General features: G+C 50.8%; 41 protein-coding genes and 1 pseudogene (1 of these 42 only partly in view). 17 read left to right on the top strand and 25 right to left on the bottom strand.

Annotated features, from left to right (window positions below; genetic code table 11):
• The 3 genes from HHO50_RS14835 to HHO50_RS14825 all read left to right on the top strand — a co-directional run.
• On the top strand, positions 1-1,974 hold the 3' portion of the coding sequence (locus HHO50_RS14835) for a pitrilysin family protein (RefSeq protein ID WP_181306850.1). It extends 855 nt beyond the left edge of the window; 1,974 of the gene's 2,829 nt are visible here — the last part of the coding sequence; the start codon falls outside the window, past its left edge; its stop codon occupies positions 1,972-1,974.
• 561 nt (positions 1,975-2,535) lie between these two features.
• Positions 2,536-2,949 (top strand): hypothetical protein, encoded by a 414-nt coding sequence (locus HHO50_RS14830; RefSeq protein ID WP_181306849.1) that lies wholly within the window; start codon positions 2,536-2,538, stop codon positions 2,947-2,949.
• A 17-nt stretch (positions 2,950-2,966) separates the two neighbouring features.
• The gene (locus HHO50_RS14825) at positions 2,967-3,365 is read left to right on the top strand and encodes a hypothetical protein (protein WP_181306848.1); all 399 of its coding nucleotides are present in this window, start codon (positions 2,967-2,969) and stop codon (positions 3,363-3,365) included.
• A 101-nt stretch (positions 3,366-3,466) separates the two neighbouring features.
• On the opposite strand, the gene HHO50_RS21350 is transcribed toward HHO50_RS14825, so the two are convergent.
• From HHO50_RS21350 to HHO50_RS14810, 3 genes are all read right to left on the bottom strand, one after another.
• Positions 3,467-4,072, bottom strand: a complete 606-nt coding sequence (locus HHO50_RS21350; protein ID WP_255478757.1) for a YqaE/Pmp3 family membrane protein — start codon at positions 4,070-4,072, stop codon at positions 3,467-3,469.
• 242 nt (positions 4,073-4,314) lie between these two features.
• Positions 4,315-6,912, bottom strand: coding sequence for a PAS domain S-box protein (locus HHO50_RS14815; RefSeq protein WP_181306847.1), 2,598 nt, complete (start codon positions 6,910-6,912; stop codon positions 4,315-4,317).
• A gap of 560 nt (positions 6,913-7,472) precedes the next feature.
• Positions 7,473-7,865: a response regulator gene (locus tag HHO50_RS14810; RefSeq protein ID WP_181306846.1), complete on the bottom strand. Its 393-nt coding sequence runs from the start codon at positions 7,863-7,865 to the stop codon at positions 7,473-7,475.
• Between the two features lie 802 nt (positions 7,866-8,667).
• On the opposite strand from HHO50_RS14810, the gene HHO50_RS14805 reads away from it, so the two are divergent.
• Complete coding sequence (locus HHO50_RS14805) at positions 8,668-9,012, top strand: TM2 domain-containing protein (RefSeq protein WP_181306845.1); 345 nt, start codon at positions 8,668-8,670, stop codon at positions 9,010-9,012.
• 335 nt (positions 9,013-9,347) lie between these two features.
• Positions 9,348-9,644 carry a hypothetical protein gene (locus HHO50_RS14800; RefSeq protein WP_181306844.1) on the top strand — a complete coding sequence of 99 codons (297 nt, stop codon included), beginning with the start codon at positions 9,348-9,350 and terminating at the stop codon, positions 9,642-9,644.
• 480 nt (positions 9,645-10,124) lie between these two features.
• Here HHO50_RS14800 and HHO50_RS14795 read toward each other — a convergent pair whose 3' ends face one another.
• Entirely contained in the window at positions 10,125-10,535 is a 411-nt protein-coding gene (locus tag HHO50_RS14795; RefSeq protein WP_181306843.1) for a response regulator, read from the bottom strand.
• A gap of 791 nt (positions 10,536-11,326) precedes the next feature.
• Between HHO50_RS14795 and HHO50_RS14790 the strand changes: the two genes are divergently transcribed.
• Entirely contained in the window at positions 11,327-14,140 is a 2,814-nt protein-coding gene (locus HHO50_RS14790; protein ID WP_181306842.1) for a S8/S53 family peptidase, read from the top strand.
• A 775-nt stretch (positions 14,141-14,915) separates the two neighbouring features.
• Here the strand turns inward: HHO50_RS14790 and HHO50_RS14785 are convergent.
• Entirely contained in the window at positions 14,916-17,195 is a 2,280-nt protein-coding gene (locus tag HHO50_RS14785; protein WP_181306841.1) for an aconitate hydratase, read from the bottom strand.
• A gap of 153 nt (positions 17,196-17,348) precedes the next feature.
• On the opposite strand from HHO50_RS14785, the gene HHO50_RS14780 reads away from it, so the two are divergent.
• A complete protein-coding gene (locus HHO50_RS14780) occupies positions 17,349-18,599 on the top strand; it encodes a peroxiredoxin (protein WP_181306840.1) in 1,251 nt (416 codons plus the stop codon).
• 133 nt (positions 18,600-18,732) lie between these two features.
• Here the strand turns inward: HHO50_RS14780 and HHO50_RS14775 are convergent, their stop codons facing one another.
• The gene (locus HHO50_RS14775) at positions 18,733-20,109 is read right to left on the bottom strand and encodes a DUF262 domain-containing protein (RefSeq protein WP_181306839.1); all 1,377 of its coding nucleotides are present in this window, start codon (positions 20,107-20,109) and stop codon (positions 18,733-18,735) included.
• 87 nt (positions 20,110-20,196) lie between these two features.
• The gene (locus HHO50_RS14770; RefSeq protein WP_181306838.1) at positions 20,197-21,174 is read right to left on the bottom strand and encodes a polyprenyl synthetase family protein; all 978 of its coding nucleotides are present in this window, start codon (positions 21,172-21,174) and stop codon (positions 20,197-20,199) included.
• Positions 21,175-21,445: 271 nt separating this feature from the next.
• On the opposite strand from HHO50_RS14770, the gene HHO50_RS14765 reads away from it, so the two are divergent.
• Positions 21,446-22,303, top strand: a complete 858-nt coding sequence (locus tag HHO50_RS14765; RefSeq protein ID WP_181306837.1) for a S9 family peptidase — start codon at positions 21,446-21,448, stop codon at positions 22,301-22,303.
• Complete coding sequence (folK, locus tag HHO50_RS14760) at positions 22,303-22,788, top strand: 2-amino-4-hydroxy-6-hydroxymethyldihydropteridine diphosphokinase (protein WP_181306836.1); 486 nt, start codon at positions 22,303-22,305, stop codon at positions 22,786-22,788. Before HHO50_RS14765 ends, folK begins: the two co-directional genes overlap by 1 nt.
• A 503-nt stretch (positions 22,789-23,291) precedes the next feature.
• Here the strand turns inward: folK and HHO50_RS14755 are convergent.
• The 3 genes from HHO50_RS14755 to HHO50_RS14745 form a co-directional block, all read right to left on the bottom strand.
• Positions 23,292-25,190, bottom strand: coding sequence for a nucleoside-diphosphate sugar epimerase/dehydratase (locus HHO50_RS14755; RefSeq protein ID WP_181306835.1), 1,899 nt, complete (start codon positions 25,188-25,190; stop codon positions 23,292-23,294).
• Positions 25,191-25,242: 52 nt separating this feature from the next.
• Entirely contained in the window at positions 25,243-26,118 is an 876-nt protein-coding gene (gene fabD / locus HHO50_RS14750; protein ID WP_181306834.1) for an ACP S-malonyltransferase, read from the bottom strand.
• A 485-nt stretch (positions 26,119-26,603) separates the two neighbouring features.
• The gene (locus tag HHO50_RS14745) at positions 26,604-29,372 is read right to left on the bottom strand and encodes a gliding motility-associated C-terminal domain-containing protein (protein ID WP_181306833.1); all 2,769 of its coding nucleotides are present in this window, start codon (positions 29,370-29,372) and stop codon (positions 26,604-26,606) included.
• Between the two features lie 346 nt (positions 29,373-29,718).
• On the opposite strand from HHO50_RS14745, the gene HHO50_RS14740 reads away from it, so the two are divergent.
• From HHO50_RS14740 to HHO50_RS14725, 4 genes are all read left to right on the top strand, one after another.
• Entirely contained in the window at positions 29,719-30,408 is a 690-nt protein-coding gene (locus HHO50_RS14740; RefSeq protein ID WP_181306832.1) for a succinate dehydrogenase cytochrome b subunit, read from the top strand.
• A gap of 10 nt (positions 30,409-30,418) precedes the next feature.
• Positions 30,419-32,332 (top strand): fumarate reductase/succinate dehydrogenase flavoprotein subunit, encoded by a 1,914-nt coding sequence (locus tag HHO50_RS14735; RefSeq protein ID WP_181306831.1) that lies wholly within the window; start codon positions 30,419-30,421, stop codon positions 32,330-32,332.
• Positions 32,333-32,471: 139 nt separating this feature from the next.
• The gene (locus HHO50_RS14730) at positions 32,472-33,224 is read left to right on the top strand and encodes a succinate dehydrogenase/fumarate reductase iron-sulfur subunit (RefSeq protein WP_181306925.1); all 753 of its coding nucleotides are present in this window, start codon (positions 32,472-32,474) and stop codon (positions 33,222-33,224) included.
• Between the two features lie 182 nt (positions 33,225-33,406).
• Positions 33,407-33,931: an NADPH-dependent FMN reductase gene (locus HHO50_RS14725; RefSeq protein ID WP_181306830.1), complete on the top strand. Its 525-nt coding sequence runs from the start codon at positions 33,407-33,409 to the stop codon at positions 33,929-33,931.
• Between the two features lie 879 nt (positions 33,932-34,810).
• On the opposite strand, the gene ftsZ is transcribed toward HHO50_RS14725, so the two are convergent.
• The 14 genes and pseudogenes from ftsZ to mraZ form a co-directional block, all read right to left on the bottom strand.
• Complete coding sequence (gene ftsZ, locus HHO50_RS14720) at positions 34,811-36,316, bottom strand: cell division protein FtsZ (RefSeq protein WP_181306829.1); 1,506 nt, start codon at positions 36,314-36,316, stop codon at positions 34,811-34,813.
• Between the two features lie 23 nt (positions 36,317-36,339).
• Entirely contained in the window at positions 36,340-37,671 is a 1,332-nt protein-coding gene (gene ftsA, locus HHO50_RS14715) for a cell division protein FtsA (protein ID WP_181306828.1), read from the bottom strand.
• An 8-nt stretch (positions 37,672-37,679) separates the two neighbouring features.
• The gene (locus HHO50_RS14710) at positions 37,680-38,228 is read right to left on the bottom strand and encodes a cell division protein FtsQ/DivIB (RefSeq protein ID WP_255478756.1); all 549 of its coding nucleotides are present in this window, start codon (positions 38,226-38,228) and stop codon (positions 37,680-37,682) included.
• Positions 38,229-38,427: 199 nt separating this feature from the next.
• Complete coding sequence (murC, locus tag HHO50_RS14705; RefSeq protein WP_181306826.1) at positions 38,428-39,834, bottom strand: UDP-N-acetylmuramate--L-alanine ligase; 1,407 nt, start codon at positions 39,832-39,834, stop codon at positions 38,428-38,430.
• Positions 39,831-40,937 carry an undecaprenyldiphospho-muramoylpentapeptide beta-N-acetylglucosaminyltransferase gene (gene murG / locus HHO50_RS14700; RefSeq protein ID WP_181306825.1) on the bottom strand — a complete coding sequence of 369 codons (1,107 nt, stop codon included), beginning with the start codon at positions 40,935-40,937 and terminating at the stop codon, positions 39,831-39,833. Before murG ends, murC begins: the two co-directional genes overlap by 4 nt.
• Positions 40,930-42,099, bottom strand: a complete 1,170-nt coding sequence (locus tag HHO50_RS14695; protein WP_181306824.1) for an FtsW/RodA/SpoVE family cell cycle protein — start codon at positions 42,097-42,099, stop codon at positions 40,930-40,932. The genes murG and HHO50_RS14695 overlap by 8 nt, the downstream gene beginning before the upstream one ends.
• Positions 42,096-43,439, bottom strand: a complete 1,344-nt coding sequence (murD, locus tag HHO50_RS14690) for a UDP-N-acetylmuramoyl-L-alanine--D-glutamate ligase (RefSeq protein WP_181306823.1) — start codon at positions 43,437-43,439, stop codon at positions 42,096-42,098. Before murD ends, HHO50_RS14695 begins: the two co-directional genes overlap by 4 nt.
• Positions 43,440-43,477: 38 nt before the next feature.
• Positions 43,478-43,872, bottom strand: a pseudogene (locus tag HHO50_RS14685) (four helix bundle protein).
• A 43-nt stretch (positions 43,873-43,915) separates the two neighbouring features.
• A complete protein-coding gene (gene mraY / locus HHO50_RS14680) occupies positions 43,916-45,133 on the bottom strand; it encodes a phospho-N-acetylmuramoyl-pentapeptide-transferase (protein WP_181306822.1) in 1,218 nt (405 codons plus the stop codon).
• An 82-nt stretch (positions 45,134-45,215) separates the two neighbouring features.
• Positions 45,216-46,679, bottom strand: coding sequence for a UDP-N-acetylmuramoyl-L-alanyl-D-glutamate--2,6-diaminopimelate ligase (locus HHO50_RS14675; RefSeq protein ID WP_181306821.1), 1,464 nt, complete (start codon positions 46,677-46,679; stop codon positions 45,216-45,218).
• The gene (locus HHO50_RS14670) at positions 46,618-48,771 is read right to left on the bottom strand and encodes a penicillin-binding protein (protein WP_181306820.1); all 2,154 of its coding nucleotides are present in this window, start codon (positions 48,769-48,771) and stop codon (positions 46,618-46,620) included. Before HHO50_RS14670 ends, HHO50_RS14675 begins: the two co-directional genes overlap by 62 nt.
• Entirely contained in the window at positions 48,761-49,201 is a 441-nt protein-coding gene (locus HHO50_RS14665; protein WP_181306819.1) for an FtsL-like putative cell division protein, read from the bottom strand. Before HHO50_RS14665 ends, HHO50_RS14670 begins: the two co-directional genes overlap by 11 nt.
• Positions 49,202-49,239: 38 nt before the next feature.
• A complete protein-coding gene (gene rsmH / locus HHO50_RS14660; RefSeq protein WP_181306818.1) occupies positions 49,240-50,166 on the bottom strand; it encodes a 16S rRNA (cytosine(1402)-N(4))-methyltransferase RsmH in 927 nt (308 codons plus the stop codon).
• Between the two features lie 6 nt (positions 50,167-50,172).
• On the bottom strand, positions 50,173-50,640 hold the full coding sequence (gene mraZ, locus HHO50_RS14655; RefSeq protein ID WP_181306817.1) for a division/cell wall cluster transcriptional repressor MraZ: 468 nt from the start codon (positions 50,638-50,640) through the stop codon (positions 50,173-50,175).
• Between the two features lie 434 nt (positions 50,641-51,074).
• Here mraZ and HHO50_RS14650 point away from each other — a divergent pair, with 434 nt between their 5' ends.
• The 4 genes from HHO50_RS14650 (at position 51,075) to HHO50_RS14635 (ending at position 56,718) form a co-directional block, all read left to right on the top strand.
• Positions 51,075-51,404 carry a hypothetical protein gene (locus tag HHO50_RS14650; protein ID WP_181306816.1) on the top strand — a complete coding sequence of 110 codons (330 nt, stop codon included), beginning with the start codon at positions 51,075-51,077 and terminating at the stop codon, positions 51,402-51,404.
• 82 nt (positions 51,405-51,486) lie between these two features.
• The gene (locus tag HHO50_RS14645) at positions 51,487-53,709 is read left to right on the top strand and encodes a TonB-dependent receptor (protein ID WP_181306815.1); all 2,223 of its coding nucleotides are present in this window, start codon (positions 51,487-51,489) and stop codon (positions 53,707-53,709) included.
• 277 nt (positions 53,710-53,986) lie between these two features.
• On the top strand, positions 53,987-54,337 hold the full coding sequence (locus tag HHO50_RS14640; protein WP_181306814.1) for a heavy-metal-associated domain-containing protein: 351 nt from the start codon (positions 53,987-53,989) through the stop codon (positions 54,335-54,337).
• Between the two features lie 506 nt (positions 54,338-54,843).
• The gene (locus tag HHO50_RS14635; RefSeq protein ID WP_181306813.1) at positions 54,844-56,718 is read left to right on the top strand and encodes a M1 family metallopeptidase; all 1,875 of its coding nucleotides are present in this window, start codon (positions 54,844-54,846) and stop codon (positions 56,716-56,718) included.
• Between the two features lie 219 nt (positions 56,719-56,937).
• Here HHO50_RS14635 and HHO50_RS14630 read toward each other — a convergent pair whose 3' ends face one another.
• Complete coding sequence (locus HHO50_RS14630) at positions 56,938-57,651, bottom strand: fatty acid desaturase (protein ID WP_181306812.1); 714 nt, start codon at positions 57,649-57,651, stop codon at positions 56,938-56,940.
• Positions 57,652-57,671 lie beyond the last annotated feature (20 nt).

The following is a 57,671-nucleotide window of genomic DNA, read 5'->3' as shown; positions in this document are numbered from 1 at the left end:
GCCTGGCCCAGCGTGTACACCTACCACAAAGATTCCTACGCCCTCAGAACCCTCGCCACTTTGCTGGCCGAAGGGAAAAAAGCTCCTTTCAACAAAGTAGTGGTAGACGAAAAACAACTGGCGGGCCGCGTAAACATGTACCAAAATAGCTCAGAGCTGGCCGGTCAGTTCATGCTCAGCATCAGGGGTTATGAAAAAGTAGACCTGAATAATATTTATACGGCCGTGGAAGAGGCGTTCCAGAAGTTTGAGAAAGAAGGCTTCTCAGACGCTGACCTGAACCGCATCAAGACCTCGCAGGAAGTGAGCTTTTACAACGGTTTGTCCAGTGTGCAGGGTAAAGGCTTCCAGTTGGCGCAGTACCAGATATTCGCGGGTGACCCAGGGTTCATCAGCAAAGACATTGAGAATATGCTGGCCGTCACCCGCGAAGATGTGATGCGCGTGTACCAGCAGTACCTCAAAGGCAAACCGTACGTGGTCACCAGTTTCGTACCGAAAGGACAAGTGAACTTGGTGTTGAAAGGCTCCCAGAAAGCCAGCGTGGTGGAAGAGAAGATTGTGGAAGGCGCTGAGGAGAAATTTGATGCCTCGGCCAAAGCCGATTATCCGCGCACCCCGTCCAGCTTTGACCGCACCAAAGAGCCGCCTTACGGCCAAGCCCCCGCAGCCAAGGTACCCAACGTTTGGGAGAGAAAGCTGGAAAACGGCCTGAAAACGCTGGGCATTGTAGACCGCGAAGTACCCTTGGTGCAGTTCAACCTCCGTATCAATGGTGGCTTATTATTAGAGGATTCATCTAAAGTAGGCGTTTCTAACTTGCTTTCTGAATTGCTGCTCAAAGGCACCAAAAACAAGACCACCGAACAACTGGAAGAAGCCATGGAAGCCTTGGGTGCTTCCATCAGCATCAATGCGGGCGAGGAAAGCTTTACCATTAGTGGTCGCACGCTGGCCCGCAATTACGCTCTTACCATGGCCCTGGTGCAGGAGATTCTATTGGAGCCCCGCTGGGACGAGCAGGAATTCAAACTAGTGAAACAACAGGTAGAAAGCCAGATTAAACAGCAGAAAGCCAACCCCAACTCCATTGCCGATAACAACTTTAGGAAACTGCTCTATGGCAAAGACCACATTTTATCCCGTAACCTTCTGGGTACCGAGGCTTCTTTAAAGGCGATTTCCATTGAAGACCTTAAAAACTACTACGCGGCCAACCTGTCACCAACGGTGGCGGCGTTCCAGGTGGTGGGCGCGGTAGAACAGCAGGAAGTGGCAAACTCCTTGGCGGGCCTGAACCAGCACTGGAAAGCCAGAGAAGTGAAGATGCCCAACTACCCTACCCCATCGGCTCCTACGGCTTCAAAAGTATACTTCTATGACGTGCCCGGCGCGAAACAGTCGGTGTTGCGGTTTGGGTACCTGGCGTTGCCGGTGACGCACCCAGATTATTACCCGGCGCAGGTGATGAACTACATTCTGGGCGGTGGCGGCTTTGCTTCGCAGTTAACGCAGCAGTTGCGGGAAGGCAAAGGGTATACGTACGGCATCGGGTCTTCTTTCTCGGGCTCCAACCTGCCCGGCCCATTTGCCATCCAGAGCGGCGTGCGGTCTAATGTGACGTTTGAATCAGCTGACCTGATCAAGCAGATTCTGCAGAACTACGGCCCCACGTACTCGGCCCAGGATCTGGAGGTGACCAAGGGCTTTCTGATCAAAAGCAACGCCCGCGCGTTTGAAACCATGGGCGCGAAGCTGGGGATGCTCAACAACATCAGCACCTATGGCCTGCCGTATGATTACGCCAAACGCCGCGAGGCTTTGGTGCAGCTAATGAGCTTGGAGAAAATCAAAGCTTTAGCCCAGCAATACGTGAACCCTAATAAGATGTATTACCTGATTGTAGGTGATGCCGCCACGCAGTTAAACAAACTGGAACAACTGGGCTTCGGTAAACCGGTTCTGCTCAAGTAATTTCCTCTACCTTCCTTAAAACAGCAGCCCTTCCAGACCTCTCTGGAAGGGCTGCTGTTTTAGGGCTGTTTTTGAAAAACAAGGGCTACAACCAAATCGCAAAAACGATCTTCCCTGAAGAAGAAGGAGGAAGAATGGCGCACCCGCCCGCCGGTGTCCATGATTACTGCTGATCTGGAATGGAATGCGTACGAACACAAGCAAACGGTCGCGCCAGAACCCTTCCTTTTTCCTGGAAGCTTTCTGGAAAGCCCTTTACAAGATTTGGTATAAAATCCACGTCGCATCTTTCTCCCTTTTCTCGTTTAAGGGCTGTTTTTCAGAAAATAGCTCTAAAACGAAGGTGCATTCTTTTAAACTCAGCCTGTTACGCATCCTGTTTTCCCTCAGATACCCCCTTCTAACAAAACCACAACAGCGTTTCTATCAGCATCTTATCAGCAAACCAGATAGCGCCTTGGTTCTTCTAAACACTGCTAAAAATAGATACCCTGGATTGCTCTTCCCAAACAAAACCCTATATTTAACCCAAACGTCTGCCTTCTTTCACCGCTGCATACGATGCTACTATACCAAGACACCCTCCTTCAGCTTGAGTATGATCCGGCTACCGATATTCTGGAGATCACTTGGCCAGATCTTGAACCGGAGGTATTGCCTGAGATAAGACAGGCTTTTCAGATGTTGGTGGAAACCATCAGAAACTATGATGTAAAGAAGCTCCTGGTAGACGGCCGCAAGGCTACCATCAACATCTCTGACGAAGAAAACTCGTTGCTCATGCTGAAGATAGCCCAGGAGTTAGACGCCACCCGCCTCCAGAAAGTAGCCAGAATTGAATCTTCTGACCTGAAAAGGGAAACCCAGGCGGCCGAAAACCGGATAAAGATCCAACATATCCTGGGCGTACATTTTGAGATGGTGAATTTCTCTGACCGAACATTGGCTTTGGCCTGGCTGAAATCCAACTCTTAACCTTTACCTACTAAGAAATGCATAGACGCACCTTGCTACAAGAGCCGCACATCAGCCTTCACCTTGATGTGATTCATGATATTCTCTATGTAGAATGGGCGGGCCCCCAAACCGAAGAAACGGCAAAAGACGGGTGCGGGAAATTGCTCAAGCATGTAGTTAGCACCAGAGCCGCCAAAGTGTTCAATGACAATACCCTGGCCACCGGAATTTGGTCTGGTGCCGCTGAGTGGGAAGCCAAAGTCTGGTTTCCGGCCCTGTACAAAGCTGGCGTGAAGTATTTCGCGTGGGTGCTCTCCCCTGAGCTTTACAGCCAGCTCTCCACCAAAGAAACCCTGAAACACACCATCAACGACATCATTGTCCTCAGTTTTGAGGAAAAGGTCTCCGCCGAGAATTGGCTGAAGGTTATGTAGGGCCCACACGTACTCCCATCGGCTGACAGCCGATAAACAAAAAGGCCCTGGCAGAACTGCCAGGGCCTTTTTGTTTATCGCTTATGAAAAAATCCTCTGCTTTAGATAGTGTCCGTAACTACCAGGAGCGCGTAGATGATACCTGGAAGTACAAATAAAAGCGTCAGCAAAAGGCTTATCCAGAATCTGCTGTTGAGCCCTTCATGCAGGAAAACAGCCAACGGCGGAATCAGAATGGCCAGGATAATCTTCACCACATCAGCGGCATCATTGGTTCCCCTCAGCGCCTCTTTCACTTCTTTCTTAAACTCCTTTTTCTCGGCTTTGGTCATGGTGGCGAGGCGGCCCTTCACAGACTCCAGAACGGTGTTCTCTTCTACGGTCAGAACAGGGGCGGCCGCTGTGGGAGTAACCTTCTCTCGCGTAGTTCTCTTGGTTTCAAACAAAACAGGTTCAGCCGTTTTGGTAGAAGCCTCTAATATTGGCTCTGCCTCTGGTTGGGCATTGGCGGCAGAGATTGCCGTTGCTTCAACCGCAGAGGCAGTGTTCTCTTGCACGGTATTCACCGGCTCAGCTTTTGCCACTGCTTTTTGGTAGGTCTCTGGCTTAGCAGACGTGAACCGATAATACTCTGTTGAACTACAGGCAAACAGGAACTGGCCCATGAACACAACAACAATGAACTGTAGTAAACCTTTGAATTTCATAGTACTAATTTATTAGGTGGAACGAATACGTTTTACTGGGTTCCTCTTCCTCCTGACCTGAACCTAGGCTCTGAGGAAGAAAGCACTTTTGCACGCACCTTCCTTAGTACTATACTTTTCAGCAATTTGTTATAGATTGTTCTACGCTCTAAAGAAAATTTCTCACAGAACCTGTTTGGTAAAGCCGAACTAAGAGCTTGTTCTCCAATAGTTTTACTTGAAGCACCTGTTTTAAGGATCTTTTATGGTTTTTCGCCCGTAAACACCTCGCTCGGTAATTGGATGGTCACCTGGGTGCCTTCGTCTAATTTACTTTTCAGCTCAATGTTTCCGCCCAGGGTTTCTACGTGGGTTTTCACCAGAAACAGGCCTATGCCTCTGCCCTTCTTATTGGTATTGGCATGAAAGCGCTTGTACAGCTTAAAAACGTTACTGCCGGCCTTGGCCATGTCAAACCCAGAACCGTTGTCTGAGAAGTCAATGCGCAGTCCTCCTCCGTTGGGGCAAACCTGGCCTTGCATCTTCACTTGCAGCTGCCGGGCTTCTGACCGGTACTTGATTGCGTTGGAAAGTAAATTATAGAAAATGCTGTAGAGGTACGCCCGGTTGGTGTTCAGTCTGATGGTGGGGTCAATGTCTACCAGCACTTCTCCGTTGTGCTGCGACAATGACTCCAGAAAGTTCAGGCGTACTTGCTCAAAGATATCGGCTAAGGCAAATACTTCCCTTTCAGAAATGTCCTGCTGGTCTCTGAGCGAGAGAATCAGGTTGAGGTCACGCAAGACCGTGTCCATCTTGAACACACTCGTCTTTAGGTGCGCCAGTGACGTGTCATACATTTCTGAATGCTTGTCTAGCTTGGTGAGGAAATCTGCCAGCCCCATGGCGTTGGCTACGGGTGCGCGCAAATTGTGCGAGACAATGTACGTGAACTGCTGCAGATCACGGTTCTGCCGGAACAGATCACGGGTCATTTCCTGCTGGCGTTCTTCGGCCTCTTTCCGGAAAGTGACATCTTTCTGGATGACAATGTGCTGGGTAATTTCTTCCTCTTCGTTATGGACGGGCGTAAAATCCATGGAGATCCACACCCTTTCGCCCGATTTACGGTAGTAGAGCACCAGAATATTGAAGGGAACACCCACTTGCAGTTTCTCCTCAATCTCTTTTGCCTTTGCCAGATCGGTCTCCGGCCCCTCCAGAAAGGTACTTAGAGGCTGGCCTTTCACTTCCTCCAACACATAACCTGTGTTGCGGGTGAATCCATTGTTCACCCATTCAATTCTACCGGCAGGATCTGTAATGATTACCCCATTGGAGATTCTACTAGCCACCAATGACAGTTTCTCCCGCTCCTGTTTGGCAATGATTGCTTCGGTAATGTCTGAGAAGTACACCAATAGGCCCTCTTCAGACGGAAACGCTTTCACCTCTAACCAGATTTTAGACTCTTCCAGGTAAGACTCAAACTTAACCGTTTGCCCGGTGCCCAGTGCCTTCTTGTAGTAATGATAGAAGCTACTGTTGATCAATTCAGGAAATACCTCCCAAATTGTTTTCCCCACGCATTGTTCCCTTTTAAGCTGGAGCACCCGCTCAAACTCGCTGTTTACCAGCTTAAAGCGCCAATCTTCGCCCAACATGAAGAAAGCATCTGTGATACTCTCAAAAATGGTGTGCAGCGTTTCGGCCTGCTTTTGAATGGTAGACTGCGCCATGTAGGCTTCAGAAACATCTTCTACAATGGAATGAACCCCAATCACTGCGCCGTTCACCAATAGGGGAATTTTGGTCACATTGAGACTCACCAGCTTATTAGGCTCTACTTTGAACTGCAGATGGAAGTTGGCAACCTCCCCCTGAAATGCCTTTTCCAGGTTAGACGCACACAACTCCCCCGCTTCGGCCGGAACGAAGTCGCACAGTTTCTTGGAAAGCACCTCGTGTTTTCCAAGCCCCAGAAAAGAAAGGAACCTGGGGTTGGCATCCAGAATGTTTCCTTCCCTATCTTCATAGATAACCAGGTCTGGATTGTTATCAAACAAAGACCGGAAGCGCCGCTCGCTTTCTGCCAGCTTTAAAGTAGTCAGTTTCCGCTTGGTGATGTCTCTGGAACTAACCACCAGTGCTTCAATCGCCGGGTTCTGTAGCTGATTGCTCACAATGGCGTCAATCCACCGCCACTCGCCGTCACTGGCCCTGAACCTAAAGTCGGGCACCTGAACCACCTCTTCTTCAGAAAGTCTTGCCAGGGCGTTTTCTACCATCCCTGCTTCTTCTGGGTGGATAAAATGGAGAACGTTGCAGCCCATTAAATGGCCCGGCTGGTAGCCCAGCTTTGTGATGGCTCCTTCCACATGAATGTAGTCCCCTGCTTGGTTGAGCAAACCAACCATGTCTGACCCATGCTGCACCACCACATTGTGCCACTCATCCTTCTCCAGCAGTTTCTGCCGGGCTGTCTCCAGGTCTGAAGCATTTCTGCCCAGGCAGGAAAGCACGTTATCTTCTGCAGACCAGGTTGCCGTCCAGGACACGGGTACTTGCTTTCCGTTCAGGTGAAGGCAATAGTTCACGAAATTCTTGATAGGCCTGCCCTGGATAGCGGCCTGCACAACTTCCCGCGTCACGGATTTGTCTTCGGGCGAAACGACACTCAGGTAATTCTTGTGCAGTAATTCTTTGTTATACCCCAGTACCTCTTCCCAAGTAGCGTTTATGTAAATAAACTTTCCGTCTCCGTCAATGGCACAAAGAAGGTCAGATGAAATGGCAGACACCTTCTGCAGGATGTTTCCGTTCCATTGATCGTCTGTTATCTCCACCTGTATATAACTCACCGTTTCTATCTAGTAATTTTCTACTTTGCAAGTTACTACACTTCACCCCAATAATAGCATTATTATCATAAAATGGGCAACATTCTTGAATTATACAATTTTAACCAAGTAGAGCAATAACTAGTAACCCTTAGCCATTATACCCTTATAGGCTAATAATATGGCAAGTTTAAGATAGGACTGATAGGTGTTTTCCATCAAAAAAGCAATTATAATTGGCTAAACACAAACATAACTATACCTATAAATATTTTGGTTTTTGCTTTAGAGTTATTGGGGCTAGATACAAAAAAACACTATAAAAATAGAAGTATACTCTATACGTTACACGTTGCCTACTACATACAAGACACTATCTAACAATGAGTTGAAGCCCAAAAGCTCATTTACAGCAGAACAGATCTCCCGTGCTAAACCAAAAGGCAAACCCCGGTTGGCAAAGCTTACAAGTGAGCTTCACCAACCGGGGGGTTAAAGCATAAGCGTTACTCCTTAAACCGGAGCAATCGCCTTTACTGGTAGATAATTGCTAGTGGCTCCAAGTCTTAGGCAAGGGAAAATCAAAGTTCTGCGACAACTTTCCTGAAGTCTGATTCGCTCAGGGGTTTCAAGAGACAGGTAGAAATGCCTAAGGAGCGCATCTGGTTCATGTCAGACGCATTGGACGAGGTGGACAGGACTACAATTTTGGTGGAGGCGTCCTTTACCTGCGGAAGTTTGTAATACTCTTCCAGAAAAGAAAAGCCATCCAGAATGGGCATATTGATGTCAAGCAAAATCAAGGGAGGAAACTCTGCCGGGCTTTTCAGTTTCTGCAGGTACGACAATCCCTCCATTCCGTTCAAAGCCACTATAATTTCCTCTGCCATCCCCGTCTCTTCAATCACGGTCTGGTTCAGAAAATTAGTTATCTCATCATCCTCAATCAGCAAAATTGATTTAATACGCTTCACTTGCAATCGGTTTCAGGGTGGTGACTTAAGAGCTTGGTTCAATTTCATCTTTGCGCTGCAAACCTCAAATTTAACCAAGCTCTAAGGGCGTAAATTAAAAGTAAACTGGCGAATATATACCTATGCACCGGGCAAGTATTCGTTGAATGTTGTAAAAAAGTGCCGAAAACCCTCTTTTCAGGCCTACCCAAGAAGAAAGCCGTTCAGGTTGAGATTGGAAAAACGCCACCTTGCGTGTAAGTTCTAAGAGCTGTTCTTACATTTGCCCAACCCCAGATAAACTAACCTTCCGCAATAAGCTTATCGTTCCCCAGTCCCTCTTCCTGAGAATTTTGCTGATGCGTTTTTTGGCTGTTTTTTGGAAAACAGGCTCTAAACGTGGAAACCGGAGGGTAGAGGCCAGGCACTGCCTTGTCTCGGGTACGCATGGCTTCTACCATTGTTTTTTTTTGCGGGGCAAACATCCTCCCTTCACCCAGCGTTTTGGGGCTGTTTTAGGGAAAACGGGCTGTAAACGGCATTGGCATAGACACTCGTAGGTCTAAAGGCACTACGAGGTCTTTGGCGTAAGCAGTATTGCCGGGTGAGCCAACAAAAAAACTGGCGCGAGACTCCAGTCTCGTGACAATGGACGAAGCGAGTCTCCAAACTCGCCGGGAACCGCCGCCGGGAGTTGAAACGGAATGCTTTTTACCTGCCACAGTGCAGACACGCTTTTCTTTGACTTTAAAGCATGTTTATCAATGGTTTATTGAAAAAAGCATAGTAGATTACTTTCTTAAACCTCTAGCCTTCTGCACCTATGAACACCTCTACTGTTTTGCCTGATTCCTTTCTATCGCAACTTCCCTACACGGTTCAGGTTGACTTGCCTACCCTTTCGCCGCAACTACAGAATGACTTCTTCTCGCAGTATGTGCAGCGGCGAAAATCCAAGGGCTTTGCGTATCTGCTTTGGGTAATATTCGGGTTGCACTATGCGTATGTGAACAGGTGGGGAATGCAGTTCTTTTTCTGGATTACCGCGGGTGGTCTAGGAATATGGTGGCTGATTGACCTGTTCAGAATGCCGGGCATTGTGCGGGAATACAATCATGCGCTAGCCTTGCAGATCTTGGGCACCGCAAGAATGGCGCACCGCATCTAAGCCCCCCTACAGGATACACCCAGCCATAGAGGAGGTGCTTAGGTAAGCGGCAACCCTTGTTTTGGCCCTGGTTTTATAAAAACAGGCTGGAAACGGCAGAAGGAGAAAAAGCCTTCCTGAAGGCCTCCGCCTTGGCGTGTTCAGAAAGTTGTCTCACGAAAAGGGAGAGCCAGAAGGAAATTCCCATTGAATTCTTAAGCACCTAAGCCCTTGGGGATATGGAGGATTTCCTCCCGGCACCAAGCTCCGCACGGGACAAATACCTATAAGGCCGAACATTTTCTGCTCACCAAAGTACTTAAAAAGCAAAAGGAAACAACTAACCCCAGACCACCATGGATACTTATAACCTAAAGCCGGAGAACATGCGGGCCCCCGAACATCTGAATGAGAAGGACATACGCAAAAGCTTAGAGGAGTTGGACGCCAAGATAAAGGTACTGCAAGGCCGCGCCCACGCCACCACCGCCGATTCCCAGAACACGTACCATGAACATATAGCCGCCCTGGAAGCCAAACGCGCCCTCATCGCCCAGAAACTGAATGACACCTCCACCGCAACTGACAGCACCTGGCAGGATATCAAGCGCGGCCTAGATGACCTAACCGAGGGGATCAAAAAGCTGTTTTAGCCAACTCACCTATCCGCTTACATCTTTGGAAACACCGGCGTTTCTGGGCTTGTTTTACAGAAATAGCCGCAAACAACGTCTCCTGTAAACGCCTGCGTCACCTAAAACCAGCGCCAACCCCAACTTTGGTAAGTGGGGCATCAAGCATGGAGACCACATTCGTTTGACCTACTTTTTTGTTGTCCTCCTGGGAGGCTCTTGGGCGCGGGCGGTACTAGCGCCCCATTAAAGCTATTTTAGTCTGCCCACAAGCTCCTTCCAGGAGGACAAGGGAGTATAAAGCATTGCTGTTTCTATGCTAGCGTGGCAGAAAGTCAATTGTTCTATCTTGGTTTTTGGCCTGTTTTCTAAAAAAAGCTCTTAAAACAACGCATACAGAAAAGAGCTGTCAGACCATGGTATACATCACCAAGAAAAGGAAGTGGGGCATAGCGAAAGGCTATGCCCCACTTTAGGCGGTGCCTTTTAGGAGAACTACGTTTACGAAGTGGCGTACTGTTCAGAGATAATCTGGAGAATATCTGAGGTTAGCGGCTTAGAGAAGAAATCGTTTACTTCTGAAAGATTACGGGCGTGGGTAATGTCATTTTTGTCTACCGCCGAGGACAGCACGAACAGCAGGCATTTCTGCGTCAGTTCAACGGGCAACTTCTTGTACTCCTCAATAAATTCCCATCCGTCCATCCCCGGCATGTTGATATCCAGAAAGATAATTTCCGGAAAATCCTGCGGAGAATTTTTCACAAAATTGCTCAAGGCACCTAACGCTTCTTCTGCCCACAAATAGCTGTTCACTTTCTGCGCGAACTGCTGGCTCTTAATCACACTTTCACATAGGAAATTGTGGATCTCATCATCATCAATCAAGAAGACGCTACGATATTTCTTCATTTCAGGGTGATACTTGAAAATATACTTCAAAAGTGGATTTTTCGCTTAGAGCGTGTTTAAATCTGAGGTTTGTCGGCAAAAATGAAATTTAAACATACTCTTACCTTGCTCTCAACAATCACCACCTGCCTATAGCTTTCAATCAGTATTTTTATTTTATGTACAAACCTAGGTTTTTTCCGGCAATCGTTCACCATAAAATTTGCAAACTGTTTCCATCAATCACCACACTGGCAGCAGATTGGATTCAAACAACAGATATTTTTGCTTCGGCTAGGGTCAACGTTGGCACTAGAAAGGCACCACATCGGCCGCATCACTTCAGAATACAACTTAAACTTTCCTTATCTGCTTACAAGAGGCACTGCAATTGATGGAAAAAACGTATTTTTAAGCCAGCATTTCTTTTACCTAATGAACAATGTCATTCAGTGTATAACTTTTACTACTCCCTAACTTACAGACAGACTTAAATCCCTGACTCCTTTTGGCAAGTAAACTTTAGCAGCACCAGCTACGGTAGAAGAAAACCCTGGGGCTAACGAATACAACAGCGTTCACCGGCTATCCTTCCATTTATATCTAACGTTCTTTTCCTTAAAAAGGAAAGTTTAATAATACAATTCCATAGCCATAATAGCAAAATAAAATCAAAGAATAGGATATACTACTTTTAGCAGGCTGCGTATGGAGGGGAGCAAAACCGCGTTGGGTTATTTTCCTGACGAGTACTCCTTCAGGTTAAACGACACTATCCCAACGCCTCTGAGAAGACTTTTACCTTTTAATCAATGAAATATCTGTACTGCCTACTTTTCCTGGTGCTGCTCAGGGGCTGGGGTTCTTCGGGTTCAATGCTTTGGGCGCAGAACATGCCTAAAACAGAACCTTACACCCTTATCTTCAAACTAAAACCGGTAGCCGCTACCGCCATGAATAAAAGTGCCGGGCCATCTGTGTTGCAGCAGGTGGTGCAACGGGCAGCCTCTGGGAAAGCGCAGCAGAAATTTCCCAGAGCGTCTTCGGCTACGGCCAGAACAACTAAGAAAAATGCGGTAGACTTGTCCCTGATCTATGAGTTACGCTACAACCCAGATCAATCTTTCGCGCAGGTTAAAAAGCAGTTGCTTGGTACCGGGCTGGTAGACTACGTAGAACCGCTGTATCTGCATGAGCCCTTGCATGTGCCCAATGACCCACAGGCAGACTCGGCTTCTGGCGGCCAGAACTATTTAAAGAAAGCCAATGCCTTCCAGGCCTGGGACGTAACCAAAGGGGACTCCACCGTGGTGATAGGCATTCTGGACACCGGCGTGCGCCTAACGCATGAAGACCTCAAAAACAATCTGAAATACAATTACGCCGATCCTATTGATGGGACAGACAATGACGGTGACGGGTTTATAGACAATTTCAGGGGCTGGGACTTAGCCGATGATGACAATGACCCCACGGCAGATGCCAACGGCCACGGCACGCATGTCACGGGTATAGCGTCTGCCCAAGCCAACAACGGGTTGGGCATAACCGGCCTGGGGTACAATGCCAAGTTTCTTCCGGTCAAGGTGTTCGCTTCTAAGGCAACGGGTTCTTTCAGAGGCTATGAAGCCATAGTCTACGCCGCCGACCATGGGTGCAAGGTGATCAACTTATCCTGGGGCGGGGCTAGTTTCCCCTCTGCCTTTGAGCAGGACGTCATCAATTATGCCGTCCTTGACAAAGATGTGGTGATTGTAGCTGCGGCCGGTAATACCAATGATGAACTGGACTTTTACCCTGCCACTTACCAGAACGTGGTGTCGGTTGCCGCCTTAGACGCAAATGATGTGAAAGGAGGTTCGCACACGTACAGCCACAACATTGACCTTGGGGCGCAAGGCGTAGGAGTATATTCCACCACTAACGGAAGCGACAACAGTTACGTGTCTGGAACCGGTTCTTCGTACGCTTCTCCGCAGGTAGCCGGTGCTGCGGCCTTACTCCGGAGCCACTTCCCTAAGCTAACCGCGCGCCAGATTGCGGAACGCCTGCGCACCACTGCCGATGATATTTACTCCCTTCCGGGCAATGCGGACTATCTGGAAAAGCTGGGGAAAGGCCGCCTGAATGTTTACCGGGCATTAACAGAAAACGCGCCTGTCTCTGTTCGGCTTACCTCCTGGAGCATCCTCAACGTGTCTGAGTTAATACCCGGCGGAGAAGGCAGCCTCTCCGGCACATTCACCAACTTCCTGAGTCCGGTTTCGGGGTTAACGGTCAGTGTTACCTCTGCCAGTCCGTACGTGCAGATGGTGCAAGGTAACTTTACCATTGCCAATTTGGGTACCTTGGCCAGCACAGAAAACCAGGCGAATCCCTTCCGGTTCAGGATAGCAGATAATACGCCCACCAATACCCAGGTAACCTTGCGCCTGGGGTTCACCAGTGGCACCTACACAGATTTCCAGTACATCAGATTAATCCTGAACCCAGACTTCTTCACCACCGACGTGAATGACCTGGCCGTGTCGGTCATGAGTTCGGGCAATATAGGGTATAATGGCCTGGACTACACCCAAGGCAGCGGAGTGGTGTACCAGGGCAGTGCGCCTTTACTGGCCGAGGGTGGTTTATTGATTGGCTACTCCCCTACGCTGGTCTCTGACAACATCAGAAACGAAAAGGGCAGCACCGACCACGATTTTTATTCGGTTAACAATCTGAAGCGCAAACAGAATTCTCCGCTCGCGGAATTCTATGCCTCCAGTGTCATGGAAGATTCGCTCACCACAACCAAGACCAAAAGCCTGCGGGTACAACAGAACGTTCTTGCCTGGGCCAATGCTCCTAACCGTGCCTTTGTGGTGCTGGAATACATTCTCACCAACCGAACCACAGACACCATCTCTGCTGCCCATGCCGGCATGTTCGCCGACTGGGACATTCTCTCGGCGGCCAGAAACGTAGCCGAGTGGGACAACGACTTGCGTTTAGGCCTCACCAGACACAAGACAGACACCAGCCTTTGGGCCGGCATCCAACTCTTGACCAGCGGAACTCCCGGGTTTTATGCCTTGGATAATTCAGCCGGGGAAGGGAGTATCAACTTGTCAGACGGGTTCTCTACGCAGGAAAAATACCAGGCACTTTCGGGCGGCGTTCAGCGCGAACGGGCCGGTTTTGAAGAAGGCAAAGACGTGTACTTCATTATTTCGTCCGCCATCAAAACGTTGGCCCCCGCCCAGACAGACACCGTTGCCTTTGCCATAGTGGCCGGGGAGACCAGAACGGCCCTTAAAAGGAACGCCAGTGCTGCCCTTCAGAAATACAAACTTCAAAGCAGGGGCTCCGTCACCTCTTCCCCTGCTCCGGTGGCTGCCAACGGCATCTCTGTGTTCCCTAACCCAACGCAAGGCCAGATTACGGTTACGCTGCCTTCCGCGTTACAGCAAAGCACCGTAACCGTGCAGTTGGTAGACAGCAAAGGACAGGTTACCCCGCAGGGTAGTTTCCAGAAGAAAGACCAGCTCCATTTTAACTTCTCCCATCTGGCCTCCGGCATTTACTACCTCCGGTTTGTTACTGCCGGAAGTGTGGTGACGCATAAGCTTTTACTTTACAGGTAAATCTGTTTTGGGCATGTTTTAGCTAAAACATGCCCAAAACGGGGGGCTGCTTTTGCGTGGGTATTGGTAGGTGCATGGAATATTCTGTTCCCTTGGCTTGGCTGTTTTGCGTGGGTGCAGGTGCTGCATTGTTTCATCTCTGGCGCTAAGCGCTCATGGCCGCGGGGCCCCGTCTTCCCCTCTCGCACTGCCCTTTCGGCCTGAACCGTTTGTCTCTCTTAGCTAAAGTTTATCCAAGGCCAAAAGCGAGGCGCGCTCGGGGAAGACTGGAACTGGGGAAACTGGAACTGGGAAAGTAAGAAGTAGCAGCGGTGATGATAGAACCCGTAGAGGCACGGCCTTGTCTCTCACGCATTCCTTTCTACTGCAAAGATGTATTCCCCTCCTCGGAGGGGTAGGGTGGGTTCTGCTTCCCACCACTATGACGCAGATTTACTTCCGTGACTTACGGACACTGCTTAGAAAGCGTGGTGACACAAAAGCTTTTACTTAACAGCTAATCTACCTATGTTTTTAGCTTATTTTGGTTAAAACAGGCTAAAAACAATCTCAAAACACTTTGGCTCCGGCTGTTTTTGAGTCTAATCTCCAGAAAGAGGCCATCATTGTTGGTGTTCTCACCAACAATCAAAGCACAGGAGCTGTCCCGCTTGCTGGTGAGAACACACAGCAAGGGCAAGAATGCGTTGCGATTCCTTCACTAAACAGGTTCCATAAAACAGAAGAGGCACCCCACTGGGGCACCTCTTCTGTTTTATGGAAAACCAACTAGCGTTTAGGCTTGTTGCTGTTGCTGCAAACGGATCAGGTTAAGGGCGGCTCCTGCTTTGAACCACTCAATCTGACCTTGGTTGTAGGTATGGTTCGCCTCAAAAGTATAGGTAGTCCCATCTTGGTGCGTCAATCTCACCTGCAACGGAACACCTGGTGCAAAGGAAGTCAAGCCAAGTACGTCAATCACATCATTCTCTTCTATGCGGTCATAGTCTTCCTTGTTGGCGAAGGTAAGCGCTAGCATACCTTGTTTCTTCAGGTTGGTTTCGTGGATACGGGCGAAGGATTTCACCAATACCACTTTCACGCCCAAGTGACGGGGCTCCATGGCTGCGTGCTCACGGGAAGAGCCTTCGCCGTAGTTCTCATCACCAACCACAACAGAACCAACACCGGCTGCTTTGTAAGTACGGGCTACTTTTGGAACTTCATCGTAGCCTTCGCCTTGCACCAACAGGTTTTTAACTTTGTTGGCTTCCCCGTTGAAGGCATTGGTAGCCCCAATAAGCATGTTGTTGGAGATGTTATCTAAGTGACCACGGTATTTCAACCACGGGCCAGCCATGGAGATATGGTCGGTGGTACATTTGCCCTGGGCTTTGATCAATAGTCTTAAACCAGTTAAGTCTTGTCCGTTCCAAGGCTCAAAGGGCTCCAATAACTGCAGACGGTCTGAGGTTGGATCTACCACCACACTTACTTGGCTTGGATCGGCGGCCGGGGCCACGTACCCCGCATCTTCCACGTCAAAACCGTTCACCGGGAACTGGATACCGGTTGGTTCATCCAGTTTCACTTGCTCGCCGTTTTTGTTCGTGAGCGTGTCTGTTAGCGGGTTGAAGGTTAAATCACCGGCAATCGCGAACGCGGTCACTATCTCTGGCGAGGCCACAAACGCGTGGGTGTTTGGGTTACCGTCGTTCCGCTTCGCGAAGTTACGGTTGAACGAGGTGATGATAGAGTTTTTGCGCTTTGGATCATCGGTGTGACGCGCCCACTGCCCGATACAAGGGCCGCAAGCGTTGGCCAATACTACCCCGCCAATCTCAGCGAAGGTTCCTAAGATGCCATCGCGCTCAGCCGTATAGCGTACTACTTCAGACCCTGGGGTAATGGTGTATTCGGCATTCGCTACCAAGCCTTTGTCTACCGCTTGTCTGGCCACCGAAGCAGCGCGGGTAAGGTCTTCATAAGAAGAGTTGGTGCAAGAACCTATCAAACCTACTTCCAGTTTGGCGGGCCAGTTGTGCTCACGCACGGCAGCGGCAAACTGAGAAATTGGCCAGGCGGCATCTGGCGTGAACGGGCCGTTCACGTGCGGCTCCAGCTCACTCAGGTTGATTTCAATCAGTTGGTCATAGAACGCCTCTGGGTTGGCATACACCTCCTCATCGGCCCGCAGGTGTTCTGCTACCTGACTCGCCAACTCGGCAATCTCGCCCCGCTCAGTTCCTCTCAGGTAATCGGCCATGGTTTCATCATAGGCGAAAACCGAAGTGGTAGCTCCAATTTCGGCACCCATGTTACAGATGGTAGATTTACCGGAGCAAGAGATGTTGGCCGCTCCTTCACCAAAGTATTCCACAATGGCACCGGTACCACCTTTCACGGTCAAAATACCAGCCACTTTCAAAATAATATCTTTAGGGGCCGTCCAACCGTTCAATCTGCCGGTCAGTTTTACGCCAATGATCCTTGGGAATTTCAGTTCCCAGGCCATTCCGGCCATTACGTCTACGGCATCGGCTCCGCCCACCCCAATCGCGATCATCCCTAAACCACCCGCGTTTGGCGTGTGGGAGTCAGTACCAATCATCATGCCGCCGGGGAAAGCGTAGTTCTCAAATACCACGGTGTGAATAATACCCGCACCCGGCTTCCAGAACCCAATCCCATATTTATTGGATACAGAGGCCAGGAAATCATAGACCTCTTTGTTCTCTGAATAGGCGTCGGCCAAATCCTGGTCAGCACCCACGCGGGCCTGAATCAAGTGGTCACAGTGTACCGACGAGGGAACGGCCACCGTAGGACGACCAGCTTGCATGAACTGAAGCAAAGCCATCTGAGCCGTGGCATCCTGCATGGCAACGCGGTCTGGCGCGAAATCTACGTAGGATTTACCCCGCTCATACGCCTCCGTAGCGGAACCATTATATAAGTGGGCGTAAAGAATTTTCTCAGTCTGAGTTAAAGGCCGGCCAACTGCCGTACGTGCTGCCGCAATCCGGTCGCCCAGTTGCGCATACACCGCCTTGATCATGTCTACATCAAATGCCATAGATCTGCTTTGTATTATTTAGGTTCAGTGCTACTAACGTCGCGCACAAATGTCGCAAACAGAACACTTTTACACAAGTTTAAAAAATCCACCTTCTGCAAAGGACTTTAGTTATCTGTCATGCAAATTCAATGGGCACCGTACTTTTACGGTATGCACAAGATTTCCTTTTCCAGATATTCCATTTTCGCCTTGCTTTCAGTGTCATCGGGCTTTCAGGCCTGCTCCTCTACTCCCTCAGGTGAGTTGAGCGGGGGCTCTTGGCGCGGTATCATTGAGGTAAGTGGCCAGGAGATGCCGTTCAACTTCACGGTTTCTGAACAGGACGGAAAACAAGTTGTCTACCTTATTAACGGAGAAGAGAAAATTTTGATCAATGAAATTTCTCATTCCCAGGATAGTGTGCGGCTGCAGATGCATATTTTTGATGCGGCTCTCATTGCCAAAGTAGACGGAGACCAACTTTCTGGCCGCTGGGAGCGGAAAGACCAGGCCCGGCCCTACCGTTTGCCTTTTACGGCGGAGAAAGGGAAAACCGCCCGTTTTTCTGAAAACCCCGCCAAACCAACCCTAGACGTATCTGGCAAGTGGGAAGTGTCTTTCACGAACACGAAGACCGGAAAAACCTACCCGGCCATTGGCGAATTCGTGCAGAAAGGAAACGCGCTTTCTGGCACTTTCTTGACCAACACCGGCGATTACCGCTACCTGCAAGGCGAAGTGGACGGAAACAAACTGAAGCTTTCTGCCTTTAACGGAGCCCACGCGTTTCTTTTCAGCGCCACTGGCCAAGAAGACGGTACCCTGGCCGGGGATTTCTACCTGCCCCAAGCTGAACACGAAACCTGGACGGCCAAGCGCAACCCCAACTTTCAACTGGCCGCCGCCGAAACGCTCACTTACCTGAAACCGGGTTATGATCGCTTAGACTTCAGCTTCCCAGACGTGAACGGCAAAAAAGTCTCTCTCACAGACCCGCAGTTCAAAGGCAAAGTGGTGGTGGCGCAGATCTTCGGTTCCTGGTGCCCTAACTGCATGGATGAGACCAAGTTCCTGGCTCCTTGGTACGAAAAAAACAAAAGCCGCGGCGTGGAAGTGGTGGGGCTTGGCTATGAGGTTAGCCCCGAGTTTGACAAAGCCAAGGCCCGTATTGAAAAGATGCGCGACCGCCTGAATGTGCCTTATCCCTTATTAGTAAGCGGAACCAAAGACAAAGAACTGGTGGCCCAATCGCTCCCGGCGCTCAATCACGTGCTGTCCTTTCCTACCACCATCTTTATTGACAAACAAGGCAAAGTCCGCAAGATTCACACCGGTTTCTCCGGCCCCGGTACCGGCAAGTATTATGACGAGTTTGTGCAGGAGTTCAACAAGACAATTGATGAGTTGGTAGCGGAGAAGTAAAGGTTTGTAGTTCTTTAAAACAGAAGCGGCGCAGGTCTTGAGATTTACGCCACTTCTGTTTGGGGGCTGTTTTTGGGAAAGGAGGCTTAAAATAGAAGTAGCTTAATACATAAAACTTATTCAGCAGAGATGTTTAGCTTGAATAATTATCTTTTTTAGAACGATTAAAATACCGCAAAACTAATTGAGCATTATCTTTTTCAGTTCTTCCTCCTTTCGAAAAGGGTATGATATGATCCACTTCTGCATCTTCAATTGACAAAATCTTTTGTTTCGAAATACTGCAATATGGATTTGCAGCGAAAAGCTCCTCCTTCAGCGAGTATGGAAAATTTCTTTGTTGGTATCCTTTGTCTCCTATTATATTCTCCAACAATTCCATATAAATTTTAAACCTCTTTTTTACGTTATCGGTATCGGAAGTCTTATACCCAATTAACTCTTGGAATTTAGTATCAGTGATCATTAAGTCTAAAAGACCTTCTCTAATTGCGTCTGCGTTAGCTAAGATTGAGTTTTTGGAATAATTAACAAAACCTACCATTTGTAAATCAAATAAAGCCATATTGATTTGGGTAAGAGCCCATTTGCCTCCTGCAAACTCATTTCCAGGCAAGTATCTCCTGAAAGCATTATTACCAAATACAGTTTTAACAAGGTCGATACAATGTTCGAAACGATTCTTATACTCTTGGGCCTTTTCAGGAGTAAGATTTCTGTTGTCTCTTAATTCTTTATTACAGAATTGAATCATAGAGGATTTGTAATTTATATATGACTTTTCAGATAGTGCCAAAAACCTTAAAATCATTCCTCTATAAATCATTCTATTCTTAAAGTTATCTTTTTGCACAAGCGAATGAAATAATTTACTTTCACTTAGCTGCGCCAAAAGCTTTATATAATTTCCTCTATAGACTGTATTCCTAATTTCGTCTTCATTTAATTTTGTAGAACCGGTATTAAGCCTCTCAAATATCTCAAACTTAATATCTTCATTAGATTCCTTCTTTATGATAATTGAATGAAGGGTTGTAGTCTTTACTTTTGTTTGCTGATCTTTAGTAAGCTGTTCATATTTTTTCCTATTTAAATCTGTTAGAACTTTTAACCCACTTAATTTAAATTCATCTCCATTCGGAAATTTACCATCTAAAAATGAGACAAAGGATGTAAGACGCTGTTGCCCATCAATAACAGAAAAAGTACCATCCCTGTCTTCAGCTAAATATATTACAGGGATTGGAATATCTAAAAGGATAGATTCAATTAGCCTACTTGCTATTTGAACAGAGGCAACAAAATTTCTCTGGTATTCTGGTTGCAAATCAAGCTCCCCATCCTGTCTCATACTTAAGAACTCTCGAATTGAAAAATCTTTTGCTTGCCAAAGTATTTTCCTCTGTGATTGCTCTATTTCTAGTGCCTCGTCGTCTTGATTATAGTATTCCTCCGTTTCAGGAATCAAAGTAACCTTTAGATTATTTATTGTTTGCTGATAATCTTCCATGTTGCTAATTAGATAAGATTTTAGAATAAGTTTCAATATACGTTTTAAGCCTACTTTCTTAAAATCAGCCCAAAAACGGAAAGCTAATTACTTCTCCCGCTCAATAGTATAGCGAATCAGTTGCTCCAGCGAGTCACGGGAAGGGGAGGCGGGGAAGGTGTGCAGGAGCTGAAGGGCCTCGGCGTGGAGGTTGTTCATGCACTGAATGGAGTACTCCAAGCCACCTGACTTTTTTACGAAGTCAATGACCGCGTTGATTTTGTCGGCTTTGCCGTTGTTATTTTTGACGTTGTAGATGACGCGGCGTTTGGTGAGCCAGTCGGCTTGCTGAAGGGCGTAGATGAGGGGCAGCGTCATCTTCTTCTCTTTGATGTCAATGCCCACGGGCTTGCCAATTTCGGCGGTGCCGTAATCAAATAAATCGTCTTTAATCTGGAAAGCCAGCCCTACTTTCTCCCCGAACAAACGTGCCCGTTCTACCACCTCAACATCGGCACCCACGGAGGACACACCTACGGCGCAGCAGGAAGCAATGAGGGAGGCGGTTTTCTGCCGAATGATGTCAAAATACACGGCCTCGGTAATGTCCAGGCGGCGGGCTTTTTCCATCTGCAACAACTCGCCTTCGCTCATCTCGCGCACGGCGTTGCTCACAATCTTTAGTAACCCGAAATCATCATTATTGAGGGAAAGCAGCAGGCCTTTGGAAAGCAGGTAATCACCTACCAGCACGGCAATTTTGTTTTTCCAGAGGGCATTAACGGAGAAGAAACCGCGGCGGTAGTTGGAGTCGTCTACCACGTCGTCGTGCACCAGGGTGGCGGTGTGCAGCAGTTCAATGAGGGCAGCGCCCCGGTACGTGGCGTCCGGGATTTGCTCCTGAATGAGCTTGGCCATGAAGAAAACGAACATGGGGCGCATCTGCTTCCCCTTCCGTTTCACAATGTAGCCCATGATTTTATCCAGCAGCAGCACGTTTGATTGCATAGACTGACGGAATTTCTTTTCGAATTCCTGCATCTCTACGGCAATCGGGGCCTGTATCTGGTCTAAAGGGCTACTCATCTTGGTTCGCAATATTACGAGGATGCGCCCTCAGAACCAAACGCCGATTCTGGTTTTACTCTTAGAGCATGTTTAAACTTTGTCCTTCGTGCTGCAAATGGCCATAGCAAGAACCTGCGTTCGCGCTTTTCTCACCTTCGTAGCGCTGCTACGAGGCTCTAAAACCACTTCCGCAGAACCTTACTCTTACCATTTTCGCTTACGAATCCAAAATTTAAACATGCTCTTATTCCCGCATTACTTTCCTGCCTTTTTTAAGATATTTGCGCTTATGATACAACGGGCAGACTTTCTTCTCTCCTCCCCGCACGGCCGGGACTTCGCGGTAGATGCCAGATGGCTGGCAGACGGGCACCCCAAACCGGTGGTGGTGTTTGTGCATGGGTTCAAAGGGTTCAAGGATTGGGGCCATTTCAACCTGCTCGCCGACTATTTTGCCCGGCACGGGTTTGTGTTCGTGAAACTCAACCTTTCGCACAACGGCGTGGAACCAGACGGCACTGACCTCACCAATCTGGAAGCCTTCGGGAACAACAACTTCTGCATTGAGCTAGACGATGTAGGCACGCTGCTGGAGTATCTGAAAAACAGCCCGGCTGAGATTCCGGCGGAAGAACTCAACGCAGACTACATTTTCCTGATTGGCCACAGCCGGGGCGGCGGATTGGTGCTGTTGAAAGCCGCCGAAGCCGCCCACGTCACCGGCGTAGCCACGTGGTCGGCCATCAGTGACATAGACCAACGGTGGTCACCCGAGGTGATGGAACGCTGGAAACAGGACGGCGTGCAGTACATCTCCAACGTTCGCACCGGCCAACAGATGCCGCTGTATTACCAGTTGGCAGAGAATTTCCAGGCGAACAGAAACCGGTTAGACATTCCGAAGGCCGTAGAGAAACTAAGCATTCCGCTGCTCATTCTGCACGGCGAGAAAGACGAGACGCTGCCGGTACAGATGGCCCATGACCTGCACGCCCTCAATCCCTTCGCCGAATTGTACCTGCTCCCAGAAGGCGACCACTCCTTCGGCGGTCGCCATCCGTATGCCCAGCCCAAACTTCCGGCCTTGGCCAAAGCCGCGGCAGATAAAACCATCCACTTCTTCCAGCAAGCCCTGGAGCGTCTGTAATGCCAAAACTCTACGTATTGCTGGGCAGTAACCTGGGCGACCGGGTTTTCTATTTAACCGAAGCCACTACCCGTTTAGCGGCTGTTTTCGGGAAAACAGCCCTAAAATCAAAATTCTACGAAACCGCCGCCTGGGGCCTTACCAATCAACCTTCGTTTCTGAACCAAGTCCTGGTATTTGACACCAGTCTCTCGCCCAAGGTTGTGCTGGCCCTTACCCAACAGATTGAACAGGAACTGGGGCGCATCAGGAAAGAGCGTTGGGGGGCCAGGGTCATTGACATTGACTTGCTGTTTTATGGCCAAGAGATACTTGAAACCCCGCACCTGCATCTTCCCCATCCGCAGCTACATCTTCGGCGGTTCACGTTAACGCCCTTGGCTGAAGTAGCACCTGAATTTATTCATCCAGTTCTCCAGAAAACTATTGCAGAACTATTGGCAGAGTGCCCGGATGAACTGGAAGTGAAGGAGTTTAGTGAGTGAATGAGAGATTGAATGGTTGAGAGAATATGTCTATTTGGACATTTGAGGCTGATTTTAGAAAAAGAGGCGGGAAACGTCATTGGCACAGACGCTCGCAGGTCTGAAGACGCTGCGAGGTCTTTTGAGCAGGCGGTTTTGCGGAGGGAGGTGCTGTTGTAGAAATGCGTGTGACCGACAGGTGTAAACATCCCCCTTCGCCCCCCTTCAAAGGGGAGTATCTGTTTTAGAAGGCAGAAGTTTAGAAGCAGAAGTACTGAACTGACAGATATAGCTATTGCTACTTTCTCCTTTCCAGTCTTTCCTGAGCGTGCCTCGCTTTTGGCCATAGACAGGCATCAGCTAAGAGCGAATACCTTCTCAGGCCGAAAGGGCAGTGCGCGAGGGGAAGACGGGGCCTCGCGGCCGTGAGCGCACGGAGGGAAACCATGCAACAACCAAGCATATGGGCACCGCATCAAACAGCTACCACGCCAGCAAAAACAAAAGGCGTGCACAAAGCCCGCTTACTTTCTTACATCAAACTTCTGATACACCGAATTCTGACTCACATACTCCGGCACCAACTGTTTCATTTTCTTGATCACCTCCACGTTGTTTTGCGAGGTAAACAAATCAATGAGCACCTGAATCTCCTGGAGTACTTTTTCGCTGTGCGCGCTAGGCAGGTTGGCAAGTCTTATTTTAGGGTGCGCCGTGGTCTGCACCGATTCATTTTCGTGGAAAAGTTCTTCTTCCAGTTTCTCGCCGGGGCGCAGACCGGTATAAATCAGTTGAATGTCTTTGCCCAGGGTTAAGCCGGAGAGCTTGATCATTTTCTTGGCCAAGTCTACAATCTTGATGGAATCGCCCATGTCAAAAATGTAGATTTCGCCACCGGTTCCCATGGCAGCGGCCTCCAATACCAACTGGCAGGCTTCCCTGATGGACATGAAGAAACGGGAAATATCTGGGTGGGTCACGGTTAAAGGGCCGCCCTCCTCCATTTGCTTCCGAAAACGGGGGATAACCGAGCCGGTGCTGCCCAACACATTCCCGAAACGTGTGGTGATAAAACGGGTGCGTTTGTTTCCAGAATCGCGGAGGTAATGATCCATGGCCTGCACGTACATTTCGCAGAGCCTTTTAGAAGCACCCATCACGCTGGTGGGGTTCACCGCTTTGTCCGTGGAAAGAAGCACGAACTTCTGGGTCTGGTATTTCACGGCCAAGTCTGCCAGTATTTTAGTGCCCGCTATGTTGGTGTTCAGCGACTCAGTCGGGTTCTCTTCCATCACGGGTACGTGCTTGTACGCGGCGCAATGGAACACCATCTCCGGACGGAAACTTCTGAACACCGCATCCATTCTGGCTTGGTTGCAGATATCCCCCAGCACCACCTCAAAGTTCAGCTTCACGTAGAGTTCCGTCAGTTCCAGCTCCATGTCATACAAGGAAGACTCGGCCTGATCTAACAGAATGAGTTGTTTGGGCTTGAATTTAATGAGTTGCCGCACCAGTTCGCTGCCAATGGAGCCCGCCGCCCCGGTGACCAGAATGGTTCGGTTCTGGAGTTCACGGTGCAACAAGGGAGAATCAATCTCTTCAGAGGGGCGGCCTAACACATCTTCAATGCGTACTTCCCTGATCTGTTTAAAGCTGAGTTCGCCGTTGATCCATTTATAGACGGGCGGCACTACCAGCACCTGCACACCCGCATTCAGACACGCATCCACCAGCTGCCTTCTTCTGGCAATAGGAAGCTGCTGCACCGCCACAATAAGCAAATCAATGTGCAAATTGGTAAGCTGATTGACCAAGTCCTGGGCCGGGCGTTGAATGGGAACCCCGTTGATGACCAGATTCTGTTTGCGGGCATCATCGTCCAGAAAGGAAACGAAATGGTAGTAGGTTCCCATGTCCTGCTGCAGCGTTTCCAGGGTGATGCTCCCTACCTCACCGGCCCCGAAAATCACGACGTTCACCTTGTGGGAACTGGCATGGCTCCACTCATAGTGCACAATCTTAGTCCAGCCCCTAAACAGAGACAGGGCCAGAATGCAGCCCAGATAATCAATCAGGAGAACCGAGATGGGAATAAAATTCTGGAACCCGAAGACTTTGTTGTACACCAGCTGCGCCATAACCAACAGGAAAGAACTGGCGGTAAGGGCAAGAAACAATTTGCGGAGGTCTTCCAGGCTGGTGTAGCGGAGAATGCCGGCGTAGGTTCTGCCGTAATAAAAGGCGGCGGCCCGCACGGCCAGCACAATCGGCAGCATCTGGGTCACCGACAGCTCGGTGTACTTTCTCAGGTCGAAATTAAAGCGCAGCAGGTACGCGATAAAAAAAGACAGGGCACATAAACAGATATCTATCCCAAACACCAGTTGTCTGGGCATTTTCTGTTTGAATAACTGCTGCATGTGCCCCATCTACAAAAGGTGCTTACTAACTAAATTTGTTCCGGCGTTCTGTTTAGCTTACCTGCCCTACTTCGGCGGTTTTGTCTATCTTTTTCACCAAGCCCTGTAGCACTTTGCCGGGCCCACACTCCATGAACAGCGTGGCTCCGTCGGCAAGCATCTGCTGCACAGACTGCGTCCAGCGCACGGGGGCGGTCAACTGCTTGATGAGGTTCTGCTGAATTTCCTGCGGGTCAAGGTGCGGTCTAGCATCTACGTTTTGGTACACCGGACAGATTCCTTTCCGGAACTTTGTATTCATAATCGCCTCCTCCAACTCGGCCTCCGCCGATTTCATCAACGGCGAATGGAACGCCCCGCCTACCGGAAGCACCAAAGCCCGCTTGGCCCCGGCTGCCTTCATGCGCTCGCAAGCTTCTTCTACCCCGGCTACAGACCCCGAGATCACCAATTGACCAGGGCAGTTGTAATTGGCCGCTACCACCACCTCAGGAATCTCCGCGCAGATTTGCTCTACTTTTTCGTCTTCCAAGCCTAAAATGGCCGCCATGGTAGAAGGCTGTTCTTCGCAGGCCGCCTGCATGGCCAAGGCTCTTTTAGACACCAACCGTAGCGCATCTTCAAAAGCCAGCACTTTGTTTGCTACCAAGGCAGAGAATTCTCCCAGAGAGTGTCCGGCTACCATCTCCGGGGTAAAATCTTCGGCCACCGCCGCCTGAATCACCGAGTGCAGGAAGATAGCCGGTTGCGTGACTTTGGTTTCTTTTAACTGTTCTTCCGTTCCGGAGAACATGATGTCTGTGATGCGGAACCCCAGAATCTCATTGGCTCTTTCAAAAAGGTCTTTGGCCGCCTGGTGTTGCTCATACAGGTCTTTGCCCATTCCTACAAACTGAGCGCCCTGGCCCGGAAAAACATATGCTTTCATGCGTTAACGTATTAGTGTTGTTTTCAGCCCGATTTCTGAAAAACAGGCTAAAAACCGTTCGTTTGGAGTTCAATAAGCGCAAAGATATAAAAATGGTGCCCATTCCTAGAAACAGCCACCATTCTTCACATCTGGTAAGATAATTCATGTTCCGCCATCCTGCCGGTGGTTCCCGGCTAGTCTGGAGTCTCGCGCCAGTAGAATCCAACCCTGTGAGGTCTTGGAGACCTCACAGGGTTCTCCGTTTTGCGCCTGTTTTCCCGAAATTAGCCCTTAAACGCCGGGCAAAAGGAAGGATGATGCCTGCCCTTGCAGGAAAAAAAGTGGCAGGAAGCAATGCGTGCCCGGGACAAGGCGGCGCCTGATCTCTACCGGAATTCAATTTACCCGGTTTCGGCGTTTGGGGCTCGTTTTCCGCAAAACAGCCTTAAAACGCATCAGCGGGATTCTCCTCTCTGCGGAAGGCTAGTAAGATAATTCAGAGTTTACCTGACAATCTCAACCCAGCCTTTAAACGTCCGGACATCTGGTACCCTGCCGAAGAATTCTACTTCAACCTGGTAGAAGTAGGTGCCTTCAGAAAGGGCTTTTCCGCTGTTGTCTACGCCGCGCCAGTTCAACCCTGGGTCACCGCTGCCTTCAAACACTTTGTTGCCCCAACGGTTAAACACCCGCAACGTAGCTGTTTTGATAAAGGTTGGCCCCTGCTGAGGCGTAAAGGTGTCGTTTTTGTCATCGCCGTTGGGCGTGAAGATGTTGGGCAAGGAGAACACAATACAGTTGTCTTTGCAGACGATGTTGCTTCGCTCCCCTTCTACCCCATCTAGTCCGGTGGCGGTCACCACGTAACAACCGGCGTAGGAGGGCAAGTTTTGGTGAATGAACTGGTACACCTGCTGACCCGTATTGTCTACCGTGCCAATCTCCACAAACTCCCCTTCATCGGTCTCTCTATAATATAAGGTAAAGAAGTCAATGGTGGCGGGGTTGCAGCCGGGGGGCAGAGACCACCTTAATGTATTGGAGAACGGCGGCGGAGTAGGCCTAAAGTCTTCATTACACACCAACTCGTCAATTTCCAGCACCGGCACGCACGGCCGGACAATACTGATCTCCTGGCTGTTGTTCAGGATTGGATCAGGTAAGAACGGGTTATCAAAAGTGCCATTGGTTTGCACATACACTCTGTACTGGTTTCCGGGAATGAGCGGCACCTCTTTGCTGAACGTACCCGAGGTGGCGGTAGCCAGTACGCTGTCATGCCGGGTAAAGACGCGGTCACCATCGGGGTCAAGCCAGATCACGTGGTATCTACGTTCTGCTGCGGGGGTGGCAGTGGTGCTGGCGTTGTTCCAGGGCACATTGTACGTCCAGTTCAGTTCCATGACCGCGCCATTGGCCCTACCAGATAAGCGCACACTGGAAGCCGAGGAGGAATCTACCAGTACGGTTGGGCTTCCGCCCGTTCCTGAATGGTAGAACTCCACCCGGTAGGTGTAAGAGGTGTCTTCGGTGTTCAGGTTATTGTCGGTGAACACCGTATCATTCAGGCCGGTGAAGGTATACCCTGGTACCGGCGCGAAAGCAGCGGTGGCGCTCCGGTTCTGGCCTTCCACCCGAACCAGGCGGTACAGGAAGGGTGCGGTCAACTGGGCTACGTTGGCAGGGCGGGGCTTGCTCCACTCTACCCTTATTTTACCGGTGGCGGTGCTGGTTTCGGTGACGCTTACTTTGGTGATGGAAATAGACTCCAGGGTGGCGCACACTTCATTAGAGGCAATACTTTCCCCTCCGCTCGGCTCCGGGAATCCGGCGTAGATGCGGTAGCAGTAGGTTTTGTTCCGTGCCAGCCCCTGTCCGTTGTTGTTGTCCAGGAACGTCACTACCCCCGCACTTACCTGCCCTATCAATATATAACCGGCAGATTTTGGAATACCGGTCTCACAAGCATCGGGTACAAAGTCTGAAGGCCCTTCGCGCCGGTAAATGTACATGGTAGAGGCATTGGGGCAGGTATAGGCGCTCCAGTTGAGCCTGATACTACTACTGGACTGCGGCACGGCCGAGACCAGCACCGGTGGTGGGCCTACCACGGTAATACGCCAAGGCTGCAAGTCCACCAATCTGAGTCTACCGCTAGGTGGCCTATCCTCGGCCCGGAATACTACCTGATACGGCTCCCGCCGCACATCCTGGCAGGCCGTTTGCCAGGTAAAGATACCGGTGGTGTCATTTGCCAGCGTAAAACTTGCCTTATTTGAGACTGGGGGCAGCATACTGCCAAGGGCCGTAAGGACAACCGGATCGCGGTTGGGATCAGTCACCGTGACCGTATCGCGCAATAATGTTCCCGCCACCACGCACGTATCCCTAGGCGCGGTGATGACCGGCGGTAAGTTGGGGTCTTCCCGCACAAAGATCTGCATGTCCCTGATGACCTGCCCAATCAAGCGGCCATTCCGCCATTCCTCCACCACAAAGGCAATATTGAATTCCCCCAGTACGCCAGGGGTATTCCAAGTCAATTGCCCGGTGTATCGGTCTAGCGTCAGTCCAACGGGTCTGGTAGCTTCCGTTCTGCCCAAAAAGTTCTCCAGCCCCCTGTACCCGGGAGCGGTTCTGCCTACGGGATTGCCGCAGGCATCATTTGAGCCAATGACCCGTGGCTCCAGCATTTTGAAAGAAAGGCTGTCTCCATCTGCATCATAGGCTGCCGGATTATGCACGAAGACTTGGTTACGCACGGCCACGTCTACCGGCGGATACTGTAAAATAGGGGAAGAGTTAATGCCCAGCAGCGGGTCTATGGTAAAGGTACTTTGTAAAAGGAAGGTCTGTTGAACAGAATTAGAGAGATTGACAATGCCTCCGTTCCTGTTTTCTCCCACAAACGTCACAGTAAAGGTACCCGGCCCCGAATAGATATGCTCAAAGCGGTAAATGTTCACGAAGGTATTGTTCTGACCGTTCTGCAGCAAAGTTCTTGACTCTCTGGGCGAGGGCGTACTGAAGGTACAGTCCCCAAAATACAGTGTGGCCTCTAAGTCTTCAAAAGGTGGCGGGGCCACACTGAAGGTCACTAACGTAAAGAAGAACCGGAGGGGGTTGCGGGCTGCGGTGGTATCACTTTTCACGTAGATGTTTCCGGCGCGCAAGTGCGTGGCTTGCACCTTTGACGAGGTCACCAGAGAAAAAAGAAACAGCCCACACAGCAACAACAGGAAGGCCCATGCTTTCCGTAAAATTAGAGGCATATAGTAGCAGTTTGCATGCAAAAACAAAGATAGAAGAATCTATAGATTGACCATGGCAAGATTTAAACAAATCCATTGCACCATGGCAATATAGGTACGGGTTTATGGCTATAACGAAAACAGAGGGCCTCTGTTGTAATTAGCCGTGTGTATTATTGTTAATAGGCTATATTTCAAAAAACAGGCTGAAAACAGAGATTTATAGAACCCAAAGGGCTTCTTTTGCGACTTAATTTAGAATTGTTTAAAATAGAGGGCACAATTGCTTGAGAAAGCCGCGGCATGTACCTTTGAAAAGATTTACCATTCCTTTACACACCTTATTTCTCAACCTTAACACAACAAAATGAGTTGGTTTTCTAAAACGTTTACCAGTAGCATTGGCCGGAAACTTCTGGTGGCCGTGACAGGTCTGTTTCTCTGCTCTTTTTTAGTGGTGCACTTGGTGGGCAACCTGCAATTGTTCAAAGGTGATGGAGGAGCTTCCTTCAACATCTACTCCCATTTCATGGCTACCAACCCAATCATCCGTACCATGGAGATTGTGCTGCTGCTGGGCTTTCTCTTCCACATCTATGAGGCCTTGGTGCTTACCCGCCGCAACAAGAGCGTAAGACCAGTAGCCTATGCCTACAACCGCCCGCAGGACAACAGCAACTGGTCATCCCGCAACATGGGCTTATTGGGCACCGTTATTCTGGTGTTCCTCATCATTCACTTGTACAATTTCTTCTGGCGCGCCCGTTTTGGCGAACCCAACATGATTCCGATTGAAGGAACGGAGTATGATGACCTGTACTCAGTAGTAGTGCAGTCTTTCCATTTGTGGTGGTATGTGTTGATCTATGTGTTGGGTCAGATTGCCCTTGGCTATCACCTGTACCACGGTTTCTCCAGCGCTTTCCACACGTTGGGGTTAAACCACAAAAAGTACACGCCGGCCATCCAGAAGTTTGGGGCGTTCTTCTCTATTGTAGTACCGGCCGGCTTTGCCTCCATGCCGCTCTACTTTTTTATTCAAAGCTTTCTGAACTAAGCAATACGCTATGATTTTAGATTCTAAGATTCCCGAGGGGCCACTGGCCGAGAAATGGGAGAAGCATAAATTCAACGTGAAGCTGGTGAACCCGGCTAACAAGCGGAAATACGATATCATTGTGGTAGGTACCGGCCTGGCCGGGGCTTCTGCCGCTGCTACCCTTGCCGAACTTGGGTACAACGTAAAGGCATTCTGCTACCAAGATAGCCCGCGTCGGGCCCACTCCATCGCCGCGCAGGGAGGTATCAACGCCGCCAAAAACTACCAGAACGACGGTGACAGCGTGTACCGGTTGTTCTATGACACCATCAAAGGCGGTGACTACCGCGCCCGCGAAGCCAACGTGTACCGTCTGGCCCAGGTGAGCGTGAACATCATTGACCAGTGCGTGGCGCAAGGCGTTCCTTTCGCCCGTGAGTACGGCGGCTTACTGGCGAACCGTTCCTTCGGAGGTGCGCAGGTAAGCCGGACGTTCTACGCCCGGGGCCAAACCGGTCAGCAGCTATTGTTAGGTGCCTACTCTGCCCTCAACCGTCAGATTGCCTACGGGAAAGTGAAGATGTACCCGCGTACCGAGATGCTGGATCTGGTAATGGTAGACGGCAAAGCCCGCGGTATCGTGACCCGTCACCTGATCACTGGCAAAATTGAGTCACACAGCGCCCACGCCGTAATTCTGGCCACTGGTGGCTATGGTAACGTGTTCTTCCTTTCCACCAACGCCATGGGTTCCAACACCACGGCTATCTGGAGAGCCCACAAGAAAGGTGCCTTGTTCGCGAACCCTTGCTTTACCCAGATTCACCCCACCTGTATTCCGGTATCGGGCGGCTATCAGTCTAAGCTCACGCTGATGTCTGAGTCCCTGCGGAACGATGGCCGGGTTTGGGTGCCTAAAGCCGTAGGCGACAATCGTGCCCCCGGCCAAATCCCCGAAGACGAGCGTGACTACTTCCTGGAGCGCAAATACCCTTCCTTCGGTAACCTGGTGCCGCGCGATGTGGCTTCCCGTAACGCCAAACTGGCCTGTGACGAAGGACGCGGCGTGGGAACCACCAAACTGGCCGTTTACCTTGACTTTGCTGATGCCATCAAACGCGAAGGCTTAGATAAGATCAGCCAGAAATACGGGAACCTCTTTGACATGTACGCCAAGATCACCGGCGAGAACCCCTACGAGCAACCCATGCGCATTTACCCGGCGGTGCACTATACCATGGGTGGACTTTGGGTGGATTACAACCTCATGACTACCGTGCCAGGTTTGTACGCCACCGGCGAGTGTAACTTCTCTGACCACGGTGCCAACCGCTTGGGAGCCTCGGCTTTGATGCAAGGTCTAGCCGATGGGTATTTCGTGATTCCTTACACCATTGGGGACTACCTGGCCCAGAACCCAACCACCAGAGTTGAAACCAGCCACCCGGCCTTCCAAGAGGCCGAAGCGAAAGTGCAGGCCGATGTGAACCGTTTGTTGAGCATCAACGGCACCAGAACGGTAGATGACTTCCACAAGGCTCTTGGTCTTTTAATGTGGGATTACTGCGGCATGGCCCGTAACGCCGAAGGCCTGCAGTACGCCAAACAGGAAATCAGAAAGCTGCGCGATGAGTTCTGGCGGGACGTAAAAATCTTGGGCGTGAACGAAGAGTTGAACATCACCCTGGAGAAAGCCGGCCGCGTGGCCGACTTCCTGGAATTGGGTGAACTGATGGTAGACGACGCCCTGAACCGCAACGAATCCTGTGGGGGGCACTTCCGCGAGGAATACCAGACCCCAGAGAACGAAGCCCTTCGCGACGATGAGAACTACACGTACGTAGCGGCCTGGGAGTACACCGGTACTAACCAACCGTCTGTGCTGCACAAAGAGGAGCTGACGTTCGAGAACGTGAAACTGACGCAAAGAAGCTACAAATAATTAAGAATTAGGAATTAAGAATTAGGAGATAAACTCCAGTAAGCTGTTTGAGTTGCTCCTCTTTCTTCCATTCCTAATTCCAGATTCTTAATTCTTAATTGAAAAGAAAATGGCTGGTAATAATCCTAACAGCAAACCCATGAACCTGACGCTGAAAGTTTGGAGACAAAAGAACTTTCAGACAGCCGGTAAGCTGGAAACATATCAAATAAAAGATATCTCCCCGGAAATGTCTTTCCTGGAGATGATGGACGTGCTCAATGAGGACTTGCTCCTGAAAGGCATTGACCCGGTGGCGTTTGACCATGACTGCCGCGAAGGCATCTGCGGAATGTGCAGCCTGTACATCAACGGACGTGCCCACGGCCCGGAGCGCGGCACCACCACCTGTCAGTTGCACATGCGCAAGTTCTCAGACGGTGACACCATCACCATTGAGCCCTGGAGAGCAGGCCCGTTTCCGGTTCTGAAAGACCTTTGCACCGACCGTTCGGCCTTGGACAGAATCCAGCAGGCGGGTGGTTACATCTCCGTGAACACCGGTGGTGTGCCAGATGCCAACGAGATCCCGATCCCCAAGAACATTGCTGACAAAGCGTTTGACGCGGCTACTTGTATCCAGTGCGGGGCGTGCGTGGCAGCCTGTAAAAACGGTTCGGCCATGCTCTTCACCTCTGCCAAAGTATCTCAGTTGGCCTTGTTGCCACAAGGGAAAGTGGAGCGCAAAACCCGCGTGGAGAACATGGTGGCCCAGATGGACAAAGAAGGTTTTGGGGCTTGTACCAACATTGGTTCCTGCGCCGCCGAATGCCCGGTTGGTATCTCTCTGGAGAACATTGCCATGCTCAACCGCGAGTACATCAACGCTTCTTTCACGTCTGAGAACGTGTAAGTTTCTCTCGTTCTTTTCTGAAAGGCGAAGCTTCCCAAAGGGGCTTCGCCTTTTGTTTTAGCTCTGTTTTTGGTGAAACTGCCGTAAAACAAGATGCTCACAACTTTAAACCTATCGCCACATCTCATAATTTGCTGTAACTTTATTCCCCTACCTGTTACACCAGCTTAACCAAGAACCTGATGATCCTCATTATATCGGGCACCAACCGACCTAATTCCATCACGCTTCAGGTGGCCAAGCTCTACCAGCAGCAGCTTACCGTTCGGGGGCAATCCTCTGAAATTCTTGATTTACAAGATCTTCCGTTGGATTTCGCCTCTCCCAACCTGTATAAAAGTGAATTGTACTCTCAGGAATTCCTCTCTTTGCGGAGCCGTGTCGCCGCGGTACAGAAGATGGTGTTTATTGTGCCGGAATATAACTGCTCTTTTCCTGGTGTCCTGAAAGCGTTTATAGATGGATTGGAGTACCCAGATGCTCTGCGTAGAAAAAAAGGAGCGCTGGTAGGTCTTTCTACCGGTAGCCAGGGTGGGAACATTGCCTTAAGCCATCTCACTGATGTGCTGCATTACTGTGGCTTGCACGTACTGGCCCAAAAACCCCGTTTCCCTTACATCCACAAGCACCTGCACGAAGGCCAGTTCACTAACCCCTTGTACCGCCAGCTTTTGGAAGAACAGATAGAAGAGTTGCTTACTTTTTAACGGGCTTTTAGGGAAGGAACCAGACTTTTCTACGTTCCTTTTAACCTCTGCCTGGAACTGGCTTCTGTAGAGAGATTGGTGGGTGCACGCCTTACGCTGTTTCCTTGGATTGTCGGCTTTTGCATGGGTGCAGGCACTGTATTGTTTCATCTTTGGCGGTATGCGCTCACGGCCGCGAGGCCCCGTCTTCCCCTCTCGCACTGCCCTTTTGGCCTGTACTGCCTGTCTTCCTTAGTGGGGGTTCATCTATGGCCAAAAGCGAGGCGCACTCGGGGAAGACTGGAACTGGGAAAGTAGTTAAAGTAGTAGCAGCAAAAGTAGCAAGGGCAGTAGCAGTTATTGTTTGCATTGCCCCTGTTCCCTACTGCTCTTCCGGAGTTCCACTCTGGAAGCCAACCTGCCGGGGAGTTCTACTCCCCTACTGCTGCAACACCTGCCCGTGGTTCCCGGCGGGGCGGAACTCCGCAGCAGACAGGTTCGGGAGTAGAACTCCCAAATACCAAGGAGCAGTAATACGGACGAGTAGTGAGCCGGATAATTCCCGAGTTCACGTAAAACCCCAGCGAAACGGAAGTAGATGGAGGGACAATCCCTTGTGGTGGCCCTAAACGGTAATGCCTCCAATTGCAGCTATTTTAGAGAACACGTAAGAATGGAGTATGCGGAAAACCATGCAGGAGATGGATTCACAGCAGCAGAAAAGCTATGTTTAAGGGCAAACACCAAGAATTTCCCCTACAGGCAACAGAAACAGGAATTCACCTAATCTGTATTCAAAAAGCGCGCTGCGGAGGCCAGAGAATCATCAGTGATGGGAAAAAAAGAAGCCCTAAGACGGAGTCGTTTTAGGGCTTCTTTTTTGAAAACAGGGCAAAAAGCCTAGTCCACGTTATCGTGCAGGAAACGGTTGTCCCCTAGTAATTCATTGTCGTCGTTCAGGTTAAAGCGGGAGATTTTCTGTTCAGAGGAAGGTACCACGTTCTCTAACTGCACATTTCTGCGCAAGTAAGCAGGAACTTCTAGCTTTTCTTTGATAGAGGCATCAGAATATGGGTCGGCGCTCAATTTCCGGAGACGCTCGCGGCGCTCATCCATTCTGTTCTGCTGGGGATCTTTGCTTTCCTGGATTGGTTCAGAAATGAAAGTTTCCTCTTCATAAGAAGGAGAGATCACCCCACTATCAGAATCCAAATCAAACACAATCCGGTTGGTGTTCTCAGCTACGGGAGCCGGCTTGCGCACGGGGTCATTCGCAACCAACTGCGTGGCTGAGGCGGGCGGAGTCACCGTATAGGTAGTAGGTACTACGGGAGCGGCTGGCTCTATAACTTCTTCAGTTACTGCCTGAGGCGCAGTTGCTCCGATGGATCCGGCCTCAACGCTCTTTTTTGGTGCTGGCAGGCTTTCAATTTCCCGCGCAAACCCAGTGGCAATCACCGTTACTCTAATGCTGGCACCCAGGGAAGAATCAATTCCGTGGCCGAAGATCACCTCAGAATCATCACCGGCTTTGTCCTGGATGTAATCTGTGATTTCGGTCAGTTCATCCATCTCCAGTTCAGCCTGGTCACCAGACATAATGGAAAGAAGGATTTTTTGCGCCCCGTGAATATCCGTGTTGTTCAGCAAAGGAGATGACAAGGACTCCTCGGCGGCACGCAAGGCACGGTTCTCGCCTTCGGTGATGGCAGAACCCATCACGGCCGCGCCGGAGTCTTTCATCACCGTTTTCACGTCTTCAAAGTCCACGTTCACCTCAGACGTTACCGTAATGATCTCGGCGATACTTTTGGCGGCGGTGGTTAAGACGTTATCTGCTTTGGCAAACGCCGCCCTAATGGGCAGGTTCCCGAACATTTCACGCAATTTATCATTGAGGATAACCAGAACGGTATCGCAGTTCTCGCTGAGTTCTTTGATCCCGTTATCAGCAGCGGTGCGTTTCTTCCGGCCTTCAAAAGCAAACGGAGCGGTGACAATACCAACGGTCAAGATGTCCATTTCCTTCGCCACTTTGGCGATGACCGGGGCGGCACCGGTACCGGTTCCACCTCCCATACCGGCGGTAATAAACACCATCTTGGTATGGGCCCCTAACAGTTCCCGTATCTCTTCTTTGCTTTCTAAGGCAGCCTGTTTGCCACGCTCCGGGTTAGCCCCGGCACCTAGCCCCTCGGTAAGGGTGGTGCCTATCTGGAGTTTGTTAGGCACACTGCTGCTTTTCAACGCCTGTTCATCAGTATTGCACACCACAAACTCCACATCCTTAATGCCTTGGTTGAACATGTGGTTCACGGCATTACTTCCTCCCCCGCCCACACCAATTACCTTGATGATGGATTTGGAGTGTGATGGCACATCAAATTTATACGATGAAAAACTCATGTTATCTCTCCTGAAATTACGCGTTAATAGTTCTGTTGCTTATCGTCAAAATCATCGATCAGCATGCTCTTGGTGCGCTCCACTATCTTAGTAAAGAAACCGCCCCCGCCACTACTTGATTTCTGAACCGGCTTTGCCTCATTTGCCGCCCGGGCTACCGGAGCGTTCGTTATTTCGGTATAGCGGTTCACCCGCTCATCCAGTGCCTGGTAACCAGCTAAGACCAAACCAACGGTAGTTGCGAACATAGGGCTTTTCACAGAGTCTATCTTGCTCTTTCCCAAATGCTCATTCGGATATCCGATACGGGCATCAAGGCCGGTCAAGTACTCTACTAATTGCACCAGGTTCTGCAGTTGCGCCCCGCCTCCGGTAATCACAACACCCGCCGCTAATTGGTTGGCATACCCGCTTCTAACAATTTCTGAGTAAACGAGTTCAACAATCTCCTCCATTCTTGCCTCAATAATGAAAGCCAGGTTTTTCAGGGAGATTTCTTTGGGCGTACGGTCACGCAGGCCCGGGATGGAAACGATCTCATTGTCAGAGGCTTCATCGGCAATCGCCTTGCCAAAGCGCACCTTCAACTGCTCTGCCTGGTTCTGCATGACCATGCAGCCTTGCTTGATGTCTGAAGTAATAATATTACCCCCAAACGGAAGAACCGCAGTATGCCGGATAATATTGTCTTTGAAGATAGCCAAATCCGTGGTACCACCTCCAATGTCAATGAGGGCAACGCCCGCCTCACGCTCTTCTTCGCTCAGCACCGACATGCAGGAGGCCAACGGTTCCAGAATCAGTTGGTCAATCTCCAGTCCGGCGCGGGCAATACACTTGGTAATGTTGTTTACCGCGTTAGACTGGGCCGTGATGATGTGGAAGTTCCCTTCCAGGCGTACGCCCGACATACCTACCGGATCCATGATGCCATCTTCGTAATCCACTTTGTAATCTTGTGGCATTACGTGGATGATCTCACTGCCCGGCGGGGTTACCAGACGGTACATGTCATTGGTGAGGCGGTTTACGTCCTCCACGGTGATCTCACTGTCCAGGGAAGTGCGCGTGATGCTACCGTTGTGCTGCAGACTTTTGATGTGCTGCCCGGCAATGCCCACGTTCACCACCTTGATATCAATACCTGACTGCTCCTCTGCCTGTCTAATTGCTTTCCGGATGGCTTCCACCGTTTTATCTATGTTGCTCACCATGCCGCGCACCACTCCCTCAGATACTGCTTTGCCCAAGCCAAGGATCTCTAGCTTGCCGTATTCATTCTTTCTACCTACCAGCGCGCAAATTTTGGTTGTTCCAATGTCTAAGCCTACAACTATTTTGTCGTTCTGCGTCATGTTATTAACTATTCACAAATAATCTGATCCTTGTATTCTACATTCAAGCGGCTGTACTTGTCCCAGCCCACTACTGGCATTACTTCTTTATAGAAGATGAAAAGCTTTCTAAACTTCTCGGGCACATGCACCGGTTTGCCAAATTCAATGCGCTGGTCTCCTACCTGCGTCAGGAAACTCACTTTGCCTTTCTGGTCAATGTCCATGTGGGCAAGTTGGGCGTTCCAGAACGGGTCTTTTTCAATGTACCGTAGCAGAGACAAATATGCCAGGCCCACCGAATCCTGAAAAAACGAACTGGCTCTGTCTGATGTCACCAATGAGGAGGTCACAGGAAGGACATGGGCCGTATAGAGCGCCGACAAAGGCAGTTGATTTCCTTCCTCGTCCAGGTATACGTCCTTCTCTGTGCTGAGCAATCTGGCTATGGGCCGGTTTTGCTGTATAGAGACATTTATATTTCCTTCCAGATCCCGGGAGACCTCCGCTTGCCTTACAAATTTATGCGATTTAATCCGCATTTCCAGCCGCTTGAGATCAATCTCCTCTTTTTTCATTCCGGTGAGAGGCTGACTCCCATTTCTAGTCAGCAGTGCCATCACTTCCGATTCGCTAAGGAAGTAATTGTTATACTCATTATCAATTTTAATATTTACTTTTTTACATATTTTCTCCTCCTGTCTTGCCTTAGAAAAACCTGCTAAAAAAACAAATCCGCCCATGCAAAATACCGCAAATAGAAGCGCTTTGACCTTTCTATTCCAATACATGCTCCATTTCCTCCAATAAAATTTTAATCTCTGGCACCAGGGTGTCTACATCACCGGCACCAATGGTAGCCAACACTTTATAATCCAAATCTTTTGCCAGTAATCCAAGCACTTCTTTTTTCGTTAGAAGAAGCTTTTTTGTCTCTAATTGTTCATACAGCAGCACCGATGTAATACCAGGAATAGGATGTTCCCGGGCCGGGTAAATATCCAAGAGCCATACCTCATCCGCGAGGCTCAGGCTTCGGGCAAATCCTTCCAAAAAGTCGCGGGTGCGAGTAAATAAGTGCGGTTGAAAAATCACTCTCAGCCTCTGCCCCGGGTACAGCGCCCTCACCGATTGAAGGAACGCCTCTATCTCTCTGGGGTGGTGAGCATAATCATCTAAATATACTCTTTTTTCAGACGCATAGACCTTTTCAAACCGTCTTTTTACGCCCGTGTACGCTGAAATTCCTAAACTAATTTTCTCAGCCGGAACCCCCAGCAGTGAAACCGCCTGCGCTGCCGCCAACACGTTCTCTACATTATGGAAACCGGGCACCTGCAAAGCGGTCTGGGGCAACAGGAAGTTCCGCCCTTTGGCTGAGAATTTCATGGCCCCACCAGCAATTTGCACGCCTTCTGCGGCTAGTTCCTCCTTCTCAAGCCCATACCCAATTACCGTTACCGAAGAATTTACCGCTTCGGCAAGGCTTTGGTCTGCGGTATGGTTGAGCAGCAAATAGCCATTGGGTTTTATTTGCCGCACAAACTGGCGGAAAGATTCTACCAACGCCTCTTTCTCGCCATAAATATCCAGGTGATCAGGGTCAGTGGAGGTGACTACGGCGATGTCTGGGTGCAGGGTCAGGAACGAACGGTCGTACTCATCGGCCTCCACTACGGCCAGCGCGCGCGCTTCTTCCCGGTGCGGCAACAACAGGTTTGAGCCTAGATCGGTGGAAATACCGCCTAAAAAGGCCGAGATGGAAACCCCGGCGTGGTGCAGCAGGTGCGCCACCATGCTGGAGGTGGTGGTTTTCCCGTGCGTGCCGGCCACTGCCACCAGGTATTGGTCTTTGGTTAAGAGCCCCAGCACCTGCGCCCGTTTCATGATGGTGAAGTCCTCCCGCTCCAGGTACTGCCGTTCTGCATGGGTCACCGGAACCGCGGGCGTTAAGATCACCAGCGTTTCTGCCTTGTTTTCCCGAAAAGAGGCTGGAATCAGAGACACGTCATCCTCAAAATGAATGGTGGCTCCCTCCTCTTCCATCTTCTGGGTTAAGGGCGTAGGCGTTTTATCGTATCCGGCCACCGCGAATCCTTTGGCTAAAAACCAACGGGCCAGGGCGCTCATGCCAATTCCTCCTATGCCCAAAAAATAGATATGGCGGTATTGGTGCAGGCTCATCTTATTAATTTGAAAAGTTCCTGGACAATCGCTTCGGCGGCCTGTGGTTTTGCTAACCGGCCAATGTTCTCGCGCAAGGTTTGTTGCCGGGCCAGATCTTGGGCCAAGTCAAAGGCGACATCCCACAGTTTCTGCGGAGCCTCCCCGTCTTTCACCAGCACGGCCGCGTCTTTCTGCACCAACGCCATCGCGTTTTTGGTTTGGTGGTCTTCGGCCACGTTGGGCGAAGGCACCAGAATGGACGGTTTCTTTGCCAGGCACAGCTCAGAGATGGAAAGTGCCCCCGCCCGGGAAACGACCACATCGGCGGCGGCGTAGGCTAAATCCATCCGCTTGATGAAATCTGAGGCTTTGATCTGGTCAGCGGGGTAGGCGCTAACCGCTGTTTCAGCCGTTGGGAAAAATGTTTTCCCGGTCTGCCAGAGGAGGTTGTAGCCCGCCTCCTGAATTTTCTGCAGCGCCAACTCGGTGCTCTGGTTTAGGGTACGCGCGCCTAAACTTCCGCCAATCACCAAAAAGGTCAACCGGTCTGGGTTCAGGCCGAAGAACTGCATGGCCTCGGTGCGTTTTCCGTCCAGTTCTGTGATGTCGCGGCGCACCGGGTTTCCGGTGAGCACGATTTTGGCGCTGGGGAAATACTTGTACATGCTGTCATAGGCCACGCAGACTTTGTCTACTTTGCTGGCCAACAGTTTATTGGTGATGCCCGCGTGCGAATTCTGCTCCTGGATCAAGGACGGAATCCCCATTTTGGTGGCTGCGTACAGCAACGGGCCGCTGGCATAACCACCCACGCCCACCACCGCATCGGGCTTAAAATCTTTGATGATCTTGTAAGACTTCCTTACACTGGAAATCACCTTCAACGGGAACGACAGGTTGTCCATGGTCAGGCGGCGTTGCAGCCCACTGATCCACAGCCCGATGATTTTATAACCTGCCTCCGGCACCCGCGTCATCTCCATGCGGCCCATTGCCCCCACAAACAGGATCTCCGCCGACGGATGAAGCCGCTTGATCTCGTTCGCGATGGCTACTGCCGGATAGATATGCCCACCCGTGCCGCCGCCGCTGATGATGAATCTATAGTTTTTCTCAGGCATGCGTCAAGACATTAGCAGGTTTGTTCACTGACGGAGCGGAAACTATTTTGGCCTCGTGCTCACTGCGGCTCACGCTCAGGATAATCCCGATGGAGATTCCGGTGAAAATCAGGGAAGTCCCCCCCATACTCAATAGCGGCAGCGGCAGACCCGTAATAGGGCCCAAGCCTACGGCCACGCCCATGTTCACCATGGCCTGGATGACCAGACTGAAACTGATGCCCGCCGACAGCAATCCGCCGAAGGCTCCCAAACTATTGGTGACCGCCATCATGCCCCGGTACAGGAAGGCCAGGTACAGGAAGACCACCACAGCCCCTCCCAGCATGCCGTACTCCTCAATGATGATGGCGTAAATAAAGTCTGAGTACGGGTGGGGCAGCACGTTGCGCTGGTCTGAGTTTCCGGGGCCTTTTCCTAAAACTCCGCCCGTAGCAATGGCAATGTAGGACTGTTCCAACTGGAAGACCGTCTGCTCCTTGTCCATGAAGTTCTCTATCCGGCTCATGGCCGTACTCCCCCGTTGGCCAAACGACAAGGCAATTCCCCCAAATATCAGCCCCACCACAATCATGGTGAGAATGGGTTTCATGGGCACCCGGCCAATGAACATGAGCAAAAGGCAGGTTAAAAACAGAAGCAAGGCCGTGGAGATGTTACTCATGGCAATCAACCCGCAGATGAGGCCGCTCCACATTACCAGCGGAATCAGCGTATTTTTGGAATCAATGTCCATCTGGCGCTTGCTCAGGATACTGGCCAGGTAGGAGATCAACGCCAGCTTAGCCAAATCTGAGGGCTGGAAGGTTTGGTTGATGATGGGAATGGTCAACCACCGCGAAGCCTCGTTGATGTTGGAACCTTTGAAGTAGGTGTAAATAAGCAGGGGCACCGAGAAAATCAAGGCCAGCAAACTCAGTTTGGCGTAATATCTATAATTGATTTTATGCGCAAACCACACAAAGGCCAAGCCAATGAAGATGAGGCTGGAGTGCTTGAACAGGTAGTACTCGGTGTTTCCGCCCATTTTCTTGTAGGCCAGCGTACCCGTGGCCGAATACACCACGGCAATACTGATGAGCCCAAACGTCAAGACGATCCCCCACAGAATAGGGTCGCCTTTCAGATTATCGCGAAGCCAATTTTTGATGGGAGTGGTCATGCTGCGGTTTGGTTAAGGGCGGCCACTGCCTCGGCGAAGGCGCGGCCCCGGTGTTCGTAATTATTGAATAAGTCAAAGCTGGCGCAGGCCGGGGAAAGCAAGACCACATCACCGGGCTCGGCAAAGTCTTTGGCCAGCTGCACTGCCTCCTGCACCTCCTGCGTCTCTACCATTTTAAGCCCGGTTTTGGAAAAAGAGGCGAAAAGCTTGCTGTTGTCTACGCCCAGGCACACAATGGCTTTTACCTTCTCCTGTACCAGCGGCAGCAACGTGGTGTAGTCATTGCCTTTGTCTTTTCCGCCCACCACCCACACAATAGGCTGCTGAATTCCGTCCAGGGCGTACCAAACCGCTTCCACGTTGGTGGCTTTGGAGTCATTGACAAAGCGCACGCCGTCAATCTCCCCTACTGGTTGCAACCGATGCTCGGCGTTCTGGAAAGAGCCCAAGGCTTCCTCTATCTGCTCCGGCGCAATGCCCACCAACAGTGCCGCACCCACGGCCGCCATGGTGTTGTACTGGTTATGCTGCCCGATCAACGGAGATCTGGATGTGTCTACTTTGGCGGCGATTTGGGAAAAAGAGGCCAGAATCGCCTGCGCTTGGTATTGAATGGCTACCCCTTCAACTTCCTTCAAACCGAAAGGCACCTGTGTTCCCGGCACCTCATGGGCGGCGCGGTATTTCTGGGTTTCGGCGTCATCCTGGTTAAACAGGAAAAAATCAGAAGAGGTCATGTTCTGCGCCAAGCGGAACTTGGCAGCCGCATACTTCTCCATTTGGTACTCGTACCGATCCAGGTGATCTGGGGTGATATTGAGTAAGATGCCGATGTGCGCTTTGAAGGCGTACATGTTATCTAACTGGAAACTGCTCAGTTCTACCACGTAGTAGTCATAGCCCCCTTCCAGCACCTTGCCCGCCAGGCTCTCGCCCACGTTTCCGGCCAAGGCTACTTTCAAACCGGCACTCTTCAGCAGATGGTAAGTAAGCAGCGTGGTGGTGGTTTTGCCGTTGGTGCCGGTGATGCAGATGAACTTGCCCGAGGCATACCGCCCGGCGAACTCAATCTCCGAGATCACCGGAATGTTCCTTTCCACCGCGCCCTGAATCACAGGGGCCATGTCTGGAATACCCGGGCTTTTAATGAGTTCTTCGGCCGCATAAATCTGCTCCAGCGTATGGGTTCCCTCTTCAAAAGGAATCTGCGCCTGGGTCAATTGCGCCCGGTACTTTTCTGCAATGGAGCCCCGGTCTGAGACGAACACGTCAAAGCCCCTGGCTTTTGCCAACAAGGCTGCTCCCACGCCGCTCTCCCCTGCTCCTAGTATGGCTATCATGCTTTAGTTGTTAGTTTTCAGTTGTTAGTTGTATGTTTTCAGGTGTTATCAGATTCTTTGGAATCAGGGACTCTTGGGGGTAATCCTTTGTAGTACTTAATGAACCCTTGGAGCAATTTCTTGCAATGCAAAACTTCTTCTAACGCTTTGTTAAACTCTGTCTCTGACAAATAATTCTCATCAAAGGCTACATATAGCTGTGTTTCAATCTCAAACAATGACCCTCTAGCGATGTAGAAGAAATTAACTGCATCTTTCGTGGTTTGCCTTCCGCAGCCTTCAGCGATGTTAGAAGGCACTGAACTGCTGCCCTCCTTATCTGCAAAGCCAAACCAAACATTTCCTCTTTAGGAAATCCCCTAGATAGCCTATACACAACACCTGCTAAAACACGGGCCTTCTTCCAAACATCCAAATCCGTGTATGACCTCATTTCTCTGTTTTCTTACTGATAACTGACAACTAAAAACTGACAACTACCTTAATTTCAAGGTCACCAAGGTCAAAATCGCCAGCATGATGCCTACCGTCCAGAACCGGGACACGATCTTTGATTCATGGTAGCCCAGTTTCTGGTAGTGGTGGTGCAGGGGGGCCATCTTGAAGATGCGTCGGCCTTCGCCGTATTTCTTTTTGGTGTATTTGAAGTAGCTCACCTGCAGCATCACCGAGAGGTTCTCCACCAGAAAGACTCCGCACAGAATGGGGATTAAGAGCTCTTTTCGTAAAATGAGGGCTAAAACGGCAATGATGCCGCCTATGGCCAGGGAACCGGTATCGCCCATGAACACCTGGGCCGGATACGAGTTGTACCACAAGAAACCCACGCAGGCCCCCACGAAGGCGGTACAGAAAATAACCAGTTCGCCCGTGTTGGGAATGTACATGATGTCAAAGTAATCGGCGAAAACGGAGTTACCAGACACCCAGGCAAACACCGCCAGCGTGGTTCCAATAATGGCCGAAGTACCCGCCGCCAAACCGTCAATCCCGTCAGTGATGTTGGCGCCGTTAGACACGGCCGTGATGATAATGATGACCAGCGGGATGTACAGGAAACGGGCGTAAGAACCTAGCAACGGACTGGCGAAGCTGAAGAAATGATGGTAATCCAGTTCGTTGTTTTTGGTGAAAGGCACCGTGGTGATCATTTTCCGGACATCCTGGTAAGAAGTGGAAAAATCTATGGCGGTGATTCCTTTGGTGGTGAGGTATTGGCGCACCACCACATCTTCAGAGAAAAACAGCGTTAACCCCACAATCAAGCCTAAGCCAACTTGCCCTAGAATTTTAAACCGACCGGCCAAGCCTTCTTTGTTCTTGCGGAACACCTTGATGTAGTCATCCAGAAACCCGATGGCCCCTAACCAAACGGTAGAAACCAGCATGAGCAGAATGTAGACGTTATTGAGGCGCGCGAAGAGTACGGTCGGCAGCAAAATGGCCAGCAAAATGATGAGACCACCCATAGTAGGCGTGCCTCTTTTCTCCAATTGCCCTTCCAGACCCAGATCCCGGATAGACTCGCCCACCTGTTTGCGATGCAGCAACCGGATGAGGCGTCCGCCAAAAATCATGGCAATCAGCAGAGACAAAAGAGCCGCCAATCCGGCCCTGAACGAGATGTAGCGCATTACGCCTGCCCCGTAGAAGTCAAATTGCCGGTCTAGAAAATCAAAAAGGTAATAGAGCATCCGTTTCTTTTTATCATCAAAAGTGAGTCTATGATCTGGCCCACTTCATTAGGTCTTTCAATTCATTTAGTGCCTCCTGACGCTATTTCTGGAGCAAGGCAAAGGATTCCTGCAACACCTGCTTGTCGTCAAACGGCGAGCGAACCCCTTTCACCTCCTGGTACGTCTCGTGTCCTTTGCCCGCCACCAGAATAATGTCCTCCGCCTCGGCCAACAGCACCGCCGTTTTAATGGCTTCGCGGCGGTCAACCACCGAAAGCGCTTTCTTCAGATCAGTTGGCTTTACGCCCGCCTGCATCTGGTTCAGGATTTCCTGCGGATCCTCGTCTCGCGGGTTATCAGAAGTCAGAATCACGCGGTCGCTCATCTTGGCGGCGATGTCGGCCATGACGGGGCGCTTGGCCGCATCGCGATTTCCGCCGCAGCCCACAATGGTGATCACTTTCTGGTCTGGCCTCCTAATCTGCTGAATGGTTTGCAGCACGTTTTCCAGGGCATCGGGCGTATGGGCGTAATCCACAATACCCGTAATCTGCCCGGCAGAAACCACGTAGTCAAAGCGGCCCGCGGCCGAAGTCAGGTTAGACAGACTCGCCAGTACTTCCTGCTTGTCTTCGCCCAGCAGGGTGGCCGCGCCGTACACCGCCAGCAAATTATAAGCGTTGAACGTGCCGATTAACCGGAACCACACCTCTTGCCCTTCCAATTCCAACTGCAAACCCTGGATAGAGTTATCCAGCAAACGGGCTTTGAAATCAGCTTCCTTGCGGAGGGCGTAGGTGTATTTGGTGGCTTTGGTATTTTGCAGCATCACCATGGCGCGCTTGTCATCTGAGTTTACCAGCGCAAAGGCTTTTTTGCCCAGATGATCGAAAAACAGCTTCTTGGCCCGGATGTACTCGTCAAAGGTGCCGTGGTAGTCCAGGTGGTCATGGGTGATGTTGGTGAAAACGGCTCCGGTGAACTGCACCCCCGTCACGCGGTGCTGCACCAGGGCGTGCGAACTCACCTCCATGAAGGCGTGGGTGCAACCGGCTTTCACCATCTGCGCCAACAGCCCCTGCAAAGTGATGGCATCTGGCGTGGTGTGCGAAGCGGGGATTACTGTTTCGTTGATCTGGTTCTGCACCGTGGACAGCAAACCGGCATTGTAGCCTAAGTCACGGTACAGTTTGTGCAGCAAGGTCACGCAGGTGGTTTTCCCGTTGGTGCCGGTCACGCCTACCAGTTTCAGTTTTTTGGAAGGGTTTCCGTAGAACTCAGCGGCCACTAAGCCCATGGCCTCGGCGGCGTTAGGCACCTGCACAAACGTGACGTGCGCTGGGGTGTTTTGGGGCAGTTTTTCGCAAAACACGGCTGAAACGCCCTGCTGCACGGCTGCCTCTATAAAATCATGGCCATCGCGGAGCGTGCCCCGGATCGCGAAGAACCCCACGCCCGGGCCTGCCTGGCGGGAATCCATGGTTAACGCAGCAAGCCCGGGGTTAGCGGGCCCGAGCAATTGCGTTGGCTGGAGTACCTGCAGCAGGTGTTCTAGTTGCGCCATGTGTCGTTAGTGTAATGGTAATGGTTGTTCCTCTGGTCACGGGCTGCCCCGGCGGAATGCTTTGGCCCTGCACCCGGCCTAAGCCGATGGCCCGTACTTTAATGCCGTGATTCCCTAGTAAGTACAAGGCATCCCGCAAGGTCATGTCCGTGACATCGGGCACCTGGCCCATCTTCACCGGCACCGGCTTCAAAGCCACTGATTGTTTCTGGGTGTCTACCCGCACCCAGTCTTCCTCGGGGTTCAAGGGGTGGGCACTCACACCCAATCTGTTGCAGAGAATGGTCAGCTCTTCCTGGTTTCCGGCGTGCAAGACCGGCAGTTTGGGCTGTACGCCCACCGGGCGGCGCACCATGGGCGCATGAATGGCTAAATCCTGCGCGTAGGCTTTGTCGGCCAGCTCACGGAACACCGGCGCGGCCACGTCACCGCCGTACTGGGCGTTTTTCTGCGGATTATCAATGATCACAATACAACTGTACTTGGGCCGGTCGGCCGGAAAGTAGCCCACAAAGGAGGTGGAGTATCTTCTGGTGTACTGTCCTTTGATCACTTTACGGGCGGTTCCGGTTTTACCGGCTACCTTGTAGTCATTGCTTTTCAGGTTTTTGGCCGTTCCGTTTTCTACTACCCCTTCCATCATGGTCTTCAATTGAACCAGGGTCTCGTCTGAGCAGATTTTAGGGTTCAGCACCTTGGTCTCAAATGACTCCAGAATCTGGTCGGCGCGCTTGATGCTTTTCACAATCATAGGCTGCACCTTCACGCCATTGTTGGCCACGGCGTTATAAAAGGCCAGGGTCTGCAACGGAGAAAGCTTCATCTCATAGCCAATGGCCATGGTAGACAGTGACGGACGGCTCCAGCTGCGGTCTTTGGGGGATTTGATGTACGGAACCGCCTCACCGTTCATCTGGAAGCCCAGCGGCTGGTGCAACCCGAATTTGTGCAGGTAATCCACGTATTTCTGCGGGTTGCTCTCAAAGGTCTTCTGGATGAGCTTGGCCACGCCCACGTTGGAAGATTTCTCAAACACCTGCTGCAGCGTGATCTTTCCGTACCCGCGGGTATCGGTTTTCACGGCCCCGCCAATGCGCTCAGAGCCCACGCCGGTATCTACGGTATCATTCAACTGCATGTCCGTCTCTTCCAGCAGGGCCATCATAGAGGCCAGCTTGAAGGTAGACCCCGGTTCGGTGCGGCCCTGGTTACCCACCGCGTAGTTGTAATCCTCGGCATACACCCCTTCGCTCTGGCGGCCCAGATTGGCGATGGCTTTGATGTGCCCGGTACTCACCTCCATCAAAATCACGCAGCCGTGGGCCGCGTCATTGATGGTTAAGGCGTGACGCAAGGCACTTTCTGCCACGTCTTGCAGGTTAATGTCAATGGTGGTCTGGATGTCAAAGCCGGGCATGGGTTTCACCTCGGTACCGTCGTTGATGGGCTTGTTACCGCCCGCCATGCGCTCGTACAGCGCCTCGCCGTCTTTCCCGGCCAGATGGCGGTTAAAAGAGAACTCCAGACCGGCGCCGTTGCGGTCTTCGTTGATGAACCCGATGGTACGTTTGGCCAACGACCCGAACGGCAGGAACCGGCGATCCAGTTTCTCAAAAATTACCCCGCCCCGGTTTTTACCGGCCCTGAAAATCGGCCATTTGGCCATCATCTTCTTGTCCTGGTAATTGATAAGGCGGCTGTTCAGGCGCACGTATTTACGGTTGGCGCTGCGGGCATTCTTGATTTTGCGCTTGTAATGCTCAGGAGAACGGTCGCCGTAGAAACGGGACAGTTGAATGGCCAGGGAGTCAATGCCCTTGGCGAAAACATCATCGGGGGAAATGGTGGGGTCAAACGCCACGCGGTAAAACGGCAAAGACGTAGCCATGATGCGGTCATCATTGGAGTAGATGTTCCCCCGGGTAGCGTAGACCGGTTGGTAATGGAACCGTTTCTCATTGGCGATCTCGCGCCAACGGTCACCGTCCTTGAACTGGATGTACCCAACTTTGTAAATAATCGCGAACGCGAAAAGACAGATGGCCAAAAAAGCCACCCGCACGCGCGTAACGATGGACTTCTTAATATTCATCTTTCTTGAGAACTACTTGAATGGGTGGGGTAGAACTTTCCATCAGGCCAAGGGGCGCCACGTTGCGGGCCACCTCAGACTGCTTGCTCGCCTCCATGTACTCAGATTTCAGCGTGGTATAGTCGGCGCGAAGGTCTTCGGTATCGGCTTTGGTTTTATCAATACGCCGCAGGGTGCGGTCGGCGTAGTGCGTGTTGCCGATGTAAAACAAGGTCACGCCCATCAGGAAAAGCACCTTGGGCAAGTACCTCACGGGCAAACCTTCGGCAAAGAACCAGTCTACTTTGGTGTAGCGGTCTAACAGTTCAAACAAACTGGTACCCTTCTGGCGCGGCGGGCGGGCCGGACGTGGTTTCTCTACCTTAGGCACTTCCCGCTGGGTGTTTGCCTTCGGCCGATTCACTGGTGGACGTACGGTATTGACTGCCATGGTTAAATCGTTAAATGTGCTGCTTCCCTTCTATCTTTCTACTTCTTTGACGATTCAGGTGTCTCTCTTTTCTGCGCCACCCGCAGCTTGGCACTGCGGGAGCGGTTATTTTCCTGTAACTCAAGCGCACCCGGCACAATGGGTTTGCGGGTCACAGAATCTAGAGGCTTGATTTCATTCCCGAAGAAGTCTTTTTCCACTTCCCCAAAAAACTTGCCTTTGGAAATATAATTCTTCACCAAACGGTCTTCTAAAGAATGATAGGAAATCACAGATAATCTTCCGCCAGGCTTCAGAACCTCTACGGCTTGCTCCAGCATTTCCTCTAGGGCTTTCAGTTCATCGTTCACTTCTATGCGAAGCGCCTGAAACACCTGGGCCAGGTACTTGTTTTCTTTTCCGCGGGGCGTGCAGCCGGCAATGGCCTGCTTGAAATCAGCGATGGTCTCTATGGTTTGCACGTTCCGAGCCGATACCAGTTCCCGCGCCAACGTTTTAGCGTTCTTCACCTCGCCATATAACCCAAAGATGCGGTGCAGTTGCTCTTCTGAGTATTCCATTATCACTTGTTGGGCAGATAAGGGAGCCTCCTTGTCCATGCGCATGTCCAGTGGGCCGTCAAAACGGGTAGAGAAGCCGCGCTCGGCGGTATTGAACTGGTGGGAAGAAACGCCTAAATCGGCCAAGATGCCGTCTACCTGGCGTACCCCGTAGAGGCGCAGGTATTTCTTGAGGTACCGGAAGTTGGCTTTGACAAACGTGAATTTATCAGAAATCAGCTTTTCGGCCTGTTTTTCGGCATCGGTGTCCTGGTCAAAGGAGTAGAGTTGCCCGCCCTGCATCTGGGTTAAGATATGCGCCGAGTGGCCGCCACCGCCAAAGGTGACGTCTACATAAATGCCGCCGGGTTTTATGGCCAACGCATCTACCGATTCCTGCAACAAAACGGGCTGGTGGTACTGCATAAGCTTTTATTCTATTGGGGGTAAGCTCGGTTGGTCACCGAGGAACTTCTGCGCCAGTTGCGAGAAATTCTGCTGGTCCTTAATTAAAAATGCGTCGTATTTGTCTGGGTTCCAGATTTCTACCCGGTTCCCCAGGCCTACCACAATGGCGTCTTTCTCAATCTCGGCGTACCGTACCATGGTGCGCGGCAAGATGAAACGTCCGGCGGCATCCAGTTCAATTTCGGTGTTCCCCCGGAAAAAATTCCGCTGGAAATGCCGGTATTCCTCATTGAACTCGTTCAGGCCCGCCACCCGGTCATAAATCGTTTTCCACTCCGTTCTGGGGTACAACACCAGACAAGGCTCAAACCCGCGGGTCAACACCACCTGATTTCCGCAATCATCGGGCAGGTTGGATTTGATTTTGGCAGGCAGCACCAATCTTCCCTTCGGGTCTAGCTTACATTCGTATTCGCCGGAGAGAAAATTCATGGTGGAGGGTGCAGTGACGACAGTCTTTGGTACAAAGCAAAAGTACTAAAGGGCGAGGCAAAGTCAACCACCCTCTCCCACTTTTTCCCACTTTGTGGATAAATCATGGTTATCCACCCCACTTATGCACATTATCCACATTTTTCCCCGCCACTTTGGGATAAGTTTTGGATAACGTTTCTAATATATTTGCTAAATAACACGTGAATACTTACGCAATTACTTGAATTAAAGCAGATTATCTAATTTCAACACCTTTTACAACATTCAGAAAACACTGGTGGTAAGAAGGTGGAGGAAAGTGGTTCAAAATTCCATATCTTTGCAGCATGAGAGGGAAACTCAGACATATTGTGCTCTTAACGCTGGCTTTTAGCCTCCTGACGGGTTCCGTTGGGATGGCGGCTACACAGCGGTTTTGTGCAATGTTGGGGATGGCTCCTTCTCAGGACGCGGCCCAGGAAATGGAGGCGATGGGTTGCTGCGAAGCCAAGAAGAAACCCGCCTGCCCCGAAGGAACTACCCAGGTAGACAAGACCCCTTGCTGCTCCGTTTTCACCACCCACCACAAACTGGACATCCCTTCCACGCTGAAACTCAGCAAGTTGGAATTAATGGCGCTTCCACCCGCCTTAACCTCGGTTTTCCTTCTTCCCACGGTAGTACTTACAACGGTTGAAGGTTCCTGGCCTAATTACTCTGATACCTCGCCCCCCTTGGCGGGCCGAGACCTGCTGCATCGTCTGCACATCCTGAACATTTAAGATTTTCATCTCTTCGCCTAGCCGAAGCCAGTTCCTGTGCTTCTGCCCCAGAACAGATGTTATACTTAAATGAAACCAACCCATGTTATCTTCTAAACGTCAGGCAGTATTCGCTTTGACTTTAACAGGGCTCCTGCTCCCTTTCCTGGGAATGGCCCAAACGCTTGCTGGCCGCGTGATAGATGCGGCTAATTCCACCCCGCTTATTGGCGCCTCCGTTATCTGGTTGGGTACCAGCCAAGCCACCAGCACCGATGCCAACGGGCATTTCACCTTATCTCCGGCTCCCAGCGGCGAAACCGCCGTTCTGATCTCCTACATCGGCTACAAACCAGATACCGTGCAGGTGCAGGGCCGCGCGCATATAGTAGTGCAGTTGCGGTCTGCTACCGCTATTCAGGAAGTGACCATTACCGGCAAGCAAGACCGGTATTCGGCCCTCACTCCTACCAACTCACAGGTCATCACCGCCATGGACTTAACCAAGTCAGCGTGCTGTAACCTGGCCGAAAGCTTTGAGACGAACGCCTCGGTGGAAGTTTCCACCTCAGATGCGGTTTCCGGCGCGAAGCAGATTCAGATGCTGGGCCTGGATGGTGCTTATACTTTGATGACGACCGATAACGTACCGGCCTTGCGCGGTTTGGCGACGCCTTATCGTTTGAACTACCTGTCTGGTACTTATATTGACGCCATTGACATTATCAAAGGCACCGGTTCGGTGCTGAATGGCTATGAGTCTATCTCGGGCCAGGTGAACGTGCGGCTGAAAGACCCGGAGAAAACGGATAAACTGTTGGTGAACCTCTACGGCAACAGCCTGGCCAAGTGGGATGCCAACGTGAACACCTCGTTTACCCTCACGCCCAAACTGAGCACCGTGCTCATGCTGCACACCGACCAGCTGAACCACCGGGTGGACAACAACAAGGACGGTTTCCTGGACTTACCGCTGGGCAAGCATTACAACGCGTTCAACAAGTGGAGATACGATACCGGCAAGCAATGGGTAGCTGAAATAGGCGTGCAGGCGCTCAGCGAAACCCGCACCGGCGGACAAGTGGGTTATCGCTCAGGCATGCCGCAGGAGGAGGGCAGTTTCTATGGCACCGAGTCGGAGACGGAACGCGTGAGCGGCTTCTCCAAGACGTCTTACACCTTCAAGAACAAGCCGTACCAGAGCATCGGGTTGATTTTATCAGCGGCCCGCCATGATTTTGACTCGCATTATGGCCCCAGAACGTATGACGGGTACCAGAACAGCGGTCTGGCGAATTTGATTTTCCAGTCGGCGTTTGGCAATACGGCCCACACCTACAAAACCGGGGTAAGCTACCAGTACGAGGACTTTCAGGAAAACCTGGCCGGGCAGCGCCTGAGCCGGAAAGAGCGGGTGCCGGGGGCGTTTTTCGAGTACATTTACCAAAACAGCACCAATCTGACTTTGGTAGGCGGGGTTCGGGCCGACCATCATAATCTGTACGGCTGGGTGTACACGCCCCGTTTCAACGTGAAATATGACTTTAATCCGAATTCCATTTTGCGTCTGGCAGCCGGAAAAGGCTTCAGGGTCGCCAATCCTATTGCCGAAAACGTGGCCTCACTCATCAGCAACCGGGCGTTCTATTTCCAGAATAACCTGCAACCCGAGAAAGCCTGGAACCTGGGCGGCAGCTTCACGCAGTACTTTGAGGTAGGCGAACGCAAAGGGGCCTTTATCACGGACTACTACTACACCACCTTCCAGAACCAGGTAGTGCCGGACATGTACAGCAGCCCGTACCAGATTACGTTCACCAACCTGAACGGTCGGTCTTTCTCCAAAAGCTTCCAGGCCGAGGTGCAGTATGAGTTGACTTCCATGCTGGATATGAAGGCGGCCTACAAGTACTTTGACGTGCGCACCACCTATAACGGTGAACTGTTGCAGCGGCCGTTCATCCCAAACCACCGCGCCTTCCTGAACCTGGGCTTCGCGACACCTTTCGACAAGTGGCGCGCCGATTTGACGGCCCAGTGGTTCGGCACAAGGCTGGTACCTTCCATGGAGCATGACATGAATCAGCACGAAAGCGCCATCATGACGCGAACTGTTCACCCGTACGCGGTGTTTAATGGACAGATTACCCGGGCCTTCAAACGCTGGGAAGTGTACCTGGGCGGCGAGAACCTGTTGGATCACAAACAAAAGAACCCGATTATCGCTGCTGACCGGCCTTTCAGCCAGGAATTTGACGCCAGTATGGTGTGGGCTCCGGTGATTGGCCGGGTGATTTACGCTGGTCTTCGGTTTACTTTGAAATAGTTGTTAGTTATTAGTTGTCAGTTGTTAGAACTCTCTGCTGAGAAGAGCAAGAACCTAGCTTAGGTCTTCTCAGCCTCTAAGCACAGAAATGTACTCTTGTATAGGGGCTCTTTTTATGAAATGAGCCCCTATACAAAACGCTTCAATCTAACAACTGAAAACTAACAACTGACAACTAAAGCAAGCGGCGTTTTTGGCCTGATTTTGGTAAAACAGGCGGTAATCCCTCAGCAAGAAATTTACTTTTAACCCATAACTTAACTTTTAAAATTCAACCATGAAAACTCTTAAAATCTGGATGCTCTCTTTGGTACTTACCGGTTTGGCCTCTGTTGGCTTTGCGCAGGGCGGCAAGAAAGGTGAAGAAGTGAAAATCAAAACCTCGGCGGTGTGCGGCATGTGCAAAGCCACGCTTGAAAAAGGCTTGGCCTATGAGAAAGGCGTGAACAAAGCCACCCTGGATGTAGACTCTAAAGTACTGACCGTATCTTACAACGGCGAGAAAACGTCTCTTGACAAAATCAAGAAAGCCGTGAACGAACTGGGCTACGATGCCGATAACTCTCCGGCCACCCCACGTGCCTACGACCGTCTGGATGCCTGCTGCAAGAAAGACGCTGTTCACTAATGTTTAGCTTACCTCCTATCTTAAAAAGCCTGCCTTCCAGCAGGCTTTTTTGTTTTTAGCTGTCTCTATTTATCGCCTCTTTTTTCAAAAACAGGCTAGAAACAGTTGCTAAGCAGCAGGACAACAAGAAAAGCAAGTCAAACCAATTTTGTCCGCATACTCGCGTACTTATCTATTTTTCCCTCTTGCCAGGGGAAGAGATAGCTTGATTTGTCCTGTTACTTAAATGGGTCAATGGGAAATCAGCTCTCTCTCAAATTCACCTATCATTTCATGTTCGGTTCACATGCCATTCAACTCAAAAGTATGACAATGAAACCATCATTTTTGGGCCTGGCATGCCCCACAAACCGGTAAGTAAATGGATTTGGGCCTGTTTTGGCGAAAACAGGCCCAAATCCATTTTTCTTTTCATCGGCCCAAAGGAAAATCACTTGAGTTACAACGGCCGGTGCGAGAAAGCCCTTACCTTTAGCGTGACGTTCTTACCTGCTACTTTCCACTGAATGCGAACCCCAAAACAACTCCTTCTTTGTGCTTTGCTGGCGTTGAGCACCAGCGCCTTCGCCCAGCAGCAACTGCCCATGCCCCGCAACATCGCGGCCGCTTACCAGAAAGGCACCCGAAGCCAGGACGGTTCTCCCGGCAAAAGCTACTGGCAAAATACCGCCGACTACACCATCAAGATTGATTTTGACCCATTTTCCCGAAAACTGGCCGGAACCGTAGACATTGACTACACCAACAACAGCCCCGATACGCTCAAGCAGATTGTCTTCAAACTCTACCCCAACCTGTACCAGAAAGGAGCGCCCCGGGCCAGCGGCATTGCCCCCGAGGATGTGAGTGAAGGCGTGCAGATTGAGCGCTTCAGCGTGAACCAGGAACCGCAGGAGGTACAGAAACTCCGCATTGATGCCACTAATCTCACCCTCCGCGTCAAACCTATTCCGCCCAAACAGAAGGCGAAATTCTCCATCGCCTACAACTACATCCTAAACGCCGGTTCGCACATGCGCACCGGGCAGGTAGACTCATTGGGTGCGGCGTTCGTGGCCTATTTCTTTCCGCGCATTGCCGTGTATGACGATGTGGACGGCTGGAACCGAATACCGTACCTGGGGCCTGCTGAGTTTTACAACGATTTCTGCTCCTTCAACACCGAGATTACCGTTCCGAAGAACTTTGTGGTATGGGCCACCGGTGATTTGAAAAATGCCTCGGAAGTGCTCACGAAGAAATACGCCAAGCGCCTGGAGAATGCCGAAAAGAAAGACGCCATCATCGCCATTATTGACAAAGACGACCTGAAGCGCCAGGGCATCACCGCCCAGAACGCCCGCAACACCTGGAAATTCCAGGCAGACAACGTGGTGGATTTTGCGTTCGCGACCTCAGACCATTACCTCTGGAACTCCTCCAGCCTGGTGGTAGACCCCAAAACCAAACGTCGCACCCGCGTAGATGTGGCCTACAACCCCGCCCACCATGATTTTGAGGAAGTCATCCATTTTGCCCGCAAAACCGTGGAGGCCATGAGCTACACGTTCCCCCAATGGCCCTTCCCCTACTCCCACGAAACCGTATTTGATGGGCTGGACCAGATGGAATACCCCATGATGGTGAACGACAATCCCGTGAAAACCCGCGAGGACGCCATCACCCTCACTGACCATGAGATCTTCCACACCATGTTCCCGTTCTACATGGGCACCAACGAAACCAAGTACGGCTGGATGGACGAAGGCTGGGCCACTCTTGGCGAATGGATTATCTCTTCCATCATTGAACCTACCCTAGTAGATGATTACGGCGTGGCCCCCTATGCCCAGATGGCCGCCACCGAGGCCGATATGCCCATCATGACCTTGACCACGCAACAGAACGGCGCACCTTTCTTCCTGAATTCCTACCCTAAACCGGCCCTGGGTTACCTGTATGTAAAACAGATGCTGGGCGATGCGCTTTTCACCAAAGCTTTGCACCACTACATCCGGCAATGGAACGGCAAACACCCCCTGCCCTGGGACTTCTTCAATGCCATGAACGCTGGCGCGGGCCGCAACCTCAACTGGTTCTGGAAACGCTGGTTCTTTGACGAAGGCTACCCTGACCTAGCCATTGCCAACGTACAGCAGCAAGCCGGGCAGTACCAAGTCACCGTGCAGGCCAAAGGCACCAAACCCGTCCCGGTAGAGCTGGTAATCACCTACGCTGATAATACCACCTCCAAAATCCATCGTAACGTGTCTGTGTGGGAGACTGGAAACACTTCGGTTCAGGTAGATTTCAAACCCGAGAAAGTCGTCAAAAAGTTGGAACTGAAAGGCACCTATGTGCCAGATTCTAACCCGAGGGACAATGTGTATGTGGTAAAGTAATGCTTCTTTTCACATTAGCACATACACTTTGTCCTCCTGAAAGAATCTTGGCAGCGAACGGTAGTAGCGCTTGTTCAGAGCCTGTCTAGTACGCCCACAGTATTCTTCAGGAGGATGAGCATTTACTGTTGGTCTTTTATCATATAAAAGCCGCTTAAAGTGAAGGATGTCTCTCTTAAAGCGGCTTTCCTTTTCTGGCCTGTTTTCCTTAAAATAGGCTCAAAACGATTGTTGCCCTTTTACCAACCGGTCTTTCTCCTGATAAAGCTTCCACCAGGGCAAATACGGTTTGTCATGGTGTTCATAATGGTATCCGAAGAAATAACAGCTGATAAAAGCCCACAGGTGGTTTCTGCCTTGGGTAGAAGATTTATGCCGGTTGTCCTGGTCGTGCTCGCCCCGGTGGGGTAGGTACGTCCCGAAGTAGAATAGCTGAAAAGTAGCCATCACCGCCGGTACCATCCAAAACAGAATGATGTTCTCCATAGGGAACCAGAGTTGCAGCAGATGATAGGTACCCGCCATGAGCAGCACCTGCACCACTGTGATGTACTGCCGCGCGAAGCTGAAGAACCACAGAAAGAAGTTGCCGCCGTGGTAGTCGGGGTCTTGGTCGGTGGCCACGTGGCGGTGGTGCAGGTGGTGTTTGGGGTAAAGCCGGCCGTAGTAGTTGTAGGCAAACAACCCTGCGCAAAAGGTGCCAATGAACGTGTTCAGCTTCTTGTTACCAGGCGCAACCACGCCGTGCATGGCATCATGGGCGGTAATGAAAAGGCCTGTGTACAGATGCGTCATCCCCAGCATCGCCAGGTAAGTTAGCGGCGAAGAAAAGTTGACTTCCCAGTGCAGCAGAAACCAGAGCACACTCCCCCAGGTCAGCAGAATGGTGATGGCAATGATGATTCCGGTATGTTTTTTGAAAAACTGGCTCAAAACGGATTTACTCTGATGAT

It is taken from the genome of Rufibacter sp. XAAS-G3-1, from assembly GCF_013623775.1.
Taxonomy (GTDB): domain Bacteria; phylum Bacteroidota; class Bacteroidia; order Cytophagales; family Hymenobacteraceae; genus Nibribacter.
Note: the sequence above shows the minus strand (reverse complement) of the source record. Positions and strands in the feature narration are given on the sequence as shown.

Bases quoted from the DNA above. Each gene is read 5' to 3' on its own strand.
- HHO50_RS14830 (WP_181306849.1), top strand. From the start codon at position 2,536: ATGCTACTATACCAAGACACCCTCCTTCAGCTTGAGTATGATCCGGCT.
- HHO50_RS14825 (WP_181306848.1), top strand. From the start codon at position 2,967: ATGCATAGACGCACCTTGCTACAAGAGCCGCACATCAGCCTTCACCTT.
- HHO50_RS21350 (WP_255478757.1), bottom strand. From the start codon at position 4,072: ATGAAATTCAAAGGTTTACTACAGTTCATTGTTGTTGTGTTCATGGGC.
- HHO50_RS14805 (WP_181306845.1), top strand. From the start codon at position 8,668: ATGAACACCTCTACTGTTTTGCCTGATTCCTTTCTATCGCAACTTCCC.
- HHO50_RS14800 (WP_181306844.1), top strand. From the start codon at position 9,348: ATGGATACTTATAACCTAAAGCCGGAGAACATGCGGGCCCCCGAACAT.
- HHO50_RS14795 (WP_181306843.1), bottom strand. From the start codon at position 10,535: ATGAAGAAATATCGTAGCGTCTTCTTGATTGATGATGATGAGATCCAC.
- HHO50_RS14790 (WP_181306842.1), top strand. From the start codon at position 11,327: ATGAAATATCTGTACTGCCTACTTTTCCTGGTGCTGCTCAGGGGCTGG.
- HHO50_RS14785 (WP_181306841.1), bottom strand. From the start codon at position 17,195: ATGGCATTTGATGTAGACATGATCAAGGCGGTGTATGCGCAACTGGGC.
- HHO50_RS14780 (WP_181306840.1), top strand. From the start codon at position 17,349: ATGCACAAGATTTCCTTTTCCAGATATTCCATTTTCGCCTTGCTTTCA.
- HHO50_RS14775 (WP_181306839.1), bottom strand. From the start codon at position 20,109: ATGGAAGATTATCAGCAAACAATAAATAATCTAAAGGTTACTTTGATT.
- HHO50_RS14770 (WP_181306838.1), bottom strand. From the start codon at position 21,174: ATGAGTAGCCCTTTAGACCAGATACAGGCCCCGATTGCCGTAGAGATG.
- HHO50_RS14765 (WP_181306837.1), top strand. From the start codon at position 21,446: ATGATACAACGGGCAGACTTTCTTCTCTCCTCCCCGCACGGCCGGGAC.
- folK (WP_181306836.1), top strand. From the start codon at position 22,303: ATGCCAAAACTCTACGTATTGCTGGGCAGTAACCTGGGCGACCGGGTT.
- HHO50_RS14755 (WP_181306835.1), bottom strand. From the start codon at position 25,190: ATGCAGCAGTTATTCAAACAGAAAATGCCCAGACAACTGGTGTTTGGG.
- fabD (WP_181306834.1), bottom strand. From the start codon at position 26,118: ATGAAAGCATATGTTTTTCCGGGCCAGGGCGCTCAGTTTGTAGGAATG.
- HHO50_RS14745 (WP_181306833.1), bottom strand. From the start codon at position 29,372: ATGCCTCTAATTTTACGGAAAGCATGGGCCTTCCTGTTGTTGCTGTGT.
- HHO50_RS14740 (WP_181306832.1), top strand. From the start codon at position 29,719: ATGAGTTGGTTTTCTAAAACGTTTACCAGTAGCATTGGCCGGAAACTT.
- HHO50_RS14735 (WP_181306831.1), top strand. From the start codon at position 30,419: ATGATTTTAGATTCTAAGATTCCCGAGGGGCCACTGGCCGAGAAATGG.
- HHO50_RS14730 (WP_181306925.1), top strand. From the start codon at position 32,472: ATGAACCTGACGCTGAAAGTTTGGAGACAAAAGAACTTTCAGACAGCC.
- HHO50_RS14725 (WP_181306830.1), top strand. From the start codon at position 33,407: ATGATCCTCATTATATCGGGCACCAACCGACCTAATTCCATCACGCTT.
- ftsZ (WP_181306829.1), bottom strand. From the start codon at position 36,316: ATGAGTTTTTCATCGTATAAATTTGATGTGCCATCACACTCCAAATCC.
- ftsA (WP_181306828.1), bottom strand. From the start codon at position 37,671: ATGACGCAGAACGACAAAATAGTTGTAGGCTTAGACATTGGAACAACC.
- HHO50_RS14710 (WP_255478756.1), bottom strand. From the start codon at position 38,228: ATGAAAAAAGAGGAGATTGATCTCAAGCGGCTGGAAATGCGGATTAAA.
- murC (WP_181306826.1), bottom strand. From the start codon at position 39,834: ATGAGCCTGCACCAATACCGCCATATCTATTTTTTGGGCATAGGAGGA.
- murG (WP_181306825.1), bottom strand. From the start codon at position 40,937: ATGCCTGAGAAAAACTATAGATTCATCATCAGCGGCGGCGGCACGGGT.
- HHO50_RS14695 (WP_181306824.1), bottom strand. From the start codon at position 42,099: ATGACCACTCCCATCAAAAATTGGCTTCGCGATAATCTGAAAGGCGAC.
- murD (WP_181306823.1), bottom strand. From the start codon at position 43,439: ATGATAGCCATACTAGGAGCAGGGGAGAGCGGCGTGGGAGCAGCCTTG.
- mraY (WP_181306822.1), bottom strand. From the start codon at position 45,133: ATGCTCTATTACCTTTTTGATTTTCTAGACCGGCAATTTGACTTCTAC.
- HHO50_RS14675 (WP_181306821.1), bottom strand. From the start codon at position 46,679: ATGGCGCAACTAGAACACCTGCTGCAGGTACTCCAGCCAACGCAATTG.
- HHO50_RS14670 (WP_181306820.1), bottom strand. From the start codon at position 48,771: ATGAATATTAAGAAGTCCATCGTTACGCGCGTGCGGGTGGCTTTTTTG.
- HHO50_RS14665 (WP_181306819.1), bottom strand. From the start codon at position 49,201: ATGGCAGTCAATACCGTACGTCCACCAGTGAATCGGCCGAAGGCAAAC.
- rsmH (WP_181306818.1), bottom strand. From the start codon at position 50,166: ATGCAGTACCACCAGCCCGTTTTGTTGCAGGAATCGGTAGATGCGTTG.
- mraZ (WP_181306817.1), bottom strand. From the start codon at position 50,640: ATGAATTTTCTCTCCGGCGAATACGAATGTAAGCTAGACCCGAAGGGA.
- HHO50_RS14650 (WP_181306816.1), top strand. From the start codon at position 51,075: ATGGCTCCTTCTCAGGACGCGGCCCAGGAAATGGAGGCGATGGGTTGC.
- HHO50_RS14645 (WP_181306815.1), top strand. From the start codon at position 51,487: ATGTTATCTTCTAAACGTCAGGCAGTATTCGCTTTGACTTTAACAGGG.
- HHO50_RS14640 (WP_181306814.1), top strand. From the start codon at position 53,987: ATGAAAACTCTTAAAATCTGGATGCTCTCTTTGGTACTTACCGGTTTG.
- HHO50_RS14635 (WP_181306813.1), top strand. From the start codon at position 54,844: ATGCGAACCCCAAAACAACTCCTTCTTTGTGCTTTGCTGGCGTTGAGC.